The sequence below is a fragment of the Variovorax rhizosphaerae genome (assembly GCF_037889975.1).
Lineage (GTDB): Bacteria > Pseudomonadota > Gammaproteobacteria > Burkholderiales > Burkholderiaceae_C > Variovorax > Variovorax rhizosphaerae.
In genome coordinates, this window is the sequence record NZ_JBBKZT010000011.1 from 115,344 (window position 1) to 170,465 (window position 55,122).

Sequence of the window (55,122 nt, forward strand, 5' to 3'; positions counted from 1 at the left end):
CGCCGGTGGCATTGCCGAGATGAGCGAACTGCCCGACAGCGTGCGCGCCGTGACCGATCCGCTGGACGCGGTCGGCAACACGACCAAGGCAGTGACCAAGGGCTATGCCATCGGCTCGGCCGGCCTCGCATCGCTGGTGCTGTTCGCCGACTACACCCACAAGCTGGAAGGCTTCGGCCAGGCGATCGACTTCAACCTGAGCGACCCGATGGTGATCGTCGGGCTGTTCATCGGCGGGCTGATCCCCTACCTCTTCGGCGCGATGGCGATGGAAGCCGTGGGCCGTGCGGCCGGTGCGGTGGTGGAGGAAGTGCGCCGCCAGTTCCGCGACATCCCCGGCATCATGGAAGGCACCGGCAAGCCCGAGTACGGCAAGGCGGTGGGCATGCTGACAGGCGCGGCGATCAAGGAAATGATGATTCCGTCGCTGCTGCCGGTGGTGGTGCCGATCGTGGTCGGCCTTGTGCTGGGACCGAAGGCGCTGGGCGGCTTGCTGATGGGCACGATCGTGACGGGCCTGTTCGTTGCCATCAGCATGTGCACCGGCGGCGGCGCATGGGACAACGCGAAGAAGTACATCGAGGACGGCCACCACGGCGGCAAGGGCAGCGAGGCGCACAAGGCCGCCGTCACCGGCGACACCGTGGGCGACCCCTACAAGGACACGGCCGGCCCCGCCGTCAACCCGCTGATCAAGATCATCAACATCGTGGCGCTGCTGATCGTGCCGCTGGTGGTGCAGTTCCATGGCGTGAAGGCAACGGGCGCGCCGGTCTCGCCGCCGCCGGTCGCGGCACCGGCTCCGGCGCCTGGCCCGGCCGCATCTGCGAGTGGCGAAAGCGCGATGGTGAAGATCGAGAACGGCGTCGTGAAGTTCTACTTTGCGACCGGCAGCAATGACATCGCACCGAATGCGAAGGAGTCGCTGGCCGACGTGGTGAAGGCGGTGCAAGCCGGCAACATCGCGCTGGTGAGCGGCTACCACGACGCGAGCGGCGACCCGGCCAAGAACGCCGAGTTGGCCAAGCAGCGCGCAGAGGCTGTTGCCGCGGCTCTGAAGGCAGCCGGTGCGCCGGCCGACAAGGTCGAGTTGGCCAAGCCCGAGCAGGCGCAAGCCGATGGGCCGGCCTCCGAGGCACGGCGCGTCGAGGTCAAGATCAAGTCCTGACCGACGTGCCGAGCGCCGAGAGGCTCGAGGCCTTCATCGCCGCCGTCGAAGGCGGCGACCATGTGAAGGCCATCGAGGACTACTACACCCAGAACGCCAGCATGCGCGAGAACCAGTCCGAGCCGCGACGCGGCCGACCTGCGCTGGTGGCGAACGAGACCGCAGTGCTCGCGCGCACGGCGTCGGTGGTGTCGAGGTGCGTGCGACCGGCGCTGGTGAATGGCGACCACGTGGTCATCCGCTGGACCTTCGACTTCACCGGCAAGGATGGGCGCAGCATGCACATCGAGGAGCTCGCCTGGCAGCGCTGGGAAGGCGACCGGATCGCCGAGGAAGAATTCTTCTACGACCCGGCGCAGATGCGGCCGCGCTGAAGGCATGAATATTTCTACTGCGGTCACCGATCTCGGGCCTGTGATGCTCACAGCACGAGAGTGCGGTTCCGCTCCGCAAAACGGCCTCCCGGCTGGCGCCCTCGCTACGAAATCTTGATGCCTTCCGAGCCCTACAACAAGGCCTCCGGCACCAGCGGCCCCAGCAAGTTGTTCTTGAGGCGCTGCAGCCAGGTCGATTCCGGCTCGTAGGTCAGGACCACCTCCTTGTCCTCGTCCATCGTCAGCCATTCGATGGTGCGCTTGTTGGTCACCCATCGCAGGCGGTAGGCGCTTTCCAACTTGCTGATGTTGATGATGCGCAGCAGTTCGCGCGCCAACTGCGGACTGTCGACCATGATGCCGAGCTCGGTGTTGTCCGTGGCCGAGCGCGGATCCAGGTTGACGGAGCCGATGAACAGCTTGCGCTTGTCGACCACCGCAGTCTTCGCATGCAGGCGGCCGAGCGACTTGCCGAACATGTCGAGGCGCTGGTTCTTGGTGGTGCGCGCCGGACTCAGTTCATAAAGGTCGCAGCCCGATTCCAGCAGCCGTTCACGGTAACGCGCATAGCCGCTGTGCACCAGGGGTTCATCGTTGGCTGCGAGCGAGTTGGTCAGCAGCGTCACGCTCACGTCGCGCTTGCGCAGCGCCCCGAAGGCTTCCATGCCCTTCTCCCCCGGCACCAGGTAGGGCGAGGTCAGTTGCACTTCGTTTTCGGCGATGAGCAGTTGCGACCAGAAGCGCATCGTGACGCTGGTGGCCAGTGCCTCGTCATCCGACATGTAGCGCAGCTTGGTGGGCGGGTCGGCGACCGCATTGGCGGGCCCCCACAGCAGCCCGATCCGACCAGCATCGAGCTCTTCGCCGATCGGGCCGTAGCCCAACACGTCCGTCGAAGGCAGCACGATCTTGGGCGGCCGCGCACGCATGCCGACGCGCTGGTCGAAGTCCTCGATCATCGCCGTGCGGCCCCGCTGCGGCTTGACGATGTCCGTGATCGGGTAGACCACGTCGCTGTTCCAATACGTGTCGTAGATCCCTTCGAGTTGCGGGACGACCTTGCCGACCATGAGCGCATCCATGTCGACGAAGTTGGTCGCATCGTTGAGCACGAAATATTCGTCAGCGATGTTGCGTCCGCCGGCCACTGCCATTACGCCATCGGCAATGAAGAGCTTGTTGTGCATACGGTGGTTCAGCCGCGGGATGTCGGATGCCGAGGCGGCGAACCGGCCCGCCAGGCTGCCCCTCGCGCAGCAAAACGGGTTGAACAGCCGCACCTCGATATTCGGCGTGGTCGACAGGGCCAGCAGCAACTGGTCCGTGTGCGCCGTGTAGAGGTCATCGATCAGCAGCCTCACGCGAACGCCGCGCAAGGCGGCCTCCTTGAGCGAGCGCAACAGCAAGCCGCCGGCGCCGTCGTTCTCGAGCACGTAGTACTGCAGGTCCAGCGAACGCTGCGCGCGCCGGGCGAGCTGGATGCGCGCGTCGAGCGAATAGACGCCCAGCGGCATCAACCGGAAGCCGGAGTGCTCGCCCGGCGGCGTGGATGCGGCCACGATTTTTGCCAGCGCCGTGTCGGGGCTGGGCGCGAGCGCGGCGGCCTGCGGCGTCGCGCTGCGCATCGGCAGCGCACCGCAGGCCGCGAGAAGCCCGGCCATGCCCAAGGCCAGCATGCCTCCGAGCCTGCGGCGCAAAAAGAGGCGAAATATGATGGCGCCCATCTGCCTGAAGGAATTGACCATGACGTTGCGATTCGACCGGTTGCTTGCCTGGGTGCCGATGATGCTCGCAATCGGGTTTGCCACGCCAGCCGTCGGTGCACTGGATGTGGGGCAGAAGGTGACGTCGTTCACCGCGCCGGCCGCAATGGCGGGCAAGCCCTTCACCTACTCGCTGCAGGAAGCGCTGACCAAGGGGCCCGTGGTGCTCTATTTCTTTCCGGCCGCGTTCTCGGTGGGCTGCTCGATCGAGGCCCATGCCTTTGCCGATGCGATGGAGCAGTTTTCCGCGCTGAATGCGTCGGTGATCGGTGTGTCGACCGACGACATGGAGACGCTGTCGAAATTCTCCACTCAGGCCTGCCAAGGCAAGTTCCCGGTGGCTTCGGACGCGAGCCGGAGCATCACCCAGTCTTTCGACGCGGTCATGCAGACGCGGCCGGAGTATGCGAACCGCATCTCGTATGTGATCGCGCCGAACGGCAAGGTCGTGACCTACTACCAGAGCCTGAATCCCGCCAAGCACGTCGAGAAGATGCTGGACGCGGTGCGGCAGATCAAGAAGTAACTTGTTCAGTACTTGATCTTCACGCCGGCCTTGGCGCCGGCGTTGCTCTTTCCATCCGAATGGGCCTCGACAGAGAACGAGGTCTTGCCACCCGTCTCCGCCCCCGCCGAATAGGTCGGCTTCTCTCCCGAGGTGTCCATGCCGCCGAAGGTCTTGCTGCCGTCGGGGCGCTCCACGCCCACCGTCGCGCCCTTGGTGTTGACCGACTCTTCGGTGGAGTTCACGTTGGGGCTGACGTAGACGGCGCCCTTGTCGCCGCTCTCGACCGGGAGCTTGATTTCATCCGCGAGCACGCTGCTGCATGCGGCTGCAAGGCAGACTAAGAGACCGAGGTGAATTCGCATCGCTCATTCTGTGTGCAAGAGCCCCGCTCCGGCTGTAGGTAAAAGGCGGATGCCCCCGAGCGGTTGAAAGCTTGCCGAGCATCGGCGTGAGCCGTAAGATTCTTACTTCTATCAGTAAGAATCAGGGAAACCATGAAAATCACGAGCAAGGGACAGGTCACGATCCCGCAGGCCGTGCGAGAGCAGGCTGGCCTGCATCCACACAGCGAGGTGGAGTTTGAAGTGCGTGCCAACGGCGACGTCGTCTTGCGACGGGCGCCTGCCGCCGTTTCGTCCGTGCGCACTGCCTTCCAGCGCGTGCGCGGTTCCGCCACCGCGGCGCAATTCAAGGGCATGGGTACCGACGAGTTCATGCGCTTCCTGCGTGGCTAGTCGTGCTTCGCGGGCCGCCGAGGCCGACGCGCGCTATCTCACCCGATCATCGGCCACGCTGGTCGACAGCAATGTGCTGATCGACGTGCTGGCCGACGATCCCCAATGGGCCGAGTGGTCGCTCGACCAACTCGACCGCCTCGGCCAGCAAGCCGCGCTCGTCATCAATCCGCTGATCCTGGCGGAACTCAGCCCCCGGTTCGAACGCGCCTCCGACCTGGAAGACGCCCTCGCTGGCCTTCCACTCAAGCGCGAACCGCTGCCGTGGGATGCAGCCTTCTTGGCCGGCCAGGCGTTTCGCGCCTATCGCAGCGCGCCGGGCGCAGGAACGGGCCGGGCGCGCTCGCCGCTGCCGGATTTCTACATCGGTGCGCACGCCCTGGTAAACGGGCTACGCTTGCTGACCCGCGATGCCAAGCGCTATCGCAATTACTACCCGAGACTCGACGTCATCTCGCCCTGACCGACGCGCCAATTTCTCCTCCACCATGCAACTCAACTACATCGCCAACACGAGCGTCGTCTCCGCCTCCGGCCGCACGCTGCCTGTCCTGGACCCGTCCGACGGCCAGGCCTTCGACGAGCTGCAGCGCAGCAACGCGGCCGACATCGATGACGCGGTCGGCGCGGCGCGCGACTGCTTCGACAACGTCTGGCAGAAGGTCAGCGCGGCGGAGCGCGGCCGGTTGCTCTACAAGTTGTCGCAGAAGATCGCCGAGCACACCGATGAGTTGGCACTGCTCGAACAACGCGACTGCGGCAAGCCGGTGAAGCAGGCGCGGGCCGATGCGCTGGCGCTGGTGCGCTACTTCGAGTTCTATGCCGGCGCCTGCGACAAGCTCCATGGCGAGACCATTCCCTACCAGGACGGCTACAGCGTCTTCACCTGGCGCGAACCGCATGGCGTCACCGGCCATGTCATTCCGTGGAACTACCCGATGCAGATCTTCGGCCGCAGCGTGGGCGGCGCGCTGGCGGCGGGCAATGTCTGCGTGGTCAAGCCAGCGGAGGACGCGTGCCTGTCCTTGATCCGTGTGGCCCAACTGGCTGCCGAGGTCGGATTTCCTCCCGGCGCGATCAACATCGTGACGGGCTACGGCCATGAGGTGGGCGATGCGCTGGCGCGGCATCCCGGCATCGACCACATCAGCTTCACCGGCAGCCCGAAGGTCGGCACGCTGATCCAGCAAGTCGCGGCCGAACGGCATTGCCCTGTAACGCTGGAACTGGGCGGCAAGAGCCCGCAGATCATCTTTGCGGACGCGGACCTTGCCGCGGCCATTCCGGTACTGATCAACGCCATCGTGCAGAACGCGGGGCAGACCTGCTCGGCCGGTTCGCGCGTGCTGATCGAGCGCAGCATCTACGAGCCCCTGCTCGAACGGCTTGGCCACGCATTTGAAGCGCTGCGGGTCGGCCCTGCGGCGATGGATCTCGATGTCGGCCCGCTGATCCGGCAATCGCAACAGCAACGCGTCTGGGACTTCCTGAGTGACGCGCAGCATGCCGGCATCCCGATGGTGGCCCAGGGTGTGATCGTCGACGAGGCGCCCGACAGCGGCTTCTACCAGGCGCCCACGCTGCTGCGGGACGTGCCGGTGACGCACCGGCTGGCGCAGGAAGAGGTGTTCGGCCCGGTGCTGGCTGCGATGGCCTTCGACGACGAGGACCAGGCCGTCGCGCAGGCCAACGCCACACAGTTCGGCTTGGTTGCCGGCATCTGGACGGCCAATGGCGCGCGCCAGTTCCGCATGGCCAAGCGCGTGCGCAGTGGCCAGGTGTTCATCAACAACTACGGCGCCGGCGGCGGCGTGGAACTGCCCTTTGGCGGGGTGAAGTCCTCTGGCTATGGGCGCGAGAAGGGCTTCGAGGCGCTGTTCGGATTCACCACGCTCAAGACCGTTGCGGTGCGGCACGGCTGAAGCACGGGCATCTGAAAATTTCAAGAATCGATTCAAGACAACTCCAGGAGACTTCATGCGCGTCAAGGGCAAATCCATCATCGTCACCGGCTCGGGCGGCGGCATCGGCGAAGGCATCGCAAAGCGGCTGGCGGCCGAGGGTGCGCAAGTCATCGTCAACGACGTCAATGCGCCCGCTGGCCAGCAAGTGGTCGAGGCGATCCTGCGCGACGGCGGACGGGCCTCCTTCTTCGCGGCCGACGTCACGAAGACCGCGGACATGCAGGCGCTGGTCGCTGCCGCCGTCGAACGCCACGGCAAGCTCGACGTCATGGTCAACAACGCCGGCTGGACGCATCGCAACCGCCCTGCCCTGGAGGTCAGCGAGGATGAGTTCGACCGCTGTTTCTCGGTCAACGTGAAAAGCATCTACCTCTCGACGATCCACGCCGTGCCGGCGTTCCGCGCCAACGGCGGCGGCGTCTTCATCAACATCGCGTCGACGGCCGGCGTGCGCCCGCGCCCCGGCCTGAGTTGGTACAACGGCTCCAAGGGCGCGGTCATCACCACCAGCAAGTCGCTGGCCGCCGAACTCGGGCCGGACAACATCCGCGTCAACTGCATCAACCCGGTGTTCAACCCCGACACCGGCCTGGCCGCCGAGTTCGCCGGCGGCCCGGTGACGGATGAGCGCAAGGCCAAGTTCCTCGCCACCATTCCGCTCGGGCGCTTCTCGACAGCGCTCGACGTGGCCAACGCCGCGCTGTACCTGGCGAGCGACGAGGCCGCGTTCATCAGCGGGGTGTGCATCGAGGTGGACGGCGCGCGCTGCGTTTGAAGCGGCCGCATCGCCGCGGAATGCGAAGCTCCGACGAGTCCGCGGCCACGTCATGGTTTACGCAGCCGTGGTCAAGTCGCCTCAAGTACAAGCCCCAAGCCGAAGCGATGGAGTAAATTGACCTCCCCCATGAACAGCAAAGTCATCCCCGTCTCCGAAATTGGCCGCGCACGCCGTGTCGCAGACGTTCCGCAGGCGCGGGTTCCGGCCATCGGGCACCTCGAAGACCAGCTCGGAAGACCGCTGACCGACTTGCGCATCAGCGTCACGGACCGCTGCAACTTTCGCTGCAGCTACTGCATGCCGAAGGAAGTCTTTGACAAGGACTACAAGTACCTGCCGCATTCGGCCTTGCTGAGCTTCGAGGAAATCACACGGCTGGCGCGCCTGTTCACCGCGCACGGCGTGCGCAAGATCCGCCTGACGGGCGGCGAGCCGTTGCTGCGCAAGAATATCGAGGTGCTGGTCGAACAACTCGCGCAATTGCGCACCGTGGATGGCGCGCCGCTGGATCTCACTCTCACTACCAACGGTTCCCTGCTCACGCGCAAGGCCTCTGCCCTGAAGGTCGCCGGGTTGCAGCGCGTCACGGTGAGCCTGGACGGCCTCGATGACACGGTCTTTCGCCACATGAACGATGTCGATTTTCCGGTCGCCGATGTGCTGGCGGGCATCGATGCGGCGCATGCCGCCGGGCTCGGGCCGATCAAGGTCAACATGGTGGTCAAGCGCGGCACCAACGAGCAGGAGATCCTGCCGATGGCGCGTCACTTCCGCCACACCGGCGTGGTGCTGCGCTTCATCGAATACATGGACGTGGGCGCCACCAACGGCTGGCGCATGGACGAAGTGATGCCATCGGCCGAGGTCGTCGCGCTGATCGCCAGGGAGTTCCCCTTGCGGCCCCTCGAAGCCAGTGCACCGGGCGAAACCGCCCAGCGCTGGGCCTATGCCGATGGCGGCGGCGAGATCGGCGTGATCAGCAGCGTCACGCAAGCCTTCTGCCACGACTGCAGCCGCGCGCGCCTGTCGACCGAGGGCCAGCTGTACACCTGCCTGTTCGCGAGCCACGGCCACGACCTGCGCCCGCTGTTGCGCGGCGGTGCGGACGACACGCAAGTGCTCTCGGCGATCGGCCACATCTGGCAGGGCCGCGCCGACCGCTACTCCGAACTGCGCGCGATGCGCGATCCTGAGCAGGGCACCGACGCCGGTGCGGCGCGGCGTGTCGAGATGAGCTACATCGGCGGCTGACGATGCGCGACAGCCCAATCCCCGTCTCGGACATCACCGGCCTCGTCCTTGCCGGCGGTCGCGGCTCCCGCATGGGCGGCGTCGACAAGGGCTTGCAGAAGTTCAACGGCACGCCGCTGGCCTTGCATGCAGTGCTGCGCCTCGGCGCGCAGGTCGGCGAGATGATGGTGAACGCCAATCGCAATCTCTCGGCCTATGAATCGTTCGGCGTCCCGGTCTGGCCCGACGGGCTGGCCGACTATGCCGGGCCATTGGCCGGCTTCCTGACCGGACTGGAGCGTTGCGAGACCCCGTGGCTCCTGACGGTCCCGTGCGATACGCCCCTGTTCCCGCCCGACCTGGCCAGGCGCCTGGCCGATGCGCTCGTCGAGGCCGACGCGGAGATCGCCATGGTCAGCGCGCCGGAACCCCAGGACAACGGCGGTCCTGCGATCCTGCGCGCGCAGCCCGTGTTCTGCCTGCTTCCAACGACATTGCTCGAAAGCCTGGTGCGCTTCACGCAGTCCGGTGGCCGCAAGATCGATGCATGGACCGCGCAGCACCGCACCGTTCTCGTGCCCTTCGACCGCGAAGGCGATGCGCCCGACGCCTTCTTCAACGCCAACACGCTGGCTGAACTCGCGGCGCTGGAAACCCACCGCAACCGATGAGCCGCGTCGCCGATATCGCGGCCGCGCTGGCCGGCTATGACCCGAAGGCACTGAGCGTGGACGGCGTGCAGGCCTTTCTCGCCAGCCTCGTCGAACCCGCCATCCTGCGCGCCCGGGAGCCCGTGCCCCTGTTCCAGGCCCTGGGCCGCGTGCTGGCCGAGGACGTGATCTCGCCCTTCGACGTGCCGCCGCACGACAACTCGGCCATGGACGGCTTCGCATTCGATGGCTCCGTGCTGGACGCGTCTTCGTCCGAATTCGTCAGCCTGCGCGTGGCTGGCACCGCGCTCGCGGGCGCCGCCTGGCGTGGCACGTTGACCCGGGGCGACGCGCTCAAGATCATGACCGGCGCGGTGATGCCGGCCGGTTTCGACACCGTCGTGCCGCAGGAGTTCTGCACCGTCGATGGCGACGCCGTCCGCTTCCCCGCCAATGCACTGCGCCGCGGCGACAACCGCCGCTTCGCTGGCGAAGACCTGAAGCAGGGCCGCCCCGCGCTCCTGCAAGGCGAGCGCCTCATGCCGGCGGCGCTGGGCCTGCTGGCCAGCCTCGGGCAGGCCGAAGCCTGCGTCTTCCGCCGCCTCCGCGTCGCGTACTTCTCGACCGGCGACGAAATCCTCAGCCTGGGCGAGCCTCCACGCGAAGGCGCCGTCTACGACAGCAACAGCTACACGGTTTTCGGCCTGCTCACGCGCCTGGGTTGCGAAGTGGTCGACCTCGGCATGGTGCGGGACGACCCGGCTGCGCTCGCCTCCGCGCTGTCCGATGCGGCCAACAAGGCCGACGCCATCATCACCAGCGGCGGCGTCAGCGTCGGCGAGGCCGACCACACGCGTGCCGTGATGCGGCAACTGGGCGACATGGCCTTCTGGCGCGTCGCGATGCGGCCGGGCCGGCCCATGGCCGTCGGACTGATTCCCAGGACGCCCGGCGCCGCTGATGAATCCGGCGCGACGGTGCTGTTCGGCCTGCCCGGCAATCCCGTCGCCGTCATGGTCACCTTCCTCGCCTTTGTGCGCCCCGCCCTCCTTCGGCTCATGGGCTGCAACGCGTCCAATGCTGCGCCGCCGCCCATGCTTCGGGCACGCAGCGCGGGTTCGATCCGCAAGAAGCCCGGCCGCACCGAGTACCAACGCGGCCGGGTCACCTGCACGCCCGGCACATTGCCCGAGGTCCGCATCGCCGGCAACCAGGGATCGGGCGTCTTGAGTTCGATGGTCGAGGGCAACGGCCTGGTTGTGCTGCACCACGCACAAGACAGTGTTTCGCCCGGTGACGAGGTCGACGTGATGATGTTCGACGGCGTCATCTAGCCAGGGCCTTGTTCACACTACTGACGGACTCGCAAAGACATGACAGAGTGGACAAATCAAGACGCGCGACGCAGTGTGCGCAATGGCACTCGCAAGTCGTGCAACGTGGAGTGCGCCGCCTCGACATCCCTTCCCTTCCGATTGGCGATCTCCGTCATTGGCAAGAACAGGCCTTAGGCATGCTGGCCGCCCGCATCGAGTTGCTGCAGCAAATGCCGATCTTCGGCGGCATCAGCGAGGACACGCTGGAGTTCCTGTTGGCGCCCGCGCCCACCGTCGAAGTCCCCGCCGGCGACTTCTTCTTCCAGGAAGGTGACTCGCCCCATGGCATGTTCGTGCTGGAGGCCGGCCGCGTCACCATCTACAAGAGTTGGAAGGGCCGAAGCCTGTTGCTGCATCGCTTGAAGCAGGGCGACTGCTTTGGCGAAATGTCACTGCTCGACCTGTCACCGCGCAGCGCCTCCGTGCGCGCCGATGCGCCCTGCAGTGCGGTGGCACTGACGCCCGCGAACCTCTATCGGCTGTACGAGCACAACACGGCCCAGTTCGCGCTCATCCAGATGAACATCGGCCGTGAACTGAGCCGCCGACTTCGCATCGTCGACGACCTGTTGCTGCGAGCCCGCATGGGCGAGGTGCTGCCGCCGCCAAAGCATCTGTAGATTCACTGTCTGCGCGCGGCACGTTCGGGGGTCTTGATCAGGGCGGCCCGAGGGCAGCAACGCCTGTGCTTGGGCACCCGCGGAACCGGCTTGCCGGGCCGCTGGGTGCGCCCCCTGGAGGGCCTGAGGGCCGCGGCTCCAAGCCTGCCTGCGCAGGCTTGGACGAACCGCAAGAGCAGCGGCGGCTGGCGGCCGTCCGGGCACCGCAGGGCCATCGGGGATGGGTCAAATCCGTCCGAGCGCCTTGTCCACCCCCTTGTTGGCCAGCAAGTCCGCCCGCTCGTTGCCCGGGTCGCCAGAATGGCCCTTGACCCAACGCCATTCGATGGTGTGGCCGCCTTCCTGCACGAGCTTGTCGAGCCGTTTCCACAACTCGACGTTCTTCACCGGCTGCTTGGCTGCCGTCATCCAGCCCTTGGCCTTCCAGCCCTTCACCCATTCGGTGATGCCCTGGCGCACATACTGGCTGTCGAGGTAGAGCACCACCTTGCAAGGCCGTTTCAGCGCCGCCAGGCCTTCGATGACCGCCGTGAGTTCCATGCGATTGTTGGTGGTGTTCAGTTCGCCGCCAAAAATCTCCTTTTCGGTCGCGCCCGACTTGAGCCATGCGCCCCAGCCGCCCGGGCCGGGATTGCCCTTGCAGGCGCCATCGGTGTAGATCTGTACCTCGTTCAACTCGTTCGTCCTTGCATCTTCAAAAATCAGGGTCGTGGCGGCGGCGGTGCGCGGTGCACCTTGCCAGCGACCGGCATCGGCGCATTCGCCCGGGCCGCGGCGCGGCGCCAATCGGCACTCAACAGCCGAAGCCCGCGCACGCGCTTGACCGCCACCAGAAAGTACACGGCACCGAAGATCGGCCACCACCGCTCGCCCGCCTTGTCGAACCATCGATAGCGCTCAAGCCAGGCGTCGCTGCGCACCGCCGGCCGATAGGCGCCGAAGCGCCCCGATTCCACCTCGAAGCTGAGCAGCCGCAGCCAGTCTCGCATGCGCCGGTAGGCGATGAACTCGCCTGCCTCGGGCAGGAACAGTTCGCCCAAGCCCAGCCGGCGCCACAAATGCGCACGCCGCTGCCTGAATCCCCACAGGCTGTGCGGATTCAGGCCGCAGATCACCACGCGCCCCTCCGGCACAAGCACACGCTCTACCTCACGCAAGGTGGCATGCGGATCTTCACTGAGCTCCAGCGCATGTGGCAGGAGCACCAGGTCGATGCTGTTGGCGGCAAACGGCAGCGCGGCGAAGTCCGTGAACAATGCCGCGGAAGTCGTTTCTCGCTCTTGAGTCGATGTGGCTTTGCCATCTCGACTCAAACCCCCGTGCGGGGCGAGTTCGGCGCTGCCCGGGCCTGCGGGCACTAACGGCACTTGCGGCAGCGCCAGCCAGCGGTGCCTCATGCGGTTCGCCCGCAGGGCGTCGACGGCGGGGAATCCGAGCTGGAGCGCGTGGTAGCCGAACATGTCGGCGACGGCCTGATCGAATTGCAGTTGCTCCCAGGCCAGCAGATAGCGGCCGGGCGGGGTCTCTAACCAATCCTGCAAACCTATAATTTGACCGCTCATGACCCTCGTTCCGCTGCCCGCTTTGGCTGACAACTACACCTGTATGCTGAAGCGCGGGCCCGATCCCCTGGAGGTAGACCCGGGCCCTGCCCAGCCGACGTTCGATACACTCGGGCGCGGCGAGCCGCAACTGGCAGCGATTCTAGACACGCACCGCTGCGCCGATCATGACGATGGCGTTGCCATTCGACCCATGCGGCCAGTCGCCATGCGCCAGACCCACCCCATTCTTCGCATCCGCGAAGCCATCCTCCCTGAAGCAATGCGCGTCCACGCCGCCCATTCTGTCGTGGCAAGTGACGCACTGGTCCACACCGCACTGCACCCATGGAAATCCGACTTCCGATGAAATTTTTGCTAGCCGCCTGGATTGCAGGCACCCTGCTGCTCGCGGGCTGCGCGACCGGCACTGCGCCAACCGCCAAATCCACCAGCTCTTCCGCCGCGACCGGTGCGACCGCCGTATTCCCGAGCGAACCCCTGAAGCCCATCGCCAACGGCAATGCCAGCGCGCTCAACGTCGCGCCCCTGGCGCCGCCCACCGACATGTGGGACCGCATCCGCCGCGGCTTCAAGATGCAGAACCTCGACAACGACGCGGTTCACGAGCGCGAGCAGTGGTACGCCAGCCGGCCGGACTATATCCAGCGCATGACCGAGCGATCGAACAAGTACATCTTCCACATCGTGGAGGAACTCGAGCGGCGCGACATGCCGACAGAACTGGCCCTGTTGCCGTACATCGAAAGCGCCTTCAATCCCCAGGCCGTGTCCAGCGCGCGCGCCGCCGGCATGTGGCAGTTCATGCCGGCCACCGGCACCGACTACGCCCTCAAGCAGAACATCTTCCGCGATGACCGCCGCGACGTCCTCGCGTCGACCCGCGCCGCGCTCGACTACCTGCAGAAGCTCTACAACATGTTCGGCGACTGGCAACTCGCGCTGGCCGCCTACAACTGGGGCGAAGGCAGCGTGGGCCGCGCCATTGCCAAGAACCAGAGGCTGGGACTGCCCACCACCTACAGCGACCTCAACATGCCGGCGGAGACGCGTCTCTACGTGCCCAAGCTGCAGGCCGTGAAGAACATCGTGGCCAACCCGCAGGCCTTCAACACCGACCTGCCGGTGATCCCCAACCACCCCTACTTCCAGACCGTCACATTGACACGCGACCTCGACGTCGCATTGGCCGCCAAGCTGGCTGACGTGCGCATCGAGGACTTCCGCGCGCTCAACCCCGCCGCGCACAAGCCGATCATCCTTGCCGCCGGCACGCCGCAGATCCTGCTGCCATGGGACAACGCGGCCGTCTTCACGCGAAACTTCGAGGCCTATTCGCAAGGCCAGTACGCCAGTTGGACGGCCTGGACCGTCGACACCACGATGACCGTTTCCGAGGCAGCCCAGCGCGCTGGCATGAGCGAGTCCGACCTGCGCGCGATCAACAACGTTCCGCCGCGCATGCTGATCAAGGCCGGCTCCACGCTGATCGTTCCGCGCTCGGCCAAGGTGCAGGAGGACGTTGCCGCGGTGGTGGCCGACACCGGTCACCTAAGCTTCCAGCCGGAGATCGTGACGCGCCGCACAACCGTCAGGGCCGGCCGCAATGACACTCCCGCCAGCATTGCCAGTCGCTACAGGCTGAGTGCCGCCAATGTGGCCGACTGGAACGACGTGCGCACCAACCACAAGTTCCCGCGCGGCGCCAGCGTGGTGGTCTATGTGCAGGTGCGAACCATGGCAATCGCCCGTGTCGGCAGCGGTGCGGCTCCGGTACGCGTCACTTCTCAGCGAAGCGGGGTTCCGGTCAGGGTCACGGTTCCCAGCAAGCAGGTCGTGCAAGTTTCTGCCAAGGCCACGTCGCGCAGTCCCGCCAAGCCGGCGGCCGCCCCGCGAGAGGCTGGCAAGCAAGCGGCGCGCGACAAGGTCGTTGCCGCGCCGGCAAAGAAGAAGCATTAGGGAGATGCCGGTCGAGCCTTCGGCGGGCCGCGCATCCGCGGCGCGCAGCGCCCTCCCGGCGGCTTGAACCGGGTCCCCTTGGCGAGCCGCGCGGGCCATACACGCGCAGCCTTCGACAAGGCGCGCGGTATTCGCTACTCCCCCGGCAACCGCAATCTCAGTGCGCAGCAACCCGTGCGCGCGACCGCCGCCGCCACACCGACTCCAGCAGCGCCACCACCACCATCACGGCAGTGGTCAGCATCCCCACCGTCGCCACCGACAGATGCGATGCAAACGGCACGATCAGGACCAGTGCCGCCAAGCCGCCGATATGCGACTGCGGCGTGAAGCCGTACACCACGCGCTTGAAAAGCGCATTGCCGAACAGATAGATGGCCGGCCCGCCGATCAGCGCGCCCAGGTACTTCCACTCCACATGGTGCTCGCCATGGCCGATGACGAGCTCGTCGGCCACCGCCGAGACGATGATGCCGGCCACCAGCACCACATGCGTGTAGTGAAACTTGGCCCCGATGCCGCCAGGGTCGTCGGAGTGCTCGATGACATGGGCCGCATCCTTGCTGCTCGTGTCGAAGTACATCCACCACATCGCGATGCTTCCGAGGAAGGTCACGAGCAAGGTCAACACCGCCCCGACCGCCCATTCCTTCGCCTGGCCGAAGGCCACACCGCTTGCGAGCAACGACTCCCCCAAGGCCACGATCACGAAAAGCTGGCAACGCTCGGCAAGATGGCCGCCGTCGATCGTCCAGTCGGCCGTGCTGGACCGACCCAGACCCGGGAACCTGAAGCCGATCATCGGCGCCGCGTATTCGCACAGCACCGCGGCAGCCCAGAGTGCCAGGCGCAGGTAGCCATCCGCCAACGCGCCTGCCACCCACAGCACCGCGGCCATCGAGGTCCAGGCCAGGATGCGGCGGAAGTTGGGCACCAGCGCATCGTGCTTGCCCAGTGCGAGCAAGACCCACAGCGTGCGTCCCACCTGGATGCCCGCATAGCAACAGGCAAACACCATCGCCCGCTCGCCGAAGGCCTGCGGCAGCCCCGAAGCCATCACCAGCGCCACCAGCATGATCGAGAACAGCACCAGGCGGATCTGCAGCGCAGAAGGCTCGAACCAGTTGGTCACCCAGGCCGTGTACTGCCAGCCGAGCCATACCGCGAACCACAGCAACAGCGTCTGCACCGAACCGAGCAAGGTCAGGTGATCGAGCAGGTAGTGAGACAACTGCGTGACGGCGAAGACATAGACCAAGTCGAAGAACAGTTCTTCGTTCGAGACCCGCGCCGCGGTATGGCGAGAGCGCAGAAGGCCCCGCGGATGGTTCTTTGCGGCGTGCGCGTGGTTGTCGCTCAATCTTTGCTCCCGGATGCGTATGGGTTCTAAAGCTTCTCAGTTTCGCCGCTGCGCGGCTGCCACTTCATCAAGCGCCGCTCGATCACGCCCACGACGGCGTCGAGCACCAGGGCGAAGACAGTGAGCACGACGATACCTGCAAATACCGTGTTGACATCGAAGGTGCCTTCCGCCTGCAGGATCAGATACCCCACGCCGCGTGCCGAACCCAGGTACTCGCCAACGACGGCACCCACGAAGGCCAGCCCGACGGAGGTATGCAGGCTGGAGAACACCCAACTGGTCGCACTCGGCAGATAGACGGTGCGCAACAGTTGCCGCTGGTTGGCGCCGAGCATGCGCGCATTGGCGAGGATCACGGGGCTGACCTCCCGCACGCCCTGGTACACGTTGAAGAACACGATGAAGAAGACCAGCGTGACCGCCAGCGCCACCTTGCTCCAGATGCCCAGTCCGAACCACAGCGAGAAGATCGGCGCAAGGATCACGCGCGGCATCGAGTTGGCCGCCTTGATGTATGGATCGAGGATCAGGCTGGCCGTCGGCGCCAGCGCGAGCCACAGCCCGCAGGCCAGCCCCACCGCGGTACCGATGGCAAAGGCCAGCAAGGTCTCGACCAGCGTCGTGCCGAGGTGCAGGTACACGTCCGCATTGCCCTTCAGCCCGTCCGGGAAAAATGCGTTGGCCGGCACATCGAAAGGCAGGAACCAGCTCCAGACGCGCCCCGCCACCTGGATCGGCTCGCCCACGAAGAAGGCGAACTGCTGGTTGCGCGAAGCGACGTGCCACACCACCAGGATGACCACCAGCAACGCGAGTTGCCAGAAACGCGCATTGCGTTCGTTCAGCATGTCAGGCTGCCTTCTTCAACTGCTGCGCATAGCCCTTGAGCACTTCATCGCGCAGCACGTTCCATATCTGCGTGTGCAGTTCGACGAAGCGCGAATCGGTGCGCACCTCGGCGACGTCGCGCGGGCGCGGAAGGTCGATGTTGAACTCGCCGATCGGACGGGTCGCCGGACCGGCCGAAAGCACCACCACCCGATCGCTCATCGCGATGGCTTCGTCGAGGTCATGGGTGATGAAGAGAACCGCCTTCTTCTTCGCGGCCCAAAGGTCGAGCACCTCGTTCTCCATGAGCTGGCGGGTCTGCACGTCGAGTGCGCTGAAGGGCTCGTCCATCAGGATGATGTCCGGGTCCAGCGCCAGCGTCTGCGCCAGCGCCGCACGCTTGCGCATGCCGCCAGACAGCTGATGCGGATAGCGATCGCCAAAGCCCGACAGGCCCACGCGCGCCAGCCAGGCCTCGCCCTGCGCGCGTGCATCGGCATCGGCCACGCCGCGGTACTGCAGGCCCACCAAGACGTTGTCGAGCGTGCTGCGCCATGGCATCAAGGCCTCGCTCTGGAACATGTAGCCAGCGCGCCGGTTGATGCCGAGCAATGGCTCGCCAAACACCTTGACCGCACCTGACGAGGGCTCCAGCAACCCGGCCCCCACATTGAGAAGCGTCGACTTGCCGCAGCCCGTAGGCCCGACGACACAGACGAACTCGCCTGCCCGGACGCGCAGCGTGGTATCGGCCACTGCCGTGTAGCGTTGAGAGGGATCATCCTTCGAGCGAAAGGTACAGCTGATGTCCAGGAGTTCGAGCGCGTAGTCAGGCATGGATGGGGCTGCGTCGTTGGTGTTCAGATCCAAACAAAAAACCCGGCCGAAGCCGGGTCGTGATGCGCTTGCGGTTCAGGCTTTGAACCTGTCCTTGGCACGCTTGGCGAATTCATTGGTGTAGAGCTTGTCCACATCGATTTTGTCGGGCTTGACCGTGTTGTCAAAGCTGCCGATGGCGGCCAGCGCCGTCTTCGGCCCTTCGGCAGGCACCAGGCCATCGACGGCAATCGCTTCGCGCACCTTGTCGAAGGACGCCAGGTAGAGCGCCCGGTCACCCAGCATGTAGGTTTCAGGCACCGTCTTGATGATGTCGCCCGGCCCGGCTGTCTGCAGCCACTTGAGGCCATGCACGATCGCATTGGCGAGCGCCTGGCAGGTGTTGGGATTCTTCTGGATGAATTCCGACGATGCATAGAGGCAGGCCGCAGGCATCGGTCCACCGAACACCTCTTGCGTGCCCCTGAGCGTGCGCGTGTCGCTGATGATCTTCACATCGCCCTTCTGCTCGAGCATCGTCATCACGGGGTCGGTGTTGCTGATCGCATCGATCTGTCCCGCGCGCAGCGCCGTCAACGCACCGGCCGCAACACCCACGCCGATGTAGCTCACCTCGCTCGCCTTGACGCCGCCGCGCGAGAGCACGAGGTTGGCCACCATGTTGGTCGACGACCCCGGCGCGGAGACGCCGATCTTCTTGCCCTTGAGGTCTGCAATGGACTTGTACGTGGGCATGTTCTTGGTCGAGACACCCACGGCGATCTGCGGTGCCCGGCCTTGCAACACGAAGCACTGGAAGTACTGGTTCTTGGCCTGCAGGTTGATGGTGTGCTCGAACGCGCCCGAACACACATCCGCCGAGCCGCCGACGACAGCCTGCAGCGCTCGCGAGCCACCGGCGAAGTCGGAGATCTCGACATCGAGGCCCTCGGCCTTGAAGTAGCCGAGTTGCTCGCTGATGGTCAAGGGCAGGTAGTAGAACGCTGCCTTGCCCCCCACTGCAATGGAAACCTTGGTCTTTTCAAGCTTGCCTTGTGCGTAGACGAAAGGCACTGCGATCGCTGCGGCGCCGAGCGCTGCAGCGGTGGTGAAAGTACGGCGGTTGAGCATGGGAGCGACGCGAAAGCCGTCGTTGCTTGTGTGAAGTTGACCCGAGCTTAGGGAGCGACACCCCCACCTGCATCGGGAACATCCCGTGCGGGTTTCCACGTAAGAATGAAGTCCTCTGATCGAGGGGAAAAATCAACGGGACGTCCAGTAAAGAACGGGGCCACCCAGCCCGTCAACGCCGGTCGACCAATGCGTGCGCAATCGTCCCCAAGTCGACGTATTCAAGCTCGCTGCCCGCGGGCACGCCACGCGCCAATCGCGTGACCGTAAGGCCGCGTTGGCGCAACGCCTCGCCGATCACATGGGCCGTGGCTTCGCCCTCGGCCGTGAAGTTGGTGGCCAGGATCACCTCGACCACGTGGCCGTCGAGCGCTCGGTCGAACAACTTCTGCAAGCCGATGTCCTTGGGGCCGATGCCATCGAGCGGGCTCAGCTTGCCCATCAACACGAAGTAGTAGCCGCGAAACGCGCCGGTGCGTTCGAGCGCTGCCTGGTCAGCCGGCGTCTCCACGACGCACAGCTTGCTGGCGTCGCGCCTCGGATCGCTGCAGACGTTGCAGATGTCTGCCTCGGTGAAGGTATTGCAGCGATCGCAGTGCCGCACCTGGCTGGCCGCCTGTTGCAGTGCGCGCGCAAGCAACTGCGTGCCTTCGCGGTCATGCTGCAACAAGTGGAACGCCATGCGCGAAGCAGACTTGACGCCCACCCCCGGCAGTCGACGCAAGGCCTCGACCAGTGCATCGAGCGAGCTGGAATCAGCCATACACCTTGGACCTCGCGAGACCCTCTCCGGGAATAGCGCGGAACCGGCTCCGCCGGGCCGCTGGTATTGCCCCCGGTCGGGGGGAAGAGTCGCGACACGCAGTGCGCGACGACCTGGGGGCGAGCAACATGTTTCAGAAAGGCAGCTTCATGCCGGGCGGCAGGCCCGGCATGCCGGCGGACAGCTTGCCCATCTTCTGCTCACTGGTTTCCTCGGCCTTGCGCACCGCGGCATTGAAGGCGGCGGCGACGAGGTCTTCCAGCATGTCCTTGTCGTCGGCCAGCAGGCTGGGGTCGATCGTGATCCGCTTGACATCGTGCTTGCAGGTCATCACGACCTTCACGAGGCCCGCGCCGGATTCGCCTTCGACCTCGATGGTGGCCAGTTCTTCCTGCGCCTTCTTGAGGTTCTCCTGCATCGCTTGCGCCTGCTTCATGAGGCCGGCAAGTTGTCCTTTGTTGAACATGGGTTTGATCCTGAATGGTTGAAAAAATAGATGGGTGAATGCTAAACCGCCGCAAGACGCCCGGCCCTACACCGGCCGCAGCGTCCCCGGCACGATGCGGGCATCGAAGTCGCGCATCATGCTCTGCACGAGCGGATCGTTGTGGATGGCCTCTTCCGCCGCGCGCTGTCGGGCTTCGGAGTCCAACTTGTTGCGGCGCGCCGGACTGTCGGTCACGTTGCCGATCTCCACGATGAGCTTGACGCCATGCCCGAGCGTTGCCAGCGCCGCTTGAAGCTTCTCGCGACTGGCAGGCTGGTTGAGCGATTCACGCTCCACGCGCAGCAACCATTGGTCCACGTCGCGCGCCACCAATTGCGACTGCAAGGCCAGTTCGCGCGTGAGCGCGCCGATAGTCTCGGCCACCACCAGTTGCATGACCGTATCGTGCCAGTAGTCGCCGTCTTCGCTTGTCACGAGCGGCGTGTCGGAAGGCCTTTCTCTCGCCATGTCGCGCGCGCCGGGCGGCGGCTGAACGCGGACCGGGATCGCGACCACGGCGGGCGTGCCCTGTGCGGCATCCGTGATCACTGAAGCCTTCCTGGCTTCCGCGAGCGCAGGCGGCTCGACCACCGCCAGGCGATGACCGGGTGGCGCTGCGACAACCTGGGCCATCTCAGCCGGTGCCGCAGCCGAGGCTTTTGCCCCGGCTGCAACCGAAGCCGTTGCAGCCTCGGCGACTACGGGCGAAGCCGCCGGCGCGACAACGACAGCGACGCGCTCTGCCGGCAAACCCGCCCGAACCGGGTCATTCAGAGTTTTTTTTTCCCCGGATGGCTTGAATGCCAGCAAGCGCAGCAACACCATCGTGAGCGCGGCGTACTCGTCGGGCGCCAGGCCCAACTCGCCCCGGCCATGCAGGCACAGGCTGTAGAGGAGTTGCGTTTCGTCAGGTGGCATGGATGCCGCCAAACGCGCCGTCTCGGCCGCATCGGGGTCGGTGCCATCTGCAAGGCCTGCCCGTGCCGGCACGGCTTGCATCACCGCCATGGCCTGCAGCACGGTGGTCATTTCCTCCAGCGTCGAAGCGGCAGAGAGACCATCGCGCCGCAACACTTCCGAAGTCTCGACCACGGTCTTGCCATCGCCCGCCGCGAGCGCATCGATGAGCCTGAACACATGCCCACGGTCGACCGTGCCGAGCATCTGTCGCACGCCCGCCTCGACCAGGGTGCCGTTGCCAAAGGCAATGGCCTGGTCGGTCAGGGACAGCGCATCGCGCATCGAGCCACGCGCCGCACGCGCCAGCAGGCGGAGCGCCTGCACCTCGGCCGGCACCTGCTCGGTTTGCAGCACCTGCGTCAGGTGCTCCAGCACGGTCTCCGGCGCCATCGGCCGAAGATTGAATTGCAGGCAGCGCGACAGCACCGTGACCGGCACCTTTTGCGGATCGGTGGTTGCCAGCACGAACTTGAGGTACTCGGGCGGCTCCTCCAGCGTCTTCAGCATCGCGTTGAACGCGGTGGGGGTGAGCATGTGCACTTCGTCGATCATGAAGACCTTGAAGCGGCCCTGCACCGGCTTGTAGACCGCCTGCTCCAGCAGCGACTGCACTTCGTCGACGCCACGGTTGGAGGCTGCGTCGAGCTCGGTGTAGTCGACGAAGCGGCCCGAATCGATGTCCTTGCACGCCTGGCACACACCGCAGGGCGTGGCCGTGATGCCGCCCTGCCCGTCCGGTCCCGGGCAGTTGAGCGACTTGGCCAGGATGCGTGACACGGTAGTCTTGCCGACGCCGCGCGTGCCGGTGAACAGGTAGGCGTGATGCAGGCGCTGGGTAGTCAGTGCATTCGACAGCGCTTGCACGACGTGCTGTTGCCCCACCATCTCCTCGAAGTTCCGGGGACGGTATTTGCGGGCGAGCACGAGATAGGACATCGGGGCATTTTAGGGGTCGGTCATGGACCGCTATGGCGCGGGATGTATGCCGTTATGCAGTTGTAAACCCCGTCACGGCTCACTAGTATGAAAGCCCCGTAGAAGGAGGAGACACATCATGGCCGATGCCCCCAGCACCAAGCGCAGTGCGAAAGCAACCAAGCCCGCCGCAGCCGCAAAGCCGACCCGGCTGCGCTACTGCGCGCAACCCGTGCAGACCCCGCGCACCTTCGACCGCAACGTGCCGGCCGGCCGCGCGTTTGCCATATTGAGCGCGAGCAAGAAATGGGTGAACGGCACCACGCTCACCTACTACTGCTTCCGCAAGGGCGATGCGGTGCCGTCTGCCTGGTTTGGCGTCGCGAGCGATATCGCCGCCGTCGACAACGCGTTCGCGACCTGGGCCAAGCTGGGTCTCGGCATCACATTCAAGAAAGTCGACCATCCTGCCGACGCCATGGTCCGCATCGGCTTCGACCAGAACGACGGCTCCTGGTCATACGTGGGCCGCGACGTGCTCAACACCCGGGATCCGGCCGAGCGCACCCTCAACTACGGATGGCCACTGAACACGACTTATGGCGGCGACACTGCGCTGCACGAGATCGGCCACACGCTGGGTCTCGAGCATGAGCACCAGAATCCGAATGCCGGCATCACCTGGAACCGCCAGGCCGTGCTGGACTACTTCCGGGGGCCGCCCAATTCCTGGCCCGACGACCAGATCGACTGGAACATCCTGCGCAAGATTCCCCCAGCCGAAGTAAAGGGCACCACCTGGGACCCCGACTCCGTCATGGAGTATCAATTCGAGGCGGGACTGATCCAGGCGCCGGCGAAATACTCGAATGGCCTGACGCCCAAGGGCGGCCTCTCCGCGGCTGACAAGACCTGGGTGGCGCAGTCCTATCCCGGCGTCAAGGCGCCAGCGATACCGGAACTCAAGGTCGGCCTGTCGCAGTTGCTGAAGCTCAAGGCCGGCGAGACGCGCGTGTTCGAGTTCGCGCCGACACGCACCCGCACCTACGACGTCGGCACTTTCGGCACCTCGGACACGGTGCTGGTGTTGTTCGAGGTCACACCCACCGGCAACGTGCAGATCGCCGGCAACGACGACAGCGGCACCGACCTGAATGCGCATGTGAGCATGCGCCTGCAGAAGGGCCGCAAGTACCAAGTCGGCGTGCGGCTCTACTACGCCGACGCGGCTTTGGAGACCTCGTTGATGGTCTGGTGAAATCCGTCATCTACAATGTCGGCTGACGGGCCTCCCCGCATGGTGAAGCGGCCAACCGGGTCAGGTGGGGAACCAAGCAGCCCTAACTGTGGAGTCAGTGCCGGGGGTAAGGCTCGTCAACCTCATTTCAATGGCTGCCAACGGCAGTCATCGCCATCCCGGCCATTCGGCGCCAGCCCGTTCAGGAGTGCCTCCAGCCATCGCTCCAGCAGCTTGGCGGAGTGCTCCATCATCTCCACCGAGAACTCGCCCAGCACGAAGCCTTCGTAGCCAAGTGTGGTGATCGGAAAATTGTGGCCCAGCGCGGTGGCCGCATCGTGGATGCACTCTGCAATCGAATAAAGGCCCTCACAGGCGTAGATCGCATTGCCGCTCTCTGTGCTGACGCTGTAGTTGAAATAGCTCTCGCGGATCTTCTCGATCTCTACTTTTGGCCTCATCGGCACCCCCTGAATGTCTCAAGGGATTGTCGTCGCGCCCCACCGACACTGCATATCAGGCAAAGGTATTCATTCGTGATGCATTGCGCCATCGCAGGGCTGCATGCGCAGCGGCAACCCCACTGGCCATGCTGAGCGTGAGCAAGTACCCACCCGTGGGCGCCTCCCAGTCGAGCATTTCGCCAGCGCAGAACACGCCAGGCAACGCCGCCACCATCAGGTTCGCGTCGAGCGCATCGAATCGCACACCGCCCGCGGTGCTGATCGCCTCGTCGACAGGACGCGCGGCCCGGACGCGCAATGGCAGCGCCTTGATGGCCCCGGCAAGGCGTTTCGGCTGGTGCATTTCCTCGCGGGTGAGTTGCTCGTGCAGCAGGCCCGACTTGATGCCATCCAGTCCGAGTCGGCTCTTCAGATGGCTCGACAGCGACCGGGCACCCCGGGGATGATTGACCGCAGCCAATACCTGTGCCTCAGTTCGGTCCGGCAGCAGGTCAATGTGGCAGGTCGCGCCCTCGCCGCCCGCGGCGTTGATCTCGTCGCGCAACAGCGCCGAGGCCGCGTAAACCAGGCTGCCTTCGATACCGGTTGCGGTCGCGACGAACTCGCCCTTGCGCGCGAATGAACGCCCTTGCCTGTCGGTGAACGACAGGGCAACCGACTTGAATGGATGGCCTGCAAAGCGGTCGGCGAAATGCGCGCTCCAGCCCACGTCGAAGCCGCAGTTGGCGGGCTGCAGCGGCGCCATCTGTACTTGCCGCGCTTGCAACCACGGCCACCAGGCGCCATCGGAACCCAGCCGCGACCAGCTCGCGCCGCCCAGCGCCAACACGACCGCATCGGGGCTCGCGTGCTGCTCGCCTTGTGGAGTGGCGAAGCGCAATGCGGTCGGCGGCGCGCTGTCGTCTTCCCAACCCAGCCAACGATGGCGCATGTGGAACTGGACGCCCGCGGCACGCAGGCGATGCAGCCACGCGCGCAACAGCGGCGCGGCCTTCATGTCTTTCGGGAACACCCGGCCCGAGCTACCGACGAAGGTTTCGATGCCAAGTCCGTGTGCCCAATCCTGCACCTGTCGTGGCCCGAAGGCTGCGAGCATCGGCCGCACCTGCGCCTGCCGCGCGCCGAAGCGGGTCGCGAAAACATCGAAGGGCTCCGAATGCGTGAGGTTGAGTCCGCCGCGCCCGGCCAGCAGGAACTTGCGACCCACCGAGGGCATGGCGTCGTAGACGTGAACCTGCGCGCCGGCCGCGCTGAGCACTTCAGCGGCCATGAGTCCCGCGGGGCCGCCTCCGACAACGGCAAGGGTTTTCTTCTGGGTCATTCGATTCGATGGGTGCGACAACATGGCGCCAGACTCCGGTCATGCAAGCCGGCTTTCCGATGGGTTGTCAGGGGGAAAACTATGGCCGCGATAGCCCGCTCGCCCGGCACGGCCAATCTTGGTTTCTGTCACAATGACCCGCACTTTAGCGGCACTACTGCTCACCGCACCCAAAGGACAAGACATGGCAAGCGACCTCATCAAACACATCTCCGATTCCTCCTTCGAAGCCGACGTGCTGCAGGCCGGCAAGCCCGTGCTGGTCGACTACTGGGCGGAATGGTGCGGCCCCTGCAAGATGATCGCGCCCATCCTCGACGAGGTCTCGAGCACCTACGAGGGCAAGCTCCAGGTCGCCAAGATGAACGTCGACGAGAACCGCGACATCCCCGCCAAGTTCGGCATTCGTGGCATTCCCACGCTCATGCTGTTCAAGGACGGCCAGTTGGCCGCCACCAAGGTCGGCGCCATGAGCAAGGCCCAGTTGACCGCTTTCATCGACCAGCAACTCGCCTGATTGAATACGGAGGTCTACGCGCAAGGCGTAGGCCTCCAGATTTGCTGCATAATCGGCAGCAGATCACCGGCACGCCACAAGCGCCCCGGTTCGAGTTCCCCGGTTTGTGAGGCACCTCTCGTCTCACAGTTCAAACCTCCCCCCGTTTCTCAGTCGCTACCCCGCAGAGGGGTCATTCAATGCACTTAAACGAACTCAAGGCACTCCACGTGTCTGAAGTCCTCAAGCAGGCCGAAGCGCTTGAGATCGAAAACACCGGCCGCATGCGCAAGCAGGAATTGATGTTCGCCATCATCAAGAAGCGCGCGAAGGCCGGCGAACAGGTCTTCGCCGATGGCGTCCTGGAGATCCTGCCCGACGGCTTCGGCTTCCTTCGCAGCCCCGACACCAGCTTCACGGCCAGTACCGACGACATCTACATCAGCCCGAGCCAGGTGCGCCGCTTCAACCTGCACACCGGCGACATGGTCGAAGGCGAAGTCCGCACGCCCAAGGATGGCGAGCGCTACTTCGCGCTGACCAAGCTCGACAAGGTCAACGACGGCGTGCCCGAGCAGAACAAGCACAAGGTGATGTTCGAGAACCTGACGCCGCTGTTCCCCAAGGAGCAGATGAAGCTCGAGCGCGACGGCATCAAGAGCGACGAGAACATCACCGGCCGCATCATCGACATCATCGCCCCCATCGGCAAAGGCCAGCGCGCCCTGCTCGTGGCGCCGCCCAAGAGCGGCAAGACGGTGATGATGCAGCACATCGCCCACGCGATCAGCGCCAACTACCCGGACGTCCACATGATGGTCCTGCTCGTCGACGAGCGGCCTGAAGAAGTGACCGAAATGCAGCGCACCGTGAAAGGCGAGGTCATTGCCTCGACCTTCGACGAGCCCGCAGCGCGCCACGTGCACGTCGCCGAAATGGTGATCGAGCGCGCCAAGCGCCTGGTCGAACTGAAGAAGGACGTGGTGATCCTGCTGGACTCGATCACCCGCCTGGCCCGTGCCTACAACAACGTCGTGCCCTCGTCGGGCAAGGTGCTGACGGGTGGTGTGGACTCCAACGCCCTGCAGCGCCCCAAGCGCTTCCTGGGCGCCGCGCGCAATGTCGAAGAAGGCGGCTCGCTGACCATCATCGGCACTGCGCTGGTCGACACCGGCAGCCGCATGGACGAAGTGATCTTCGAAGAGTTCAAGGGCACCGGCAACAGCGAAATCCACTTGGACCGCCGCCTCTATGAGAAGCGCGTGTTCCCCTCGATCCAGCTGAACCGCAGCGGCACGCGTCGCGAAGAACTGCTGCTCGCCCCCGAGATCCTGCAGAAGACCCGCATCCTGCGTCAGCTCATGTACAACATGGACGAGATCGAGTCGATGGAGCTGATGCTCAAGAACATGAAAGCGACCAAGACCAATGTCGAGTTCTTCGACATGATGCGTCGCGGCGGGTAGAAGGCGCGAATCTTTCTACTGCGGACACCGATCTCGGGCCTGCGGTGTTGGCTCCGGCATAACAAGCGCTTCGCGCAATTGTTAGCCTCCGCCGCAACTTCGTTGTCACCGCACGAGAGTGCGGGTCCGCGCCGCAGACCCGACTTCGGCGCCCTCGCTACGAATTCTTCACGCCTTCTACGTCCGTTGTCCGCCCCGCAAGAGCGCGTTGCCCCTTCAAGGGCAGCGCGCTTTTTTCATGGCGCGAGGGCGCGGCCTTCCTTGGCACTTTGGGTGCCGAGGTCCAGCAGCTCCATCAAGGCAACGGCCTGCTCCGGTGGCACGGGGTTCGGGGCGGTGCCGAGGATCGCATCACGAACCGCAACGTAGTAGTCGACGTAGTTGCCTCGGCGGTTGGGCCACTCGATGGTCTGCACCCATTCGCCTACCGCGTGCACCTTCAGTTCCCCGACCAAGGGGTCGACGCCCCAAGCTTCGCTGCCCGGGCGCTCGCCGGCCTTCAGCGCGTCTTCCTGCACGTCGACGCCGTGCTTCACATAGCTGCCCCGGGTGCCGTGCAGGATGTAGCGCGGCGCGGCATGGGCGGCCAGGGTGCTCGCGTGCAACACCACGCGCAACGGGGCGTGCGGGCCCGCCTCATAGCGAAGCAGCGCGTGGAAATGATCGTTGACGCGGGCCCCGTCGCGCAGGGTGGCGGTGTCGAGTTGGAGGGTGTCGGGCTTGCCGAACAGTTGCACCGCCTGGTCGACCAGGTGCGCGCCCAGGTCGACCCAGAGGCCCGCGCCGGGCACGTCCTGCTCTCGCCACCGCTGTCTCACCTCCGGTCGGAATCGGTCGAAGTGCGATTCGAAGAAGACCAGGCGACCGAGCTTGCCGCTGGCGATGACGTCGCGCAGCGTCAGGAAATCGGCGTCGTAGCGCCGGTTCTGATAGACGGCGAGCACCCGGCCCTTTTGCTGCGCCAGGTCCGCCAAAGCGCGCGCCTCGGCCGCGTCGAGCGTGAACGGTTTGTCCACCACCACGTGCTTGCCGGCCTCCAGCGCGGCCTTGGCCACCGGGAAATGCGCCTCGTTGGGCGTGGCAACGACGACCAGGTCAATGTCGGCAAGCGCCAGCATGGTGGGCAGGTCCGGCACGACGGTGGCGCCCGGCCAGTCGGCCTGCGCCTTGGCCGCCTGCGAACTCATGATGGCGCCCAGCGCCAGCCCGGGCACGGCGGAGAGCACTGGCGCATGAAAAGTCTGGCCTGCAAATCCGTAGCCGACGAGGCCGACGCGCAGTGTTCTGGTGGTCATAAAGGCGGTGTTTGCCTGCAAATGCGCCAGTATGCGATAATAGCAGGCTTCGCGAAAAGTGCGGCCTGGATTTCGCCCGGCGTGGCTCTCGCATCGACCCCAAAGGAAAGACCATGAAAGCAGGCATCCACCCGAATTACCGCGAAGTTCTGTTCGTCGACATGTCGAACGGCTTCAAGTTCGTGACCCGTTCGTGCGCGAACACCAAGGAAATGGGAACGACCGACGACGGCCGCGAACTGCCGCTGTTCAAGCTGGACACCACCAGCGAATCGCACCCGTTCTACACCGGCACGCAGAAGTCGGTCGACAACATGGGCGGTCGCGTCGAGAAGTTCCGCAATCGCTTCGGCAAGACCACCGGCGCCGCTTCCAAGTAAGCTTGCCGCTCCAGGTCCAGGCAGCCCGGTTTACCGCGCTGCCTTTTTTTTCGTTCGAGACGTCTCCTTTCATGCCCCTCCGTTGAGCCAGCCGACGCCCGCCATCGTTGCCCAGGCCGCAGTGCGCCGCATGCCGCGGGTCGCGCTGATATTGCTTTGCGCGGCTTACCTGATGCCGGGCCTGGTCGGCCGTGGCCCATGGAAAACCGCGGACGTCGCGGCATTCGGCTACATGGCGGAGTTAGCTCGCAGCACCGAAGGCGCGGCGCGCTGGTTCGATCCCCTGCTGTTCGGCTTGCGGCCGGAGACGCCCGCCTTGTTGCCCTACTGGATCGGCGCCGGAGCGATCAAGTTGGCGCCGGCATGGATCAGCCCCGACCTGGCGGTGCGCTTTGTCTTTGCCCTGCTGCTCTGGGGCACGTTCACCGCGACCTGGTATGCCGTCTACTACCTGGCTCGCACGCCACGAGCCCAGCCCGTCGCGTTTGCCTTCGGCGGCGAGGCCAGGCCCACGGACTATGCGCGCGCCATCGCGGACGGCGCCCTGCTCGCGTTGTTGGCCACGCTGGGACTGCTGCAACTCGGCCACGAGACCACGCCGGCACTCGCGCAGTTGTTCTTCACGGCCAGTCTGTTCTACGGTATCGCCGCCCTGCCCTACCGCCCCGTGGGTGCGCTGGCGGCGCTAGCGCTGGGCGGCATCGGCATGGCGCTCAGCGGGGCGCCCGTGGTGGCACTCATGCTCTGTGGTGGCTGCATCGTGTTCCTTGCCATGGATCGCGAACGAAGCCTGCCCACCGCGGAACGCGGTCCGGAAGCCGAAGGCCGTGCCTATCCGCTCTACGCGATGATCGCGGTGATCGTTGTCGGGGTCACAGCGGGTGCGCTTGCCGCTTCATTCGGGTTGTTCGGGTGGCATGTCGTGCTGCCGGGTACGACGAAAGGAATCTCGCTGGTCAAGGACCTGCGCAGCCTGGTCAACCTGCTGCTGTGGTTTCTTTGGCCGGCGCTGCCGCTGGCAGCCTGGACGCTATGGCGCTGGCGCCGGCAACTCACGGCGCGCCATGTGATCCTTCCCTTGTGGTTCGTGATAGTGCCGCTCGCCGCCACGATCACGACCGATTTCTCGGACCGCTCGCTGCTGCTCTCGCTTCCAGCGTTCGCGACGCTGGCGGCCTTTGCGCTGCCGACCTTCCGACGCAGCGTGGCGGCACTACTGGATTGGCTGACGCTGCTCACCTTCACGACCTCGGCGATCTTCATCTGGCTTTACTGGGTCTCGCTGCAAACCGGGATTCCGCCCAAGCCCGCGGCCAATGTGGCGCGATTGGCGCCAGGTTTCGTGCCCAGTTTTTCCGCCACGGCATTCCTTTTTGCGTTGGTGGCCACCGTCGCCTGGTTGTGGTTGGTGCGCTGGCGCACGGGCCGCCACCAGGCGGCGCTGTGGAAGACGCTGGTGCTGCCCGCAGGTGGCACCACGCTGTGCTGGCTGCTGGTCATGACGCTGTGGCTGCCAGTGCTGGACTACGCACGCAGCTATGCACCGCAAGTCCAGATGATCTCGCAGCGCGTGGGCAATACGACGTGCATTTCGGAGTTGGGGCTGCAGCGCGCGCAACTGGCGGCGCTGCTGCATCACGGCCATTTCCAATTGCAGCCGCTTACCGGATCGCATAACTGCCGCTGGCTGGTTGTCCATCCCGACGTGATTGCCCGCCTGCACGACGTCATCGACCTGGACCAGTGGCGCTTCGACGGAACGTTGCGTCGCCCGAGCAGCGCCACAGACGACCTGCTGCTGTATGAGCGCATCACGCCGTGAGCGCGGGCATCCGGACCAGCGAGTGGCGCGTGATCGCGCGCCATGCGGGCACGGTACTGGTCGGGCAACTGGCCGTGATGGCTTTTGGCGTTTGCGACACCATCATTGCGGGTCGCTATGACGAAGGCGCGCTGGCAGCCCTGGCGGTAGGGTCGGCCATCTTCATCAGCGTGTATGTGTCGCTGATGGGCGTGCTGCAAGCGCTGCTGCCGGTGTGGGCTGAACTGCACGGCGGGCAGCGCACGACAGAGGTCGGCCGGTCGGTGCGGCAATCGCTCTATCTTTGCGGTTTGGCGATGGTGCTGGGCATGGCGGTCATGATGAATCCGGACGCGTTGATGCGCTGGACCGGCGTGCCGGAGGCCATGCGGCATGACGTGGGCCAGTACTTGTTCGTGCTGGCATTCGGCTTGCCGCCGGCGCTGCTGTTCCGACTCTTCGGCACGCTGAACCAGAGCCTTGGCAAACCGCAACTGGTGACTTGGCTGCAAGCCGCGTCATTGGTCTTGAAGGTACCGCTGTCGGTGTGGCTTTGCTTCGGTGGCGCGGGGATGCCGGCACTGGGCCTCATCGGCTGCGGCTGGGCCACGCTGATCGTCAACTGGAGCATGCTGTTGTGCGCGATGTGGCTGCTGCGCAATGCGAGCTTCTATCGCGAATACAAGCTCTGGCAACGGCTGGAGGCGCCGGACTGGCAACAGTTGGCCCAGTTCCTGCGGCTGGGAGGACCGGCCGGTCTTGCAGTGCTGGTGGAGATCACTTCGTACACGCTGATGGCGCTGTTCATCGCTCGGCTGGGCACGGTGGCCACCGCGGCGCACCAGATCGCATCGAACCTGGTGGGCGTGGCCTACATGGTGCCGATGTCGCTTTCCATCGCGACCAGTGCGCGGGTGAGCTTCTGGCTCGGCGCCGGCGAGCCACAGTTGGCACGCCGCGCGTGCCGCAAGGGCTTCGAATTGATGATCGGCATGGCGCTGGCGCTCGGTGCGTTGATGGTGTTCCTCAGCGGGTGGCTGGCCGGCGTGTACTCGGGCAATGCCGAGGTCGCTGCGCTCGCTGTGGTGCTGCTGTGCGCCGCCGCCGCGTACCACACGGCGGACGCGGTCCAGACCATGTGCGTGTATGTGCTGCGCTGCTATCGCGTAACGGTCGCGCCACTCGTCATCTACTGCGCGCTGCTGTGGGGCGGAGGGCTGGGCGGCAGCTACCTGCTGGCCTTTCGCGGGCTGGGACCGTGGGAGGCCATGCAATCGCCGCTGGCCTACTGGTTGATGAGTGCGGCGGCGCTGTGGCTCACCGCCCTGCTGTTCGTCGGGCTGCTGTGGCGCGCGATCAAGCCGCCACGGCGCGCGCAGTTCGTACCCGGCTGAGCGAAAACAAGAGCGCGAAGCGCGAGCCGTGCCCGGGCGTGCTTTCGATGCGCAACTCGGCACCGTGTCGCTGGGCGATGTGCTTCACGATGGCCAGTCCCAGGCCGGTGCCGCCGGTCTCGCGCGAGCGGCTGCGGTCGACGCGGTAGAAGCGCTCTGTGAGCCGCGGGATGTGCTCGGGCGCGATGCCCGGGCCGCTGTCGCGCACGGCGTATTCGCCACGGCCGTCTGGCAATAGCTTCCAGGTCACCGCGATCTCGCCACCGCCGGGGGTGTAGCGGATCGCATTGCTCAGCAGGTTGGACATGGCGCTTTGCAACTCGGACGAGGCGCCCGAGATCTCGGAATCGGCTTCGATCGAAAAGTTGATCTTGTGGCCGTTCGACGCCAACCGCCCCGACAGGCCGCGCGCCTCGTCCTCGCACTGCGACAGCAAGGCGCGCACGCGTGTCCACTGGTTCGACGGCGGCGCGGCGCTGCCTTCGAGCTTGGACAGGGTCAGCAGGTCGTTGACCAGCATTTCCATGCGCTGCGACTGCTGGCCCATGAGGCGCAGGTAGCGCGCGCGCTCCTCGGCGTCCAGTGGCAGGTTCTGCAGCGTCTCGATGAAGCCGGCCAGGACCGTGAGCGGCGTGCGGATCTCGTGGGAGACGTTGGCGACGAAATCGCGTCGCATGGTTTCGGCCTGCTCGAGCGCGGTGATATCGCGCGTCAGCAGCATGCGGCGATTGCCAGCGTACGGATGGACCTGCACCGAGAGACGCACCGGATGGCCGCCCCGCAGGCCCTTGTGCGCAGGCCCGTCGATCAGCACCTGCCGGCTGTAGTTCCACGATGCCAGGTAGGCCACGAAGGCCGGGTCTCGCACGAGGTTGGCCAGGTGCTGCAGCAGGTCGCGCTCGGCGTCGATGCCGAACTGCGCGGCCGCCGTCTGGTTGCACCATTCGATGCGGCCCTGCTCGTCGAGCAGCACCACGCCATTGGGCGAGGCCTGGATGGCGGCGAGGAATTCCTGCAGGCGGTCCTGGGCTTGCTGCGTGTGCTTTTCGCGCTCGCGCAGCAGCTTGCGGATGCGCTCCGACAGTTCGCCCCAGACGCCAGGCCCGCGCGAAGGCAGGTGGGCCACATCGGTGCGCAACACATGCAGCAGCCGGCCCGCGCGCCAGGCGTCGAGCACCAGCCAGAGCAAGGCGCCGAGCCATGCGCCCGCGGCAGCAAGGTGCCAATCGAACAGCGCCCAAGCGCCCGCTGCGCCTATGGCGGACGCTATTAAAAATGTAGCAATTCGAAAGGGCATGGCGGGGGATTATCCGCGCCGGGAGCGGCGTGGGAAGCCTGTGTCACGACGCGCTGGTCAGGCCGTGATCTGGGTAGTCAGGCGATAGCCCGCGCCACGCACGGTCTCGACCATGGCTGCTGCGGCGCCGAGCGATTCGCGCAGACGCTTGACGTGCACGTCGACCGTGCGTTCCTCGATGTAGACGTGGTCGCCCCAGACCTTGTCGAGGAGTTGCGAGCGGCTGTGCACGCGCTCGGCATGTTGCATCAGAAAGGCCAGCAGCTTGAACTCGGTCGGGCCGACCTTCAGCGATTGCGTCTGCCAGGTCACGCGGTGGGTGGAGGTGTCGAGCACCAAGTCGCCAATCTCGACGCGCTCTGTCACGGTCTCCGGCGCACGGCGGCGCAGCACGGCGCGGATGCGCGCCAGCATCTCCTGCGTGGAGAAGGGCTTGGTGATGTAGTCGTCCGCGCCGGCGTCGAGGCCCGCCACCTTGTCGGGTTCGTCGCCGCGCGCGGTGAGCATGAGGATCGGGATGGCCTTGGTGCGCGGGTCCTTGCGCCACTGGCGCGCCAGTTGGAGGCCGCTCTGGCCGGGCAGCATCCAGTCGAGCAGGATCAGGTCCGGCAGGCCCGCGTCGATCTCGCGCTGCGCCGCCGTGCCGTCTTCCGCCCACAGCGGCTCGAAGCCGTTGTGGCGCAGGTTGACGGCGATCAGTTCGGCGATCGAGGATTCGTCTTCGACGATGAGGACTTTGGGCTTCTTCATAACTGCGAGGTATCCAGTACCAACAACTCCTTCGTGAAACACCGCGGAACCGGCGTTGCCGGGCCGCCGGTGTTGCCCCCCGGCGAGGGGGTGAGAGCGCGCACGCAGGGCGCGCGACCTGGGGGAGAGCCTATTGGAGCGCCGACTCGATCTCTTCCATCGAAGTGTGCCGCACATCCTCGCCCTTGACGATGTAGATGATGAATTCGGCAATGTTCTTGGAGTGGTCGCCGATGCGCTCGATGGCTTTGGCCAGGAACAGCAGGTCGAGGCTGGCGGAGATGGTGCGCGGGTCTTCCATCATGTAGGTGACCAGCTTGCGCACGAAGCCGTCGAACTCCTGGTCGATCAGGTCGTCTTCCTTGAGGATCGAGACGGCCGCCACCGTGTCGAGACGCGCGAAGGCGTCGAGTGCCTTGCGCAACAGGCCCGAGGCCAGGTCGGCGGCGATGCGGATCTCGGTCGAGGGCAGCGTGCGGGCCGAGCCGCTCTCGATGATCGACTTGACCATGCGCGCGATCTTGTTGGCTTCGTCGCCAACGCGCTCCAGGTTGGCGGTGGTCTTGGAGATGGCGATCAGCAGGCGCAGGTCGCGCGCGGTCGGCTGGCGGCGCGCGATGATGGACGAGAGGTCGCGGTCGATCTCCATTTCCATCGAGTTGACGCGGTGCTCGGTTTCCATCACGCGGTCGGCGGCGTCGGCATCGAATTGCGACAACGCGTAGACCGCCTTGTGGATCTGCGACTCGACCATGCCGCCGAGTTCCATCACGCGCGAGGAGACGGCGTTGAGTTCGCTGTCGAACTGGCTGGAGAGATGCTTTTCAGTCATGACATTTCTTTCGTTGATCAACTGTAGAGGCAGTGGTCCAGGAACCGTAGCGATCGGCGCAAGGTCGCATCGAGGAGCGGAGGCGTACCTCGGTACGCTGAGCACCGGAGATGCGAGATTGCGTTGCGCAGCAGGTTCATGGGCCGCTGGCTCAGCCGAAACGGCCGGTGATGTAGTCCTCGGTCTCCTTGCGCTTCGGCTTGAAGAACATCTGTTCCGTCGCGCCGAACTCGATCAGGTCGCCCAGGTACATGTAGGCGGTGTAGTCGCTGCAACGCGCAGCTTGCTGCATGTTGTGGGTCACGATGACCACGGTGTATTCGCTCTTCAGCTCGGCGATCAGTTCCTCGATCTTTGCGGTAGAGATCGGGTCCAGCGCGGAGCATGGCTCATCGAGCAGCAGCACTTCCGGCTTGATCGCGATGCCGCGTGCGATGCACAGGCGCTGCTGCTGGCCGCCGGAAAGGCCCGAGCCGCTTTGCTGCAGCTTGTCGCGCACCTCGGTCCACAGCGCGGCCTTTTTCAACGCCCATTCGACGCGGTCGTCCATGTCGCTGGCACTCAAGTTCTCGAACAGCTTCACACCAAAGGCAATGTTGTCGTAGATCGACATCGGGAACGGCGTCGGCTTCTGGAACACCATGCCGACCTTGGCGCGGATCAGTGCCACGTCCTGCTTGCTGGTGAGCAGGTTCTCGCCGTCAAGGGCGATGGTGCCTTCGGCGCGCTGTTCCGGATACAACTCGAACATGCGGTTGAAGGTGCGCAGCAAGGTCGACTTGCCGCAGCCTGACGGGCCGATGAAGGCCGTGACCTTGTTCTCGGGGATCTCGAGGTTGATGCCCTTGAGCGCGTGGAACTTGCCGTAATAGAAGTTCAGGTCCTTGACCGAGATCTTGGAGCGCTCCGCATGGTTCGCGGGCTGTGCGAGTGTGGCTGACATGTTGTCTTTCAAAGCTTGTTGCGCGTGAGGACTCGCGCGAGGATGTTGAGGCCAAGCACCGCGACGGTGATGAGGAACACGCCGGCCCAGGCCAGTTGCTGCCAGTTCTCGTAGGGGCTCATCGCGAACTTGAAGATGGTCACCGGCAGGCTGGCCATCGGTTGCGAGATGTCGGCCGTCCAGAACTGGTTGTTGAGTGCGGTGAACAGCAGCGGCGCCGTTTCTCCGGCGATGCGCGCCACGGCCAGCAGGATGCCGGTGACGACGCCCGCGCGTGCGGCACGCAGCGTGATACTGATGATGACCTTCCACTTCGGCGTGCCGAGCGCATAGGCGGCCTCGCGCAGTCCCGGCGGCACCAGTTGCAGCATGTTCTCCGTCGTGCGGATCACCACCGGGATCACGATGAGCGCCAGCGCCAATGCACCCGCCAGGCCGGAGAAGTTCTTGAAGTACGTGACCACCACCGCATAGACGAACAGCCCGATCACGATCGACGGCGCCGACAGCAGGATGTCGTTGACGAAGCGGACCACGGTCGACAGCCAGCCCTTGGCGTTGTATTCCGCCAGATAGATCCCCGCCATGATGCCGATCGGCGTGCCGACGAAGGTCGCCATGCCGACCATCACCAGCGAGCCGAAGATCGCATTCGCAATACCACCCGCCTCGTTCGGCGGTGGCGTCATCTCGGTGAAGGTGGCGATCGCGAGGCCGCCGATGCCTTGGCGCAGCGTCTCCCAGAGGATCCACACGAGCCAGAACACGCCGAAGGCCATGGCCGCCAGCGACAGCGTGAGCGCGATGCGGTTCATGCGATTGCGGCTCGCGAACTTCGCCGCGCGAATCTCGTTGAGCGTCTTCACCGCGAGCAATTTCTCTGCCGTGGTCATGCCTTCTTCCCTTCACTCTTCTGCATGCGTTGCAGCAGCAGCTTCGACAGCGACAGCACCACGAAGGTGATGAAGAACAGCACGAGTCCGAGGTACATCAACGCCGCCTGGTGCATGCCCGCGCCGGCTTCGGCGAACTCGTTGGCCAGTGCCGAGGTGATGCTGTTCGCGGCCTCGAACACCGACAGCGAATTGAGCTGGTTGGTGTTGCCGATCACGAAGGTCACGGCCATGGTCTCGCCGAGCGCACGGCCCAGGCCGAGCATGATGCCGCCGATGACGCCGGCCTTGGTGTAGGGCAGCACGACCTTGGAGACAACCTCCCAGGTGGTCGAGCCAAGCCCGTAGGCCGACTCCTTCAGCAGCGGCGGCGTCACCTCGAACACGTCGCGCATCACCGAGGCGATGAACGGGATGATCATGATCGCCAGGATGATGCCGGCCGACAGGATGCCGATGCCCACCGGCGGACCGGACACCAGCGCGCCGAGGTACGGCACACCGGCAAGCAATGATTGCAAGGGTTGCTGCACATAGGTGCTCAGGATCGGCCCGAACACCAGCAAGCCCCACATGCCGTAGACGATGGAAGGCACGGCCGCGAGCAGTTCGATGGCCGTACCCAGCGGACGCTTGAGCCATGCAGGCGACAGCTCCGTCAGGAACAGCGCGATGCCGAAGCTCACCGGCACCGCGATCACCAGCGCGATCAGCGAGGTGGCCAGTGTGCCGTAGATCATCACGAGGCCGCCGTACTCGTCCTTGACGGGGTCCCACACAGAACTGGTCAGGAAGCCGAGGCCGTACTTCGAGATGGCGGGCCAGGCGCCGACGAGCAGCGACAGCAGGATGCCGATCAGCAGCGCAAGCGTCAGCAACGCAGCGCCCTTGGCAGCCCAGCCGAACAACTGGTCGGTCAGCGCGCCGGTGCGGGGACGCTTGGCGGGCGGCGGATTGAGGGCCGAACGTTCGGCCGCAAGGTCGAGCGCGCGCGCATTGGCGGGAAAGGTGGATGACAAGGATTGCTCCGACAAGGTCGAGCCCGGCGCCCGTTCGTAGGGATTGCTGCTCACGGTGCGCCGAACCCGGTTGAGTTACTTGACCAGCGCAGGCGCGACGGGCTTGCCCGATGCGTCCTTGATGTCGCCCCAGGCCTTGGTGATGGCCGTCTTCACACCATCAGGCATCGGCACGTAGTCCAGGTCGTCGGCCGTCTTGTCGCCGCTCTTGTAGGCCCAGTCGAAGAAGCGCAGCACGCTGGTACCGTTGGCCGGCTTCTCCTGCACCTTCTGCATCAGGATGAAAGTAGCGCCGGTGATGGGCCAGGCGTCCTTGCCTTGCTGGTTGGTCAGCACCTGGTAGAAGGTCTTGTTCCAGTCGGCATTGGCGGCAGCGGCCTTGAAGGCGCCGTCCTCGGGCGACACCATGGTGCCCGCAGCGTTCTGCAACTGCGCGTAGACCATCTTGTTCTGCTTCACATAGGCGTACTCGACGTAGCCGATCGAGTTGGGCAGTTGCTTGACGAAGGCGGCGACACCCTCGTTGCCCTTGCCGCCCGTACCCACCGGCCAATTGACGGCCGTGCCCTCGCCGACCTTGCTCTTCCAGTCGGCGTTGACCTTGCTCAGGTAATTGGTGAACAGGAAACTGGTGCCGGAACCATCGGCGCGGCGCACCGGCGCGATGACGGCGTCGGGCAAGGCGAGCGAACCGTTCAGTGCCTTGATGGCAGGGTCGCTCCACTTGGTGATCTTGCCAAGGTAGATGTCGCCCAGCACGGTGCCATTGAGCTTGAGTTCTCCGGGCTTGATGCCGGCGATGTTGACCACCGGGATCACGCCGCCAATGACGGTAGGGAACTGGATCAGGCCCTTGGCCTTGAGTTCATCGTCGGTGAGCGGCATGTCCGATGCGCCGAAGTCGACCGTCTTGGCCTCGATCTGCTTGAGGCCGGCGCCCGAGCCGACCGATTGGTAGTTGACTTGCGTGCCGGTGGCCTTGTTGAAGTCGCTGGCCCACTTGGAATACAGCGGTGCGGGGAAGCTGGCGCCGGCGCCGGTGACGTTCTGGGCGAAGGCGGGGACCGAGGCGAAGGCGGCGGCCACAAAGCCGGCGGTTGCGAATCGAAGAGTCGTTTTCATGATGGCTTCCTGTGAAGTAGAGGCAAACCCTGAGTCAGGGCCTGCCGGGACTCTAGAAAGCTTGTGTGACAGCCATATGACATCGTTGGCGGCGTGTCACAGGGCTGTCATGTGCACCGTGAGAATGCGATGCGGGCAGCCCAATACCGAATGCGGGCAGCCAACCGCAGAAGTCCCAAATGTTCCGCAAAGGGGCGCAAAAGGAAATCTGGAAGGCCTTCCTGCCTGTTTTGCGTCCTCTGCGTACCTTTGCAACTTCTGCGTTTGCCAATCCGACTTCCACCCGGGCTTACCATCGAAGCCCACCCAGCCACACACATCCAATGCAAAACGGCACCCGCCTCGCCGCAGTCGACCTCGGCTCCAACAGCTTCCGCCTCGAGATCGGCCAGTTGGATCACGGTCAAATCCACCGCACCGAATATTTGAAGGAGACCGTGCGCCAAGGCAACGGCCTTGACGCCGCACGCAACCTCACGCCCGACGCCATGCAGCGCGGCTGGGACGCTCTGGCGCGTTTTGGTGAACGCCTGGCCGGTTTCAAGGGTTCGCAGGTGCGCGCCGTCGCCACGCAGACCTTGCGCGAGGCGCGCAACCGCGACGAGTTCCTCCTGCGTGCCCGCACCATCCTGGGCTTCGGCATCGACGTGATCCCTGGGCGCGAAGAGGCGCGGTTGATCTACCAGGGCGTGGCGCACATGCTGCCGCAGACCGACGCGTCCGACCAGGAACGCCGGCTGGTGGTCGACATCGGCGGCCGCTCGACCGAGATGATCCTGGGCCGGGCCTTGCAGGCCGACATCATGGAGTCGTACCGGGTCGGCAGCGTCGCCTGGTCGATGAAGTATTTCGAGAAGGGCCAGTTCACCGTGGCCGCATTCCGCGCCGCGCAGGTCGCCGCCACGGCCGTGCTGGACGAGGCGTTGTCGCTCTATGCCCGCGACCGGTGGGACGCGGCCTATGGGGCCTCAGGCACCATAGGCGCCGTCGGGGACGTGCTGGCGGCGGCGGGTGTGGCGCCGACGGGCATGGTGACGCGAAGCGGTCTCGACTGGCTGATCGACCGCCTCCTGAGGGCCGGCAGCACCGACAGGCTGCGCATCGAAGGCATGCGCGAAGACCGCAAGGCCGTGATCGGCGGCGGGGTGAGCGTGCTGCGCGCCGTGTTCGACCTGCTCGACATCGAGGAAATGAACGTCGCGCAGGGCGCATTGCGGCACGGCGTCCTTTACGAATTGCTGGAGCGGGATGAAGGCGTTGCCGACCTGCGCGCGGGCACCGTCACACGGCTGGCGTCTCGCTTCCAGGTCGACGCTGCGCAAGCCAAGAGGGTCGGCGATGCGGCCGCAGCGCTGTATGTGCAGCTCGACCCTGCCGCACGCGGCGGCGCGACCACGAGCCGCGCAGGCCGGGCGCTGCGCAAGCTGTCGTGGGCGGCGCAACTGCATGAGATCGGCACGCAGATCTCGCACAGCGAATACCACAAGCACGGCGCCTACATCCTCGACAACACGGACGCGCCCGGCTTCGCGGTCAACGAGATGCACGCGCTGGGCCAGCTGGTGCTGGGGCATCGCGGCAAGCTGCGGAAGCTCGGGCCGGTCCTGGACGATGAAGTCTTCGCGCGCCAACTGCTGGCGCTGCGGCTTGCGGTCATCCTGTGCCACGCCCGGCGCGACCCGCAGGCCGATGCGTTGAAGCTCGCTGCGCCCGCTGGCCGGACCTTCGGCATCACCGCGCGCAACGGATGGGCCGAGGAGTTTCCCCAATCGGCGCACTTGCTTCGCGAGGAAGTCGTGGCCTGGCAGAAGACCGATTGGGCTGTGACGCTGCGGGGCTGTTGAGTCGATGTGGCTTTGCCATCGCGACTCAATCCCCCGCGGGGGGCTGGGCATGGCCCGGCCATGGGGGCTGTTGAGCAGCGCAGCAGTTGGACGCGGCGCACACCGATGACCTCGGCGCGCTTCAACCACTACAGCAATTCCGGCGACTGCACCCCCACCACGATCGTCTGCACATCCCCATCCCGCTCGCGCGCGCGAAGCCACCAGACCGAGCCCTTGCGCACCGGACAACTCTCCGCGCGCAAGCCGATCAGTTGCGCGATCGACTGGCCCAGTGAAGGCTGATGACCGACGATCAGCACCACGGACTTGCCATTCGGCCAGCCGGCAGCGGCCAGTACCGCATCCGCCGTCGTCCCCGGGCTGAGTTCCTCCCGCAGCTTGAACTTGCGGCCCAGTGCCAGCACGGTCTGCTCGCAGCGCCGGGCCGGACTGGACATGATGCGGGTGCCCTCGGGCAACTGCCGGTCGAGCCAGCCGGCCATGCGCTTGGCCTGCTTCTCGCCACGCGAGGTGAGCGAGCGCTGCATGTCGTCGCAGCCTTCGGTCCAGTCGTCGGCTTCGGCATGGCGCCAGAAAATCAGATCCATCTGTGTCCTTGAAAAATGTTCAGCCTAGAAAAAGCAGTTGGATGCGCCCGAGTGCGCCGTGATCGGCGTGCCAGGCAAGGCGCGAGAACGCGGCGGGCTCATGCCCGCAAGGCCGAGCAACGCCGCATGGCGCGTCGAGCGCGGTGCAATCGGGTGCATAGCGCTTTCACCCCGGCGGCAGACGTGATCGAAGGCAGAAGTTTCAGGCTCCATGCTGCTTATCCAAAGGTTGAGCGCGGTCAACTGCTTTTTCTAGGTTCAGTCGCGTGCAGCCGCACGGCTCAGGCCGTGGGATGCATAGCGGCCCATGAGCGCGCCCTGCGCACCATGGCCATTGGCGGCGCGATCGACGCGGCGATACGTGCCGCTGGCCTCCAGGTCCCAGGCATCAAGCCCATCGTGCAGATAGGCGACCAGGCATTCATCGATGAGACGCTGCCGCAGTTGGGGATCGGTCACGGGCCAGGCCACCTCGATGCGCCGCATCATGTTGCGGTTCATCCAATCGGCGCTTGAGAGATAAAGACTCTCGTCTTCGCCGATGCGGTAGTAGAAGACGCGCGAATGCTCCAGGAAGCGGCCGATGATGGAGCGCACCCGGATGTTGTGCGAGAGGCCCGGCACCTGCGCCGGCAGCGTGCAGGCGCTGCGTACGATCAAGTCGATCTTCACGCCCTTCTGCCCCGCGCGCACCAGCGCCGCGATCAGCGCCTCGTCGGTCAGCGCGTTCATCTTCGCGACGATGCGCGCCGGCTTGCCGGCCGCCGCCGCCGCGCCCACCGCATCGATCTGCGCCATCGTGTTCTTGTGCAGGTCGAAGGGCGCCAGCCACATGCGGTGCAGCTTGGGCACCCTGTTCTGGCCGGCCATGTGCACGAACACGGCTTCCATGTCGGCCGTGAGCAGCGGATCGGCCGTGAGGTGGCTGATGTCGGTGTAGAGCCGGGCGGTGCGCGGGTTGTAATTGCCGGTGGCCAGGTGGCCATAGCGGCGCAGCTTGTTTCCCTCGCGGCGCGTGATGAGCATCATCTTGGCGTGGGTCTTGAGCCCGACCACGCCATACACCACCTGCGCGCCGATCGACTCCAGCATCTCGGCCCAGTTGATGTTGGCCTCTTCATCGAAGCGCGCCTTCAATTCAACGACCACGGTCACTTCCTTGCCGCGCCGCACGGCTTCGCGCAGCAGGTCCATCAGCGCCGAGTCGGTGCCGGTGCGGTAGATCGTCTGCTTGATGGCGAGCACGGCCGGGTCATAGACGGCCTCGCGCAAGAACGCGATCACGCCGTCAAAGCTTTCGAAAGGCTGGTGGATCAGCACGTCGCCAGACTGCAACTGTTCGAAGATCGATTGCACCGGCGACAGCGTGACCGGATACGAAGGCTGGTACGGCGGAAACAGCAATGACGGCGCATCGATGAGGTCGATGAATTGCGTGAGACGCGCCAGGTTCACCGGGCCATGCACGCGGTACAGCGCCTGCGCCGGCAGGTTGAACTGCGCCATCAGGAAGCCGGCCAGCGACTCGGCGCAACTGGCCGACACCTCCAGCCGCACCGCCTGCCCGAAGTGCCGATGCTGCAGCCCCTGCCGCAACGCAGTGCGCAGGTTCTTCACGTCTTCCTCGTCAACCGCCAGGTCGGAATGCCGCGTGACCCGGAACTGCGAGAAGTCGCCCATCTCGCGGCCCGGAAACAGGCTGGCCAGGTGCGCGCGCACGATGCTGGAAATGGCAATGCACAGGGTCTGGCCGCCGGAGATCCTTGCCGGCATGCGCACCACCCGAGGCAGCACGCGCGGGACCTTGACGATGGCAATCGGGTTCTCGCGGCCGAAGGCGTCCTTGCCCGCGAGGCGCACGATGAAGTTGAGCGACTTGTTGGCCACCTGAGGGAACGGATGCGCCGGATCCAGCCCCACCGGGATCAGCAACGGGCGCACCTCTCGCTCGAAGTATTCCTGCACCCACTTGCGTTGCGCGGGGTTGCGCTCGCCGTGCGAGATCATGCGGATGCCGTGGGTGGCGAAGGCGGGCATCAACTCGTCGTTGTAGAGCGCGTACTGCTGCCCCACGAGTTCATGCGAGGCCGCGGCCAGCGTCTCGAAAGACTCGACCGTGTAGTTGCCCTTGCGGTCACCGGCGTCGGCCGCGATCAGGTGCGGTGCGACGCGGACTTCGAAGAACTCATCGAGGTTGGAGGACACGATGCACAGGTAGCGCAAGCGCTCGATCAGCGGCACTTCAGGGCGGTAGGCCCAGTCGAGAACGCGCCTGTTGAAGGCGAGGATGGCATGGTCGCGGTCGAGCGGTGTGAGGGCTGTCGGCGTGGCCGCTGCCGGGTGGGCAAGTTCAACGCGGATGGGGTCTTCAGCTGCGGGGAGCATGTGATCGATTCTGGAACAAGTCGCCTTGCGATTCGGCGGCGCTCGAACATATGACGATTGTGTGACGATTTCATGACGACAGCGGCCAAGTACACTTTTTTCTACGCCAGGAAGTGCCGCCGGGCGCGCGCCGGCAGGTCGGCGATGCGAACCAGCATCGGCAGATCGGCACTGTTGAAATCCGGATCCCATGCCGGCGGGCCCAGCACCTTGGCGCCCATGCGCAAATAGCCCTTGATGAGCGCCGGCGGTTCGACATCGAGGCTCCCGTCGAGCCGATCCACTGGCAGCGGCAGTCGCGGCTGCACTTGATATTGCACCGGCGCCAGATGCGTGGCCGAAACCTGGCGCCAGATGCTGGCCGCAGCATCGCCACCTGCAACGCCGAGGTGGCTCATCGGAATGCTGGCGCTGCCCACCATGGTGTCGAGCCTGTTGCGGGTCATGAAATCGCCCAGCGCGCGCCAGAGGGCCAGGATCACGCCGCCGTGGCGATGGTCCGCATGCACGCAACTGCGGCCCAACTCGACCATGCGGTCGCGGAATACACGCAGCCGAGTCAGGTCGAACTCCGTGTCGCTGTAGGTGCCGCCGACGCGTCGGGCCTGCGCAGGCGTGAGCACGCGATAGGTGCCGATGACCTGGCCATCGGCCATGTCCCGCACCAGCAGGTGTTCGCAGAAGTTGTCGAACACGTCGACGTCATGGCCAGGGATCGGCGAGTTGAGGCGCGCCCCCATTTCACCGACGAAGACGGCGTGGCGCAGGCGCTGCGCGGCGCGCACTTCGTCCTGGTGGCGGGCCCAGTGCACGGTGTGGCCGGCCCTGGTGAGGGGCGCGGCACGTTGCGGCTTGTACAGCAACACCGGTTGCTGCGGACCACGGAGGCCGATTTGCGAGATCGGGAATACGGGGTTGGGTAGCTCGTTCATGTCCCGGGAGTCTGGTCAGGCACCATGAAAGCCGCGTGTCATCGCGATGGCAAATGCGTGAAACTCGGCCGGTCGCAGGGAGCCGCTTTCAGGAGATTGATTGCATGGCAACCGAAGACCGGGTCGAAGTCGAAACACGCAGGCACCAGATGTTCCCGGTGCTGGATGCAGCGGACATCGCGCGCATCACGCGCTTTGGCAGCGTGCGCCACTACGCGGCCGATACCTGCCTGTTCACGGCCGGCGAGCCGGGGCCGGGGATGTTCGTGGTGCTCAAGGGCGTGGTCGCGATCACGCAGCGCGACGGCCTGGGGAACATCACCCCGATTGCCGAGCAGGGACCGGGGCAGTTCCTGGCCGAGGTCGGGCAACTGTCGGGCCGCGTCGCGCTCGTCGACGGCCATGCGATGAACGAAGTCGAGACGCTGCTGGTGCCGCCCGATCAGTTGCGCGCGCTCATCATTGCCGAGGCCGACCTGGGCGAGCGCCTGGTACGCGCGCTGATCCTGCGGCGCGTGGCACTCATCGAGGCCGGCGCGAGCGGCCCGGTGCTGATCGGGCCGCCGGATTCAGCGGACGTCCGGCGGCTGCAGAACTTCCTCAGCCGCAATGGCCACCCGTATCACGTGGTCGATGCCACGCAGGATGCGGATGCTGCGGCCATGCTGGAGCAGTACGCCGAGGCGCAACTGCTCGTGGTCTGCCCGAACTGCTCGGTGCTGATCAACCCGAGCGAAGACGCGCTGGCGCGGTGCCTGGGCATGATCGACTCCGATGAGCACACGGAGCTGTTCGATGTGGTGGTGGTAGGCGCTGGCCCCGCCGGGCTGGCGACCGCGGTGTATGCCGCATCGGAGGGCCTGCGCGTGATCGTCCTGGACTGCCGCTCCTACGGCGGCCAGGCCGGCGCGAGTGCGCGCATCGAGAACTACCTGGGCTTTCCCACGGGCATCTCGGGCGGCGCGCTGGCCGGTCGCGCGTATGTGCAGGCGCAGAAGTTCGGCGCCGAGATGCTGATCCCGGCCAAGGTCGTGTCGATGGATTGCAGCCAGGCGAACAGCAGCGGCGAGTTGTCGGTGACCTTGGCCGACGGCCGCAAGCTGCGCTCGCGCACCGTGGTGATTGCCAGCGGTGCGCGCTATCGGCGCCCTTCCGTGCCGCGACTGGCCGACTTCGAAGGCCGCGGCATCTGGTTCTGGGCTTCCGCGCTGGAGGCCAAGCTGTGTTCGCAGCAGGAGATCGGGCTGGTGGGCGGCGGCAACTCGGCGGGACAAGCAGCGGTGTTCCTTTCGCAGCATGCGGCCAAGGTCAACATCCTGGTGCGCGCGCCGTCGCTGGCGGCCAGCATGTCGCGCTACCTGATCGACCGCATCGAAGCCGCGCCGAACATCGAGCTGCATCCGTACACCGAACTGCAAGGCCTGCATGGCGAGCCCGAGAGAGGCTTGGAAGGCGCAACGTGGCGCAACCACCGCAGCGGTGCCGAATACCACTGCGCGGCACGCAATATTTTCCTGTTCGTCGGCGCGGAGCCCGAGACCACTTGGCTCGAAGGCTGCGGCGTGGCCGTCGATGCGCATGGCTTTGTGCTCACCGGCTCTGCGGCCAGCGGCGGCTTTCCGGCGCGGCAGTCGGCGGCGCTGGAGTCCAGCGTGCCGGGCGTGTTCGCGGTGGGCGATGTGCGATCGGGATCGGTCAAGCGCGTGGGCGGCGCGATCGGTGAAGGCGCGGCGGCGGTGGCCTTGATCCACCAGCACCTGGCGGGCAGGACATCGGTCGCGTGAGCAAGAAATCGGCGCGACGTTTAAGCTGCGCGCCATGCCTGTACAAGCCCCCATCGACGTCTTCTCGTGGCCCACACCCAATGGCCACAAGGTCCACATCATGCTGGAGGAGTGCCGCCTCCCCTATGTGGCGCACCCGGTCAACATCGGCGCGGGCGACCAGTTCGCGCCGGCGTTCCTGAAGATCAGCCCCAACAACAAGATCCCGGCCATCACCGACCCGAACGGGCCGGACGGCAAGCCGATCTCCCTGTTCGAGTCCGGCGCCATCCTGGTCTACCTCGCCGGCAAGACCGGCAAGCTGATGCCCACCAGCGACCGGGCACGCTTCGACGTGCTGCAGTGGCTGATGTTCCAGATGGGCAGCGTCGGCCCGATGCTCGGCCAGGCGCACCACTTCCGCCTCTATGCGCCCGAGAAGCTGCCCTACGCGATCGACCGCTACAGCAACGAAGCGAAGCGGATCTATGGCGTGATCGACAGGCAACTGTCGACCAGCAAGTTCATCGCCGGCAAGACGTACTCGATCGCCGACATCGCGATCTTCCCGTGGCTGCGCAGTTGGGAGAACCAGGGCATCACGCTCACCGATTTTCCGCATCTGAAGGCCTGGTTCGATGGGATCGCGGCGCGTCCGGCCGTGCAGCGCGGCGTGAAGGTGCTGGCCGAGTTGCGCAAGCCGCTGACGAGCGATGCCTCGCGGGACATACTTTTTGGCAAGACACAGTACGAAAAGCGCTGATTTTCCGGGTTTGTACGCCGGACAGGCTATAATCGAAGGCTTGTCGGGGTGTAGCGCAGCCTGGTAGCGCATCTGGTTTGGGACCAGAGGGTCGAAGGTTCGAATCCTTTCGCCCCGACCAAAAAAGTGAATGCCTGCAATGATTTTTAGTTGTTGCAGGCATTTTGCTTTTTAGCCGTCCTAGCCACGTTGATCGGGGGACTCTGTGCCATTGGCGGCGGCGCCGGCCAAACACGACGGAGCCGAGGGTGCCGCCAGTGGGTACTCGGGACGTACGGGTCGGCAGCTCTGCTCGCTGGCCAGCGCCAGTCTCGTCATTTCCGCTTTCAATTGCGCGAGCCGTGCGAGAGTAGAAGATGCGGTGGTCGGGGTCGTCGGCACCGAGGTTGGGTACGATCTGGCCAAGGAGAGGTAGTAAGCCATCGGATCGCCCGTCCTTGCCTGTGCCTCGGCTGCCAATTTCAGCGCGAATGGCTCGGAAGACAGCCGTTCGCGCCACAGTTCGCCAACCAGTTCCTCCTTCTGCGACAGCACTTCCAGAAACTTCGCGTCTTCGGTCGAGAGATTTTCGAAGTCCCACAGCCAGTTGTCCTCGCTGGAGGACTGCGCCGGTTTCGGTGCGAATAAGTGTTCCATCCTGAGATCGTAGGCGACGCATGTGCGGACCGGAAGCGCCAAGCGCGCCACCGATTGTTGCTTTCGAGGGCAAGCGCGTATGCAACAGCCCTGCAAAAAATATCGGCACCCGGTCCTGTGAATTCGAGCGTGGCCATCAACTATGGCGCCGGCAACCTCATGCGCCAGAGCTACCTGACGACCTGGGCCAACGATGTCTCCGCCACGCCTTGCCCCGGCGATGCATTGCCGGCGACCAACACATCCCTCTCGACCGCCTCACCGTTGGACTGCAAATCCCGACTTGGGCTGCGCAAGGCCGCCGTCGCCAATGACCTGCGCAACTGGTTGCCGAAACGGCCGGTGCTGATGCAGGCGGCGCCCAGGACCCGACCGCCATCTTCGCGACCACGTTGGCAGCGGCGGGTTACTTCCGGGGCGCACGGCATGCCGGCGACGTCGCTGGGCGTGGTGGACCTGGAAGAAATGGGGGTCGGGCGATTCGTACGACGCGGCGCGCGCGGGTTTTGCGTAGGCAGCCAAAGCGCTGAGCGGGACAACACGGCCGGCACGGAAGCCGACAAGGACCAGTCGGTGCAGTTCGCCTATCACGGGCCACGGGTGCCTGCGTACTTCATGCAGTCGGCGCGGACCTTCTTCCAGGGCGCGCTTGCGGGCAACAGTTGAGCCGACCGCCAGGGCTCGCCGAGCAGTGCATGGCAAAATCGACAGCTTCGCGGCGCACTCGCTGCTGCACCGCTGTCCGTAGCTCAGTTGGATAGAGCACCTGCCTTCTAAGCAGGTTGTCGGGGGTTCGATCCCCTCCGGACAGGCCATATTTACGTGGTGTGTTTCGATAGCGGCTACTAACATCAATCCACCCACTGACATTCGTGGTCCGAAAAATGGTCCAATCGGTCACCGATGCCATGCGGGAACCGCAAAATGGGCCAGGCCATGAACACCTTCTGGACCAGCCATGAACACCTTCCGCACCGATGACTCCGAGCGCCTTGCCGCAGAGGCAGCGGAGTTGCTCGCGCAGGCTGCCCGGCTCGAAGCCATGCTCGTGCCGTTGCTGTTCTGCGCGGCTTGCGTGGCGATGGACCTCATCTTCGGCTGGACAAGGTAGCTCTCCGCTCGGCCTGCCCACCTGTCGCAATTCGGCCCGCCGACACGTCCACCGCAATATCAACCCGCCAAAACGCTCCAGGAGGCGTGCGGCGGGCACCAGGCCAGCACCGCCCCGGCCCATCCTGATCGAAGCGCCTGCGCCGGTCTGGCGCGCCGGCCAGGTGCAGCGTGAGCCCGCACCCGCCCCCCCAGGGGTGCATTGACTCCCCCGAAAATAAATTTATGGGGCCAGGCTCGCAATTTCCCGGTAAAGCCACTTTTGGCCGCGGCGACCAACTTGCGCCCGGCTAGGATTCGTGCCCTATGAGCGATGTCACACCCGCAGCAGGCAGCCACTACCTTCACGCGCTGAACGGACCCGAGGTGCCGCTCACAAAAGCCGAGTTCGATGAACTCAAGCAGTCGCGTTCGATCCTCACCGACGCCCTTGCCTTTGAGCAAAAGTTCGAGCTTCTGTTGGCGAACTGGCTTGCGCTGGAGGTCGCGGCGGTGGAGTTGGGGCTGCGGGCGAAGGTGGAGAGCGAAGTGGCGTGGTACGAGAAGGGGTCCGAGTGGTTCAACGTGCTCAACCGGCACGTCATGAACCTGCTGACCACCACCCGGACCTACGTGGATCAGGTTAAGGGCGACTTCAAACACTTGCCGATTACGCCTTCCTTCGGCGAGGAGGCAAAAGCGCGGATGGCGAAAGCCTTCGACGACAATTTCCACTATCGATTCATGGAGGGTCTGCGCAATGTTGCCCAACACGGGCGACTGCCTGTTCACAACGTTGGGGGTAGCCATGGCAAACGCCATTGGGCGGAATCCCTGAGCTTTCACGCGAACCGCAGCGAGCTTGAAGGAAATCGCAACTTCAGGGCGGGAACGTTGAAGGAAACGCCCGGCGCCGTCGATCTGCGCGTCGCCTCGCGCGCCTATGTGAGCAGCCTCAGCGAAGTCCACGTTGACCTTCGCAAGCTGGTCAAGCCGCATGTGGAAAACGCGCGGCTTGCCTTTTTGGTCGCTCTGAAAAGGTACTCCAAAGCGATGCAAGTTCGTTCCGTCGCCCTCCGCGCCTACGCGCCCGAGGCCCGGAAAGAGGAGCCTGTGCTGGTGATGCTTGATTGGGATGCTGTTCGCGCGAAGCTGGCCGCCAAGAACGCGCACAAGGTGTCCATTGAGTCGTGAAAACCCGCAGCCGGTTTCGTGCAGGGGCGTTGCCCCTCAGTCGAAGTTGAGTTTCAGGTTGCCGATGAGGGGCACGGCGGGTCGTTTCGTGCCGAACAGTCTCGCAAGCCAGGACGGGGACTTCGGTTTCGGCACGAACCGGCCATACGATTGGCTGAGTTCATCGAATTCCGCCTGCGTCATCTCGATGTCGATTTCCTTGGCGGGCACGCATTCCACCTTGCCCCCATTGCAGAAGTGCCGGATGAATGAATCCCCCGAGCGCAGCACGACCGGCACAAAGGTTGGACCATCGCCCTCGCCATCCCAATTGTCGAGCGCCCGCTGGCGTCGCTCGCAGCTCTGGCGCAACTTTTGCATCGCCGCTGCGACCAGGGCGGCCTGCTCGGGGATGTCGATGTCCAAGTCGATTTCCTTCGTGTCGTGGGTCCGCCCATAGGGGCCCCACGACAGCTCCAGCGCCTCGGCCCTTAGCTTTTCCGAGTGGAACCGCACCTGCGGCTTTTGCGTGCGTGTCTCCTCGTCGTACTGCGGCGCGCGGGTGGCCCAGGCGATCACGGGCCGCGTTCTGTTTTGCGGCTTCCTGTGCGGGCTGCTGACGGCTGCGCCGTCCGGGAAGGTCGCGACGGCGACGGTGCAGGTGAACGTTGACTCGGCGGGCATGGGAAGTGGCAGGTTCGTCTGCGGAGAGCCGCGCGGGCTATTGAAGGCACTGCCTGCAAAACGCTTCGGGCTGGGTGCCCATGCACACCTTCAGCAGGCTCTCGGTGGGCATCTTGCCGAGCTGGTTGCGGTACGCCTGACACAAGGGGTTGGCGGGGCTCGCCGCCGCCGGACCGATCATGCCTGGCAGCAGCACGCCTGCCGGCGCGAAGTTGTACCCACAGCGCGTGCTGGCCCGCTGCACGAGGTCGCGCACGTCACTCGCTTGGCTCTTGAAGCGTTCCACGGCGGTCCGGTAGCCATCCGCCTCATCCCGACACCGGTCGCGCCCCTGCGGGTCGCTCTTGCAGTCCTCCAGTTCTCGGGCGCGGGTATCGGCTTCGCTCGCGGCATCGGAGGCATCCGAGGCTTCGCGGCGCAGCTTGTTTAGTTGGTCCACGCAGTCGCCCCAATCCACCGCCTGCGCGCTGCCCGCGAACCCGGCCAGAGCCAGGGCGAGCAGTGAGGCAACGAACCGCTTCATGCACAACTCGTGTTGCGGCCCCGATGCGGCATCGCGGGCCAGCTCATCGGTGATGCAACACCTGCCGATTTCCTGCTGGTCTATCACGATGCTCTCATGAGCCTGCGCACCCTCCCCGCGAGCGAGGTGCCGCAGCCCATCGTTTGCGGTGACACGCCAACGTTGTCCGCAGAACCAGACGACGCTACCGGCAATGAAGTAGGTGGCGCTCATGACCGATGGCCTTCCGGACGCGCACAGGGCGTGCCGCACTGCCGCGCGCGCTCGGAACACGATGGAAGCCCGTCGCCCGGCGCGCGGCAGCAGCATAGTGGGGGTCATGTACATGCCTGCGCTAGGTCCAAGCCTCGCCCAGCGCCTTCGCCTGTTGCAGCACCAAGTCAACGGCGCCCTCCTGCTGATCAGGCGGGTACTTGTACTTGCGCAATATCCGTTTGACCATCAGTCTGAGTTTTGCCTGAACGCTCTCACGGGCCGACCAATCAACGGTCATGTTGGCGCGAAGGTTCGCGGCCAGTTCGCTCGCGATCAGCTTCAAAGTTTCATCGGTGAGTTCACGCACCGCCGACTCGTTGTTGGCGAGCGCGTCATAGAAGCGCACCTCGTCTTCGCTCAGTCCCAGAGCCTCGCCACGTCCGGCGGCCTCACGGAACTTCTTGGCCATCTGGATCAGCTCTTCCATCACCTGCGCGGCTTCGATGGATCGGTTTTGATACCGCTGCACGACGTTGGCCAGCATGTCGGAGAACCTCCTCTCCTGGACCACGTTGCTGGCGAACCTGCTCTTGATTTCGCCTTCGAGCAACCGCTCCAACAGTTCAACGGCGAGGTTGCGCTCGGGCAGGTTGCGCACTTCAGCTAGGAACGCATCGTCGAGGATTCCGATGTTGGGCTTGTCGAGGCCCACCGCATCGAATACATCGACGACCTGATCGGAAACCACCGCCGAGTTGATGATCTGGCGGATCGCGAGTTCGCGTTCTTCATCGGTGCGACGCTTTTTCGTGAGGTCGCGCTTCGTCAAGATCACCTTGACGGCTTGGAAGAACGCAACCTCCTCGCGCACCGCCTTGGCCTCGTCGAGAGTGCAGCACAGCGTGAACGCATGGCTCATGGCGAGTGCGGTATCAGCAAAGCGTTGCTTGCCGTCCTTGATGCCAAGCACATGGTTAGCGGCACCTGCCAGTGCCTTGTGGCCGTCGGTCAGGAAGTTGCTGTAGTCGAAGCCGTGCAGCATGGCTCGCAGCACGTCGAGCTTCTCGGCGAGCACGCTGTAGGCTTCATGCGCATCGACCGTTGGCCGTCCACGTCCGTTGCTGGCCGTGTACTCCTTCAACGCCGATTTCAGCTCGTTGGCGATGCCGATGTAATCGACCACCAGGCCGCCTTGCTTGTCGCGAAAGACTCGGTTGACCCGTGCGATGGCCTGCATCAGGTTGTGGCCCTTCATTGGCTTGTCGATGTAGAGGGTGTGCACGCAGGGCGCATCGAACCCGGTCAGCCACATGTCTCGCACCAGCACCATGCGCAAGGGATCAGCGGGATCCTTGAAACGCTTCTCCAGCCGTTTCTTGACCTGGCCGCTGTAGATGTGCGGGCGCAGCAGTGCCTTGTCGCTCGCGGAGCCCGTCATCACGATCTTGATGGTGCCTTTCTCAGGGTCGGCATCGTGCCAGTCCGGGCGCAATTTGATGATCTCGTCGTACAGGTGCACGCAGATATCTCGACTCATCCCGACGACCATGGCCTTTCCGGTCTGCGCTTTGCTGCGTTCCTCGAAGTGCGCCACTAAGTCTGCCGCCACGCTCGCGATACGGGGCTCGGCGCCCACGACTTTTTCGAGTGCGGCCCAGCGGCTCTTGAGCTTGGCTTGCTCGCTGTCTTCCTCGTCCTCAGCCAGCTCATCGACTTCTGGATCGATGCCGGCCAGCTCGTCCTTGAGCCCCAGCTTGGCGAGCCGCGACTCGTAGTAGATCGCCACCGTGGCGCCGTCTTCGCGCGCCTGCTGCATGTCGTAGACATGAATGTAGTCACCGAACACGGCGCGGGTGTCGCGGTCCTCGCTGGAGACTGGCGTGCCGGTGAACGCGACGAAGGTCGCGTTGGGCAATGCATCGCGAAGGTGTTGGGCGTAGCCGACCTGGTATCGCTCAATGGTCGAGGTAGACGGTGCGGAGGCGACTCCGGGTGCGGCGGCTTCTCCCGATCCGGTGGTCAGCACGGTGACCGTCGCCGGACGCTGCTTGACGGTCTTGAGCTTGGCCTCGAAGCCGTACTGCGTGCGATGTGCTTCATCCGCCAAGACAACGATGTTGTGACGGTCGGAGAGCACTGGAAACGTGTCTTCATCCTCGCCCGGCATGAACTTCTGGATGGTCGCAAAGACGATGCCACCGGAAGGTCGGTTGCCAAGCTTTGCGCGAAGGTCTTGCCGGGTAGTTGCCTGCACGGGCTGTTCGCGCAACAGGTCCTGCGCGAGCGAGAACACCCCGAACAGTTGGCCGTCAAGGTCGTTGCGGTCGGTGATGACAACGATGGTGGGGTTTTCCATCGCGGCTTCCTGCATCACGCGCGCCGCGAAGCACGTCATGGTGATGCTCTTGCCGCTGCCTTGGGTGTGCCAGACCACGCCGCCTTTGCCTTTGGTCGATGCCACGCCATCAGGCCGTGACGCCGCAACCACCTGCGCAATTGCGGCCCGCACGGCGTGGAACTGGTGGTAGCCCGCGATCTTCTTGACGAGCTTGCCATCGTCCTCGAAAAGAACGAAGAAGCGCAGGTAGTCCAGCAGATAGGTCGGGGCCAGGACGCCTCGCACCAGCGTTTGCAATTCGTTGAACTGGCCCAGTGGGTCGAGCGTGACGCCATCAATCGTGCGCCACGCCATGAACCGTTCACGGTCCGCTGACAGTGAGCCCAGCAGCGCCTCGGTGCCATCGGAGATGACGAGCACCTCGTTGTACTGGAACACATCAGGTGTTTGTTCCTTGTACGTCTGGATTTGCTCGTATGCCTTCCAGATGTCCGCCTTCAAGTCGGCTGGATTCTTGAGCTCGAACAGCACAAGTGGCAAACCGTTGATGAACAGGATGATGTCGGGGCGACGAGGACGTTGCGGGCCCTTAATGGCGAACTGATTGACCGCAAGCCACTCATTACGCGCGGGGGCAGTCCAATCGATCAGCTTGACGAAGTCGCCACGCGTTTCCCTGTCCTTTTGGAACTCCACCGGAACGCCGGTGACAAGAAGCTGATGGAAGCGCCGATTGGCCGACAAAAGCGCCGGGATGCCAAGGTCGAGCACCTGCTTGAGGGCATCGTCGCGGGCGGTCGCGGGAATGCCGGGATTGAGGTTGGCAATGGAGTTGCGCAGTCGCTCGACAAGCACGACCTGGCGGTAGTCTGGGCGCTCGGGCGACGCGCCATCAGGCGCGATGTCGGGACCGTAGACATGGGTGTAGCCCACATCGGTGAGCCAGCCGAGGGCTTCCTGTTCGAGCTGGTCTTCGGTCATGGGCGCGTCCTACTGGGTGAGGGTCTCTGCGTCTGGGATACGCAACTGCCCAGATATAAGGCGAGGGAGCAGAGTGTCACGTAACGCGCTCAAAGTCTTGGCCTCCTCTGTGCCTTGACGAATCTGCTCGAACAGGGGGGCAATCATCAACCCAAAGACTTCAGCTACCGCGCGCGTAGGCCGAAGAAACGGGATTCTCCACATATTTGCTTGACTGAGCTTTGCTTGAACGGCCCCCGTAATGTAGGGGCGAATGTCCATACGTCTAAATGCAAGTAGTAGATGCTCAGTGCTGATCCCTTCTTTTCCTTGCAGCACATGTGCATGATTGTTGACCCAGATTTTTCCCCATACGTACTGAGTGACGGGTAAACCATTGGAATCGGCAACAGACCCATCTTCACCAGTTAGCAGGAAGATTCCATCGAAGAGATAGCTATCGACGTGGTCCATCAGTGCGGCTGCGCCGAAATAGGGATAGATTCCCTGTCGCTTCGCTCGCTCCTGCCCGGCAAGCGGAACGCGCTGTGAATCAAATATTGAGACAACATCCTTGAGGCTATCGTA

The 55,122-nt window shown here is 64.9% G+C and carries 54 protein-coding genes, 2 tRNA genes and 1 other RNA gene (2 of these 57 running past the window's edge); 28 read left to right on the forward strand and 29 right to left on the reverse strand.

Features of this window, described 5'->3' with window-relative positions; genetic code table 11:
* Positions 1–1,168 carry the final stretch of a sodium-translocating pyrophosphatase gene (locus WKW82_RS23290; protein WP_340344720.1) on the forward strand. It extends 1,310 nt beyond the left edge of the window, so only the last 1,168 of its 2,478 coding nucleotides appear in the window; its start codon lies off the left edge, out of view; its stop codon occupies positions 1,166–1,168.
* A 5-nt stretch (positions 1,169–1,173) separates the two neighbouring features.
* Positions 1,174–1,542, forward strand: coding sequence for a nuclear transport factor 2 family protein (locus WKW82_RS23295; protein WP_340344721.1), 369 nt, complete (start codon positions 1,174–1,176; stop codon positions 1,540–1,542).
* A 131-nt stretch (positions 1,543–1,673) separates the two neighbouring features.
* Here the strand turns inward: WKW82_RS23295 and WKW82_RS23300 are convergent, their stop codons facing one another.
* Positions 1,674–3,218, reverse strand: a complete 1,545-nt coding sequence (locus WKW82_RS23300; RefSeq protein WP_340344722.1) for a phospholipase D family protein — start codon at positions 3,216–3,218, stop codon at positions 1,674–1,676.
* Positions 3,219–3,285: 67 nt separating this feature from the next.
* Between WKW82_RS23300 and WKW82_RS23305 the strand changes: the two genes are divergently transcribed.
* The gene (locus tag WKW82_RS23305) at positions 3,286–3,831 is read left to right on the forward strand and encodes a peroxiredoxin (protein WP_340344723.1); all 546 of its coding nucleotides are present in this window, start codon (positions 3,286–3,288) and stop codon (positions 3,829–3,831) included.
* 5 nt (positions 3,832–3,836) lie between these two features.
* On the opposite strand, the gene WKW82_RS23310 is transcribed toward WKW82_RS23305, so the two are convergent.
* The gene (locus WKW82_RS23310; RefSeq protein WP_340344724.1) at positions 3,837–4,124 is read right to left on the reverse strand and encodes a hypothetical protein; all 288 of its coding nucleotides are present in this window, start codon (positions 4,122–4,124) and stop codon (positions 3,837–3,839) included.
* 183 nt (positions 4,125–4,307) lie between these two features.
* Here WKW82_RS23310 and WKW82_RS23315 point away from each other — a divergent pair, with 183 nt between their 5' ends.
* From WKW82_RS23315 to WKW82_RS23350, 8 genes are all read left to right on the forward strand, one after another.
* Positions 4,308–4,547, forward strand: coding sequence for an AbrB/MazE/SpoVT family DNA-binding domain-containing protein (locus WKW82_RS23315; protein ID WP_340344725.1), 240 nt, complete (start codon positions 4,308–4,310; stop codon positions 4,545–4,547).
* Positions 4,540–5,010 (forward strand): type II toxin-antitoxin system VapC family toxin, encoded by a 471-nt coding sequence (locus WKW82_RS23320; protein ID WP_340344726.1) that lies wholly within the window; start codon positions 4,540–4,542, stop codon positions 5,008–5,010. Before WKW82_RS23315 ends, WKW82_RS23320 begins: the two co-directional genes overlap by 8 nt.
* 25 nt (positions 5,011–5,035) lie before the next feature.
* Positions 5,036–6,469 (forward strand): aldehyde dehydrogenase family protein, encoded by a 1,434-nt coding sequence (locus WKW82_RS23325; protein ID WP_340344727.1) that lies wholly within the window; start codon positions 5,036–5,038, stop codon positions 6,467–6,469.
* Between the two features lie 55 nt (positions 6,470–6,524).
* On the forward strand, positions 6,525–7,286 hold the full coding sequence (locus WKW82_RS23330) for an SDR family oxidoreductase (protein ID WP_340344728.1): 762 nt from the start codon (positions 6,525–6,527) through the stop codon (positions 7,284–7,286).
* A 129-nt stretch (positions 7,287–7,415) separates the two neighbouring features.
* Entirely contained in the window at positions 7,416–8,540 is a 1,125-nt protein-coding gene (moaA, locus tag WKW82_RS23335) for a GTP 3',8-cyclase MoaA (protein ID WP_340344729.1), read from the forward strand.
* Between the two features lie 2 nt (positions 8,541–8,542).
* On the forward strand, positions 8,543–9,190 hold the full coding sequence (mobA, locus tag WKW82_RS23340) for a molybdenum cofactor guanylyltransferase MobA (protein WP_340344730.1): 648 nt from the start codon (positions 8,543–8,545) through the stop codon (positions 9,188–9,190).
* Complete coding sequence (gene moeA, locus WKW82_RS23345) at positions 9,187–10,503, forward strand: molybdopterin molybdotransferase MoeA (protein ID WP_340344731.1); 1,317 nt, start codon at positions 9,187–9,189, stop codon at positions 10,501–10,503. Before mobA ends, moeA begins: the two co-directional genes overlap by 4 nt.
* A 179-nt stretch (positions 10,504–10,682) precedes the next feature.
* Complete coding sequence (locus tag WKW82_RS23350) at positions 10,683–11,165, forward strand: Crp/Fnr family transcriptional regulator (protein ID WP_340344732.1); 483 nt, start codon at positions 10,683–10,685, stop codon at positions 11,163–11,165.
* A 225-nt stretch (positions 11,166–11,390) separates the two neighbouring features.
* Here WKW82_RS23350 and rnhA read toward each other — a convergent pair whose 3' ends face one another.
* Both rnhA and WKW82_RS23360 read right to left on the reverse strand, forming a co-directional pair.
* Positions 11,391–11,840, reverse strand: a complete 450-nt coding sequence (gene rnhA, locus WKW82_RS23355) for a ribonuclease HI (protein WP_340338121.1) — start codon at positions 11,838–11,840, stop codon at positions 11,391–11,393.
* A gap of 26 nt (positions 11,841–11,866) precedes the next feature.
* Positions 11,867–12,706 (reverse strand): class I SAM-dependent methyltransferase, encoded by an 840-nt coding sequence (locus WKW82_RS23360; RefSeq protein WP_340344858.1) that lies wholly within the window; start codon positions 12,704–12,706, stop codon positions 11,867–11,869.
* A gap of 19 nt (positions 12,707–12,725) precedes the next feature.
* On the opposite strand from WKW82_RS23360, the gene WKW82_RS23365 reads away from it, so the two are divergent.
* The gene (locus WKW82_RS23365; RefSeq protein WP_340344733.1) at positions 12,726–13,076 is read left to right on the forward strand and encodes an MBL fold metallo-hydrolase; all 351 of its coding nucleotides are present in this window, start codon (positions 12,726–12,728) and stop codon (positions 13,074–13,076) included.
* Complete coding sequence (locus WKW82_RS23370) at positions 13,073–14,686, forward strand: transglycosylase SLT domain-containing protein (RefSeq protein WP_340344734.1); 1,614 nt, start codon at positions 13,073–13,075, stop codon at positions 14,684–14,686. Before WKW82_RS23365 ends, WKW82_RS23370 begins: the two co-directional genes overlap by 4 nt.
* Before the next feature lie 157 nt (positions 14,687–14,843).
* On the opposite strand, the gene WKW82_RS23375 is transcribed toward WKW82_RS23370, so the two are convergent.
* From WKW82_RS23375 to dnaX, 7 genes are all read right to left on the reverse strand, one after another.
* Positions 14,844–16,046, reverse strand: a complete 1,203-nt coding sequence (locus WKW82_RS23375; protein ID WP_340344735.1) for a low temperature requirement protein A — start codon at positions 16,044–16,046, stop codon at positions 14,844–14,846.
* A 26-nt stretch (positions 16,047–16,072) separates the two neighbouring features.
* Positions 16,073–16,897: an ABC transporter permease gene (locus WKW82_RS23380; protein WP_340344736.1), complete on the reverse strand. Its 825-nt coding sequence runs from the start codon at positions 16,895–16,897 to the stop codon at positions 16,073–16,075.
* Position 16,898: 1 nt separating this feature from the next.
* Positions 16,899–17,714 carry an ABC transporter ATP-binding protein gene (locus WKW82_RS23385; RefSeq protein WP_340344737.1) on the reverse strand — a complete coding sequence of 272 codons (816 nt, stop codon included), beginning with the start codon at positions 17,712–17,714 and terminating at the stop codon, positions 16,899–16,901.
* 75 nt (positions 17,715–17,789) lie between these two features.
* Entirely contained in the window at positions 17,790–18,824 is a 1,035-nt protein-coding gene (locus WKW82_RS23390) for an ABC transporter substrate-binding protein (protein ID WP_340344738.1), read from the reverse strand.
* A 172-nt stretch (positions 18,825–18,996) separates the two neighbouring features.
* Complete coding sequence (recR, locus tag WKW82_RS23395; RefSeq protein WP_340344739.1) at positions 18,997–19,587, reverse strand: recombination mediator RecR; 591 nt, start codon at positions 19,585–19,587, stop codon at positions 18,997–18,999.
* Positions 19,588–19,720: 133 nt separating this feature from the next.
* Positions 19,721–20,053 carry a YbaB/EbfC family nucleoid-associated protein gene (locus WKW82_RS23400; protein ID WP_213959265.1) on the reverse strand — a complete coding sequence of 111 codons (333 nt, stop codon included), beginning with the start codon at positions 20,051–20,053 and terminating at the stop codon, positions 19,721–19,723.
* A 66-nt stretch (positions 20,054–20,119) separates the two neighbouring features.
* Complete coding sequence (gene dnaX / locus WKW82_RS23405) at positions 20,120–21,970, reverse strand: DNA polymerase III subunit gamma/tau (protein WP_340344740.1); 1,851 nt, start codon at positions 21,968–21,970, stop codon at positions 20,120–20,122.
* Between the two features lie 118 nt (positions 21,971–22,088).
* On the opposite strand from dnaX, the gene WKW82_RS23410 reads away from it, so the two are divergent.
* The gene (locus WKW82_RS23410) at positions 22,089–23,207 is read left to right on the forward strand and encodes a M12 family metallopeptidase (RefSeq protein ID WP_340344741.1); all 1,119 of its coding nucleotides are present in this window, start codon (positions 22,089–22,091) and stop codon (positions 23,205–23,207) included.
* Positions 23,208–23,231: 24 nt separating this feature from the next.
* Positions 23,232–23,328: signal recognition particle sRNA small type (ffs, locus tag WKW82_RS23415), an RNA gene on the forward strand.
* 1 nt (position 23,329) lies between these two features.
* On the opposite strand, the gene WKW82_RS23420 is transcribed toward ffs, so the two are convergent.
* Both WKW82_RS23420 and WKW82_RS23425 read right to left on the reverse strand, forming a co-directional pair.
* Positions 23,330–23,647, reverse strand: coding sequence for a hypothetical protein (locus WKW82_RS23420; protein ID WP_340344742.1), 318 nt, complete (start codon positions 23,645–23,647; stop codon positions 23,330–23,332).
* 55 nt (positions 23,648–23,702) lie between these two features.
* Complete coding sequence (locus WKW82_RS23425) at positions 23,703–24,971, reverse strand: TIGR03862 family flavoprotein (RefSeq protein ID WP_340344743.1); 1,269 nt, start codon at positions 24,969–24,971, stop codon at positions 23,703–23,705.
* A 184-nt stretch (positions 24,972–25,155) separates the two neighbouring features.
* On the opposite strand from WKW82_RS23425, the gene trxA reads away from it, so the two are divergent.
* The gene (gene trxA, locus WKW82_RS23430) at positions 25,156–25,488 is read left to right on the forward strand and encodes a thioredoxin TrxA (RefSeq protein ID WP_213959260.1); all 333 of its coding nucleotides are present in this window, start codon (positions 25,156–25,158) and stop codon (positions 25,486–25,488) included.
* A gap of 179 nt (positions 25,489–25,667) precedes the next feature.
* Positions 25,668–26,933: a transcription termination factor Rho gene (gene rho, locus WKW82_RS23435; protein ID WP_340338134.1), complete on the forward strand. Its 1,266-nt coding sequence runs from the start codon at positions 25,668–25,670 to the stop codon at positions 26,931–26,933.
* A gap of 236 nt (positions 26,934–27,169) precedes the next feature.
* On the opposite strand, the gene WKW82_RS23440 is transcribed toward rho, so the two are convergent.
* The gene (locus WKW82_RS23440; protein ID WP_340344744.1) at positions 27,170–28,228 is read right to left on the reverse strand and encodes an oxidoreductase; all 1,059 of its coding nucleotides are present in this window, start codon (positions 28,226–28,228) and stop codon (positions 27,170–27,172) included.
* 113 nt (positions 28,229–28,341) lie between these two features.
* Here WKW82_RS23440 and WKW82_RS23445 point away from each other — a divergent pair, with 113 nt between their 5' ends.
* The 3 genes from WKW82_RS23445 to WKW82_RS23455 all read left to right on the forward strand — a co-directional run bounded on the left by WKW82_RS23445 (position 28,342) and on the right by WKW82_RS23455 (position 31,803).
* Positions 28,342–28,608 carry a type B 50S ribosomal protein L31 gene (locus WKW82_RS23445; protein WP_340344745.1) on the forward strand — a complete coding sequence of 89 codons (267 nt, stop codon included), beginning with the start codon at positions 28,342–28,344 and terminating at the stop codon, positions 28,606–28,608.
* Between the two features lie 82 nt (positions 28,609–28,690).
* Positions 28,691–30,430: a hypothetical protein gene (locus tag WKW82_RS23450; RefSeq protein WP_340344746.1), complete on the forward strand. Its 1,740-nt coding sequence runs from the start codon at positions 28,691–28,693 to the stop codon at positions 30,428–30,430.
* The gene (locus WKW82_RS23455; protein ID WP_340344747.1) at positions 30,427–31,803 is read left to right on the forward strand and encodes an MATE family efflux transporter; all 1,377 of its coding nucleotides are present in this window, start codon (positions 30,427–30,429) and stop codon (positions 31,801–31,803) included. The genes WKW82_RS23450 and WKW82_RS23455 overlap by 4 nt, the downstream gene beginning before the upstream one ends.
* Here WKW82_RS23455 and phoR read toward each other — a convergent pair.
* From phoR to pstS, 7 genes are all read right to left on the reverse strand, one after another.
* Positions 31,766–33,100, reverse strand: a complete 1,335-nt coding sequence (gene phoR / locus WKW82_RS23460; RefSeq protein WP_340344748.1) for a phosphate regulon sensor histidine kinase PhoR — start codon at positions 33,098–33,100, stop codon at positions 31,766–31,768. The two genes, WKW82_RS23455 and phoR, sit on opposite strands and share 38 nt — an antisense overlap.
* 57 nt (positions 33,101–33,157) lie before the next feature.
* A complete protein-coding gene (gene phoB, locus WKW82_RS23465) occupies positions 33,158–33,850 on the reverse strand; it encodes a phosphate regulon transcriptional regulator PhoB (protein ID WP_340344749.1) in 693 nt (230 codons plus the stop codon).
* A gap of 130 nt (positions 33,851–33,980) precedes the next feature.
* Positions 33,981–34,682, reverse strand: coding sequence for a phosphate signaling complex protein PhoU (phoU, locus tag WKW82_RS23470; RefSeq protein ID WP_340344750.1), 702 nt, complete (start codon positions 34,680–34,682; stop codon positions 33,981–33,983).
* A gap of 151 nt (positions 34,683–34,833) precedes the next feature.
* On the reverse strand, positions 34,834–35,625 hold the full coding sequence (gene pstB, locus WKW82_RS23475) for a phosphate ABC transporter ATP-binding protein PstB (RefSeq protein ID WP_340344751.1): 792 nt from the start codon (positions 35,623–35,625) through the stop codon (positions 34,834–34,836).
* An 8-nt stretch (positions 35,626–35,633) separates the two neighbouring features.
* The gene (gene pstA, locus WKW82_RS23480; RefSeq protein WP_340344752.1) at positions 35,634–36,518 is read right to left on the reverse strand and encodes a phosphate ABC transporter permease PstA; all 885 of its coding nucleotides are present in this window, start codon (positions 36,516–36,518) and stop codon (positions 35,634–35,636) included.
* A complete protein-coding gene (gene pstC / locus WKW82_RS23485) occupies positions 36,515–37,537 on the reverse strand; it encodes a phosphate ABC transporter permease PstC (protein ID WP_422823568.1) in 1,023 nt (340 codons plus the stop codon). Before pstC ends, pstA begins: the two co-directional genes overlap by 4 nt.
* 75 nt (positions 37,538–37,612) lie before the next feature.
* Positions 37,613–38,659, reverse strand: a complete 1,047-nt coding sequence (pstS, locus tag WKW82_RS23490; protein ID WP_340344754.1) for a phosphate ABC transporter substrate-binding protein PstS — start codon at positions 38,657–38,659, stop codon at positions 37,613–37,615.
* Positions 38,660–38,982: 323 nt separating this feature from the next.
* Here pstS and WKW82_RS23495 point away from each other — a divergent pair, with 323 nt between their 5' ends.
* Positions 38,983–40,503 carry a Ppx/GppA phosphatase family protein gene (locus WKW82_RS23495; protein ID WP_340344755.1) on the forward strand — a complete coding sequence of 507 codons (1,521 nt, stop codon included), beginning with the start codon at positions 38,983–38,985 and terminating at the stop codon, positions 40,501–40,503.
* Positions 40,504–40,631: 128 nt separating this feature from the next.
* Here the strand turns inward: WKW82_RS23495 and WKW82_RS23500 are convergent, their stop codons facing one another.
* The 3 genes from WKW82_RS23500 to WKW82_RS23510 form a co-directional block, all read right to left on the reverse strand.
* A complete protein-coding gene (locus WKW82_RS23500; protein ID WP_340344756.1) occupies positions 40,632–41,093 on the reverse strand; it encodes a SixA phosphatase family protein in 462 nt (153 codons plus the stop codon).
* A gap of 258 nt (positions 41,094–41,351) precedes the next feature.
* Positions 41,352–43,478: a polyphosphate kinase 1 gene (gene ppk1 / locus WKW82_RS23505; protein ID WP_340344757.1), complete on the reverse strand. Its 2,127-nt coding sequence runs from the start codon at positions 43,476–43,478 to the stop codon at positions 41,352–41,354.
* A gap of 101 nt (positions 43,479–43,579) precedes the next feature.
* Complete coding sequence (locus WKW82_RS23510) at positions 43,580–44,410, reverse strand: GNAT family N-acetyltransferase (RefSeq protein ID WP_340344758.1); 831 nt, start codon at positions 44,408–44,410, stop codon at positions 43,580–43,582.
* Positions 44,411–44,514: 104 nt separating this feature from the next.
* Here WKW82_RS23510 and WKW82_RS23515 point away from each other — a divergent pair, with 104 nt between their 5' ends.
* The 3 genes from WKW82_RS23515 to WKW82_RS23525 all read left to right on the forward strand — a co-directional run bounded on the left by WKW82_RS23515 (position 44,515) and on the right by WKW82_RS23525 (position 47,057).
* Positions 44,515–46,194: an FAD-dependent oxidoreductase gene (locus WKW82_RS23515; protein ID WP_340344759.1), complete on the forward strand. Its 1,680-nt coding sequence runs from the start codon at positions 44,515–44,517 to the stop codon at positions 46,192–46,194.
* Positions 46,195–46,228: 34 nt separating this feature from the next.
* A complete protein-coding gene (locus WKW82_RS23520) occupies positions 46,229–46,936 on the forward strand; it encodes a glutathione binding-like protein (RefSeq protein ID WP_340344760.1) in 708 nt (235 codons plus the stop codon).
* Positions 46,937–46,980: 44 nt separating this feature from the next.
* Positions 46,981–47,057, forward strand: a tRNA-Pro gene (locus tag WKW82_RS23525).
* A gap of 59 nt (positions 47,058–47,116) precedes the next feature.
* Here WKW82_RS23525 and WKW82_RS23530 read toward each other — a convergent pair.
* Positions 47,117–47,572 (reverse strand): hypothetical protein, encoded by a 456-nt coding sequence (locus WKW82_RS23530; protein ID WP_340344761.1) that lies wholly within the window; start codon positions 47,570–47,572, stop codon positions 47,117–47,119.
* A 129-nt stretch (positions 47,573–47,701) separates the two neighbouring features.
* On the opposite strand from WKW82_RS23530, the gene WKW82_RS23535 reads away from it, so the two are divergent.
* From WKW82_RS23535 to WKW82_RS23550, 4 genes are all read left to right on the forward strand, one after another.
* On the forward strand, positions 47,702–48,238 hold the full coding sequence (locus WKW82_RS23535; RefSeq protein ID WP_340344762.1) for a hypothetical protein: 537 nt from the start codon (positions 47,702–47,704) through the stop codon (positions 48,236–48,238).
* 72 nt (positions 48,239–48,310) lie between these two features.
* Positions 48,311–48,387 (forward strand) — tRNA-Arg (locus WKW82_RS23540).
* Positions 48,388–48,530: 143 nt separating this feature from the next.
* Complete coding sequence (locus WKW82_RS23545) at positions 48,531–48,683, forward strand: hypothetical protein (protein WP_340344763.1); 153 nt, start codon at positions 48,531–48,533, stop codon at positions 48,681–48,683.
* Positions 48,684–48,988: 305 nt separating this feature from the next.
* Entirely contained in the window at positions 48,989–49,855 is an 867-nt protein-coding gene (locus WKW82_RS23550) for a hypothetical protein (protein WP_340344764.1), read from the forward strand.
* Between the two features lie 36 nt (positions 49,856–49,891).
* Here WKW82_RS23550 and WKW82_RS23555 read toward each other — a convergent pair whose 3' ends face one another.
* From WKW82_RS23555 to WKW82_RS23570, 4 genes are all read right to left on the reverse strand, one after another.
* Positions 49,892–50,518 carry a hypothetical protein gene (locus tag WKW82_RS23555; RefSeq protein WP_340344765.1) on the reverse strand — a complete coding sequence of 209 codons (627 nt, stop codon included), beginning with the start codon at positions 50,516–50,518 and terminating at the stop codon, positions 49,892–49,894.
* Between the two features lie 37 nt (positions 50,519–50,555).
* The gene (locus WKW82_RS23560) at positions 50,556–51,254 is read right to left on the reverse strand and encodes a hypothetical protein (RefSeq protein WP_340344766.1); all 699 of its coding nucleotides are present in this window, start codon (positions 51,252–51,254) and stop codon (positions 50,556–50,558) included.
* 121 nt (positions 51,255–51,375) lie between these two features.
* Positions 51,376–54,555 (reverse strand): type I restriction endonuclease subunit R, encoded by a 3,180-nt coding sequence (locus WKW82_RS23565; RefSeq protein WP_340344767.1) that lies wholly within the window; start codon positions 54,553–54,555, stop codon positions 51,376–51,378.
* A gap of 9 nt (positions 54,556–54,564) precedes the next feature.
* Positions 54,565–55,122, reverse strand: the final stretch of a protein-coding gene (locus tag WKW82_RS23570; protein WP_340344768.1) for a restriction endonuclease subunit S. It continues 735 nt past the right edge of the window; the window shows 558 of its 1,293 coding nt (coding positions 736–1,293); its start codon lies beyond the right edge, outside the window; the stop codon is at positions 54,565–54,567.

Bases quoted from the DNA above. Each gene is read 5' to 3' on its own strand.
- WKW82_RS23300 (WP_340344722.1), bottom strand. From the start codon at position 3,218: ATGCTGGCCTTGGGCATGGCCGGGCTTCTCGCGGCCTGCGGTGCGCTG.
- WKW82_RS23305 (WP_340344723.1), top strand. From the start codon at position 3,286: ATGACGTTGCGATTCGACCGGTTGCTTGCCTGGGTGCCGATGATGCTC.
- WKW82_RS23315 (WP_340344725.1), top strand. From the start codon at position 4,308: ATGAAAATCACGAGCAAGGGACAGGTCACGATCCCGCAGGCCGTGCGA.
- WKW82_RS23325 (WP_340344727.1), top strand. From the start codon at position 5,036: ATGCAACTCAACTACATCGCCAACACGAGCGTCGTCTCCGCCTCCGGC.
- WKW82_RS23330 (WP_340344728.1), top strand. From the start codon at position 6,525: ATGCGCGTCAAGGGCAAATCCATCATCGTCACCGGCTCGGGCGGCGGC.
- moaA (WP_340344729.1), top strand. From the start codon at position 7,416: ATGAACAGCAAAGTCATCCCCGTCTCCGAAATTGGCCGCGCACGCCGT.
- mobA (WP_340344730.1), top strand. From the start codon at position 8,543: ATGCGCGACAGCCCAATCCCCGTCTCGGACATCACCGGCCTCGTCCTT.
- moeA (WP_340344731.1), top strand. From the start codon at position 9,187: ATGAGCCGCGTCGCCGATATCGCGGCCGCGCTGGCCGGCTATGACCCG.
- WKW82_RS23350 (WP_340344732.1), top strand. From the start codon at position 10,683: ATGCTGGCCGCCCGCATCGAGTTGCTGCAGCAAATGCCGATCTTCGGC.
- WKW82_RS23365 (WP_340344733.1), top strand. From the start codon at position 12,726: ATGACCCTCGTTCCGCTGCCCGCTTTGGCTGACAACTACACCTGTATG.
- WKW82_RS23370 (WP_340344734.1), top strand. From the start codon at position 13,073: ATGAAATTTTTGCTAGCCGCCTGGATTGCAGGCACCCTGCTGCTCGCG.
- WKW82_RS23380 (WP_340344736.1), bottom strand. From the start codon at position 16,897: ATGCTGAACGAACGCAATGCGCGTTTCTGGCAACTCGCGTTGCTGGTG.
- WKW82_RS23385 (WP_340344737.1), bottom strand. From the start codon at position 17,714: ATGCCTGACTACGCGCTCGAACTCCTGGACATCAGCTGTACCTTTCGC.
- WKW82_RS23390 (WP_340344738.1), bottom strand. From the start codon at position 18,824: ATGCTCAACCGCCGTACTTTCACCACCGCTGCAGCGCTCGGCGCCGCA.
- recR (WP_340344739.1), bottom strand. From the start codon at position 19,587: ATGGCTGATTCCAGCTCGCTCGATGCACTGGTCGAGGCCTTGCGTCGA.
- WKW82_RS23400 (WP_213959265.1), bottom strand. From the start codon at position 20,053: ATGTTCAACAAAGGACAACTTGCCGGCCTCATGAAGCAGGCGCAAGCG.
- dnaX (WP_340344740.1), bottom strand. From the start codon at position 21,970: ATGTCCTATCTCGTGCTCGCCCGCAAATACCGTCCCCGGAACTTCGAG.
- WKW82_RS23410 (WP_340344741.1), top strand. From the start codon at position 22,089: ATGGCCGATGCCCCCAGCACCAAGCGCAGTGCGAAAGCAACCAAGCCC.
- WKW82_RS23420 (WP_340344742.1), bottom strand. From the start codon at position 23,647: ATGAGGCCAAAAGTAGAGATCGAGAAGATCCGCGAGAGCTATTTCAAC.
- WKW82_RS23425 (WP_340344743.1), bottom strand. From the start codon at position 24,971: ATGACCCAGAAGAAAACCCTTGCCGTTGTCGGAGGCGGCCCCGCGGGA.
- trxA (WP_213959260.1), top strand. From the start codon at position 25,156: ATGGCAAGCGACCTCATCAAACACATCTCCGATTCCTCCTTCGAAGCC.
- rho (WP_340338134.1), top strand. From the start codon at position 25,668: ATGCACTTAAACGAACTCAAGGCACTCCACGTGTCTGAAGTCCTCAAG.
- WKW82_RS23440 (WP_340344744.1), bottom strand. From the start codon at position 28,228: ATGACCACCAGAACACTGCGCGTCGGCCTCGTCGGCTACGGATTTGCA.
- WKW82_RS23445 (WP_340344745.1), top strand. From the start codon at position 28,342: ATGAAAGCAGGCATCCACCCGAATTACCGCGAAGTTCTGTTCGTCGAC.
- phoR (WP_340344748.1), bottom strand. From the start codon at position 33,100: ATGCCCTTTCGAATTGCTACATTTTTAATAGCGTCCGCCATAGGCGCA.
- phoB (WP_340344749.1), bottom strand. From the start codon at position 33,850: ATGAAGAAGCCCAAAGTCCTCATCGTCGAAGACGAATCCTCGATCGCC.
- phoU (WP_340344750.1), bottom strand. From the start codon at position 34,682: ATGACTGAAAAGCATCTCTCCAGCCAGTTCGACAGCGAACTCAACGCC.
- pstB (WP_340344751.1), bottom strand. From the start codon at position 35,625: ATGTCAGCCACACTCGCACAGCCCGCGAACCATGCGGAGCGCTCCAAG.
- pstA (WP_340344752.1), bottom strand. From the start codon at position 36,518: ATGACCACGGCAGAGAAATTGCTCGCGGTGAAGACGCTCAACGAGATT.
- pstS (WP_340344754.1), bottom strand. From the start codon at position 38,659: ATGAAAACGACTCTTCGATTCGCAACCGCCGGCTTTGTGGCCGCCGCC.
- WKW82_RS23495 (WP_340344755.1), top strand. From the start codon at position 38,983: ATGCAAAACGGCACCCGCCTCGCCGCAGTCGACCTCGGCTCCAACAGC.
- WKW82_RS23500 (WP_340344756.1), bottom strand. From the start codon at position 41,093: ATGGATCTGATTTTCTGGCGCCATGCCGAAGCCGACGACTGGACCGAA.
- ppk1 (WP_340344757.1), bottom strand. From the start codon at position 43,478: ATGCTCCCCGCAGCTGAAGACCCCATCCGCGTTGAACTTGCCCACCCG.
- WKW82_RS23510 (WP_340344758.1), bottom strand. From the start codon at position 44,410: ATGAACGAGCTACCCAACCCCGTATTCCCGATCTCGCAAATCGGCCTC.
- WKW82_RS23515 (WP_340344759.1), top strand. From the start codon at position 44,515: ATGGCAACCGAAGACCGGGTCGAAGTCGAAACACGCAGGCACCAGATG.
- WKW82_RS23520 (WP_340344760.1), top strand. From the start codon at position 46,229: ATGCCTGTACAAGCCCCCATCGACGTCTTCTCGTGGCCCACACCCAAT.
- WKW82_RS23530 (WP_340344761.1), bottom strand. From the start codon at position 47,572: ATGGAACACTTATTCGCACCGAAACCGGCGCAGTCCTCCAGCGAGGAC.
- WKW82_RS23545 (WP_340344763.1), top strand. From the start codon at position 48,531: ATGAACACCTTCCGCACCGATGACTCCGAGCGCCTTGCCGCAGAGGCA.
- WKW82_RS23550 (WP_340344764.1), top strand. From the start codon at position 48,989: ATGAGCGATGTCACACCCGCAGCAGGCAGCCACTACCTTCACGCGCTG.
- WKW82_RS23555 (WP_340344765.1), bottom strand. From the start codon at position 50,518: ATGCCCGCCGAGTCAACGTTCACCTGCACCGTCGCCGTCGCGACCTTC.
- WKW82_RS23560 (WP_340344766.1), bottom strand. From the start codon at position 51,254: ATGAGCGCCACCTACTTCATTGCCGGTAGCGTCGTCTGGTTCTGCGGA.
- WKW82_RS23565 (WP_340344767.1), bottom strand. From the start codon at position 54,555: ATGACCGAAGACCAGCTCGAACAGGAAGCCCTCGGCTGGCTCACCGAT.